General features: G+C 68.0%; 51 protein-coding genes (2 of these 51 only partly in view). 32 read left to right on the top strand and 19 right to left on the bottom strand.

The genetic code is table 11. The features are described from left to right. A protein-coding gene (locus AB6807_RS30495) for an acyl-CoA dehydrogenase (protein WP_371087493.1) crosses the window boundary here: on the top strand, window positions 1–948 show its final stretch. The gene continues 1,326 nt to the left of window position 1, outside the view; only the last 948 of its 2,274 coding nucleotides appear in the window; the start codon falls outside the window, past its left edge; it ends in the stop codon at window positions 946–948. A 6-nt stretch (window positions 949–954) separates the two neighbouring features. Here AB6807_RS30495 and AB6807_RS30490 read toward each other — a convergent pair whose 3' ends face one another. Further along, window positions 955–1,683, bottom strand: a complete 729-nt coding sequence (locus AB6807_RS30490; protein ID WP_116911987.1) for a GntR family transcriptional regulator — start codon at window positions 1,681–1,683, stop codon at window positions 955–957. Window positions 1,684–1,831: 148 nt separating this feature from the next. Here AB6807_RS30490 and AB6807_RS30485 point away from each other — a divergent pair, with 148 nt between their 5' ends. Further along, complete coding sequence (locus AB6807_RS30485) at window positions 1,832–2,815, top strand: tripartite tricarboxylate transporter substrate binding protein (protein WP_165840427.1); 984 nt, start codon at window positions 1,832–1,834, stop codon at window positions 2,813–2,815. A gap of 40 nt (window positions 2,816–2,855) precedes the next feature. Here AB6807_RS30485 and AB6807_RS30480 read toward each other — a convergent pair whose 3' ends face one another. Continuing rightward, a complete protein-coding gene (locus AB6807_RS30480; protein ID WP_371087492.1) occupies window positions 2,856–3,584 on the bottom strand; it encodes a nitroreductase in 729 nt (242 codons plus the stop codon). 169 nt (window positions 3,585–3,753) lie between these two features. On the opposite strand from AB6807_RS30480, the gene AB6807_RS30475 reads away from it, so the two are divergent. The 8 genes from AB6807_RS30475 to AB6807_RS30440 are packed head-to-tail and all read left to right on the top strand — an operon-like array spanning window position 3,754 to window position 11,856. Next, on the top strand, window positions 3,754–5,073 hold the full coding sequence (locus tag AB6807_RS30475; protein ID WP_371087491.1) for a Rieske 2Fe-2S domain-containing protein: 1,320 nt from the start codon (window positions 3,754–3,756) through the stop codon (window positions 5,071–5,073). Beyond that, window positions 5,070–6,029, top strand: a complete 960-nt coding sequence (locus AB6807_RS30470) for a 2Fe-2S iron-sulfur cluster-binding protein (RefSeq protein WP_371087490.1) — start codon at window positions 5,070–5,072, stop codon at window positions 6,027–6,029. Before AB6807_RS30475 ends, AB6807_RS30470 begins: the two co-directional genes overlap by 4 nt. Before the next feature lie 14 nt (window positions 6,030–6,043). Further along, on the top strand, window positions 6,044–6,787 hold the full coding sequence (locus tag AB6807_RS30465) for a FadR/GntR family transcriptional regulator (RefSeq protein WP_371087489.1): 744 nt from the start codon (window positions 6,044–6,046) through the stop codon (window positions 6,785–6,787). A 48-nt stretch (window positions 6,788–6,835) separates the two neighbouring features. Further along, window positions 6,836–7,816, top strand: a complete 981-nt coding sequence (locus AB6807_RS30460) for a Bug family tripartite tricarboxylate transporter substrate binding protein (RefSeq protein WP_371087488.1) — start codon at window positions 6,836–6,838, stop codon at window positions 7,814–7,816. A gap of 11 nt (window positions 7,817–7,827) precedes the next feature. Next, window positions 7,828–9,120, top strand: a complete 1,293-nt coding sequence (locus tag AB6807_RS30455) for a CaiB/BaiF CoA transferase family protein (RefSeq protein ID WP_371087487.1) — start codon at window positions 7,828–7,830, stop codon at window positions 9,118–9,120. After that, on the top strand, window positions 9,117–10,298 hold the full coding sequence (locus tag AB6807_RS30450) for an acetyl-CoA acetyltransferase (protein WP_371087486.1): 1,182 nt from the start codon (window positions 9,117–9,119) through the stop codon (window positions 10,296–10,298). The genes AB6807_RS30455 and AB6807_RS30450 overlap by 4 nt, the downstream gene beginning before the upstream one ends. Beyond that, window positions 10,295–10,777 carry a Zn-ribbon domain-containing OB-fold protein gene (locus tag AB6807_RS30445; RefSeq protein WP_371087485.1) on the top strand — a complete coding sequence of 161 codons (483 nt, stop codon included), beginning with the start codon at window positions 10,295–10,297 and terminating at the stop codon, window positions 10,775–10,777. The genes AB6807_RS30450 and AB6807_RS30445 overlap by 4 nt, the downstream gene beginning before the upstream one ends. Next, entirely contained in the window at window positions 10,774–11,856 is a 1,083-nt protein-coding gene (locus AB6807_RS30440) for a CaiB/BaiF CoA transferase family protein (RefSeq protein ID WP_371087484.1), read from the top strand. The genes AB6807_RS30445 and AB6807_RS30440 overlap by 4 nt, the downstream gene beginning before the upstream one ends. Window positions 11,857–11,942: 86 nt before the next feature. On the opposite strand, the gene AB6807_RS30435 is transcribed toward AB6807_RS30440, so the two are convergent. The 5 genes from AB6807_RS30435 to AB6807_RS30415 all read right to left on the bottom strand — a co-directional run bounded on the left by AB6807_RS30435 (window position 11,943) and on the right by AB6807_RS30415 (window position 17,037). Then, the gene (locus AB6807_RS30435) at window positions 11,943–12,905 is read right to left on the bottom strand and encodes an alcohol dehydrogenase catalytic domain-containing protein (protein ID WP_371087483.1); all 963 of its coding nucleotides are present in this window, start codon (window positions 12,903–12,905) and stop codon (window positions 11,943–11,945) included. A gap of 70 nt (window positions 12,906–12,975) precedes the next feature. Then, on the bottom strand, window positions 12,976–13,701 hold the full coding sequence (locus AB6807_RS30430) for an SDR family NAD(P)-dependent oxidoreductase (protein ID WP_371087482.1): 726 nt from the start codon (window positions 13,699–13,701) through the stop codon (window positions 12,976–12,978). Continuing rightward, window positions 13,698–14,483: a citryl-CoA lyase gene (locus AB6807_RS30425; RefSeq protein ID WP_371087481.1), complete on the bottom strand. Its 786-nt coding sequence runs from the start codon at window positions 14,481–14,483 to the stop codon at window positions 13,698–13,700. The genes AB6807_RS30430 and AB6807_RS30425 overlap by 4 nt, the downstream gene beginning before the upstream one ends. A gap of 13 nt (window positions 14,484–14,496) precedes the next feature. Then, complete coding sequence (locus AB6807_RS30420) at window positions 14,497–16,020, bottom strand: class I adenylate-forming enzyme family protein (protein ID WP_371087480.1); 1,524 nt, start codon at window positions 16,018–16,020, stop codon at window positions 14,497–14,499. A 27-nt stretch (window positions 16,021–16,047) separates the two neighbouring features. Continuing rightward, window positions 16,048–17,037, bottom strand: a complete 990-nt coding sequence (locus AB6807_RS30415; RefSeq protein ID WP_371087479.1) for a tripartite tricarboxylate transporter substrate binding protein — start codon at window positions 17,035–17,037, stop codon at window positions 16,048–16,050. Between the two features lie 105 nt (window positions 17,038–17,142). Here AB6807_RS30415 and AB6807_RS30410 point away from each other — a divergent pair, with 105 nt between their 5' ends. Next, entirely contained in the window at window positions 17,143–17,958 is an 816-nt protein-coding gene (locus AB6807_RS30410) for an IclR family transcriptional regulator (protein ID WP_371087478.1), read from the top strand. A gap of 18 nt (window positions 17,959–17,976) precedes the next feature. Here the strand turns inward: AB6807_RS30410 and AB6807_RS30405 are convergent, their stop codons facing one another. Genes AB6807_RS30405 through AB6807_RS30390 form a run of 4 tightly spaced genes read right to left on the bottom strand, consistent with a single transcriptional unit; the run spans window position 17,977 to window position 23,123 of the window. After that, window positions 17,977–19,422 carry a coniferyl aldehyde dehydrogenase gene (locus AB6807_RS30405; protein ID WP_371087560.1) on the bottom strand — a complete coding sequence of 482 codons (1,446 nt, stop codon included), beginning with the start codon at window positions 19,420–19,422 and terminating at the stop codon, window positions 17,977–17,979. A 20-nt stretch (window positions 19,423–19,442) separates the two neighbouring features. Then, complete coding sequence (locus AB6807_RS30400; RefSeq protein WP_371087477.1) at window positions 19,443–20,420, bottom strand: quinone oxidoreductase; 978 nt, start codon at window positions 20,418–20,420, stop codon at window positions 19,443–19,445. A gap of 23 nt (window positions 20,421–20,443) precedes the next feature. Next, entirely contained in the window at window positions 20,444–22,204 is a 1,761-nt protein-coding gene (locus AB6807_RS30395; RefSeq protein ID WP_371087476.1) for an amidohydrolase family protein, read from the bottom strand. Between the two features lie 46 nt (window positions 22,205–22,250). Next, complete coding sequence (locus AB6807_RS30390; protein ID WP_371087475.1) at window positions 22,251–23,123, bottom strand: alpha/beta fold hydrolase; 873 nt, start codon at window positions 23,121–23,123, stop codon at window positions 22,251–22,253. A gap of 154 nt (window positions 23,124–23,277) precedes the next feature. Between AB6807_RS30390 and AB6807_RS30385 the strand changes: the two genes are divergently transcribed. Continuing rightward, complete coding sequence (locus tag AB6807_RS30385) at window positions 23,278–23,841, top strand: TetR/AcrR family transcriptional regulator (protein WP_371087474.1); 564 nt, start codon at window positions 23,278–23,280, stop codon at window positions 23,839–23,841. Window positions 23,842–23,874: 33 nt separating this feature from the next. On the opposite strand, the gene AB6807_RS30380 is transcribed toward AB6807_RS30385, so the two are convergent. Then, window positions 23,875–24,579 carry a TetR/AcrR family transcriptional regulator gene (locus AB6807_RS30380; RefSeq protein ID WP_371087473.1) on the bottom strand — a complete coding sequence of 235 codons (705 nt, stop codon included), beginning with the start codon at window positions 24,577–24,579 and terminating at the stop codon, window positions 23,875–23,877. 211 nt (window positions 24,580–24,790) lie between these two features. Here AB6807_RS30380 and AB6807_RS30375 point away from each other — a divergent pair, with 211 nt between their 5' ends. The 4 genes from AB6807_RS30375 to fahA are packed head-to-tail and all read left to right on the top strand — an operon-like array spanning window position 24,791 to window position 29,534. Continuing rightward, window positions 24,791–25,756, top strand: a complete 966-nt coding sequence (locus AB6807_RS30375; RefSeq protein ID WP_371087472.1) for a Bug family tripartite tricarboxylate transporter substrate binding protein — start codon at window positions 24,791–24,793, stop codon at window positions 25,754–25,756. After that, on the top strand, window positions 25,756–26,529 hold the full coding sequence (locus AB6807_RS30370; RefSeq protein ID WP_371087471.1) for a cyclase family protein: 774 nt from the start codon (window positions 25,756–25,758) through the stop codon (window positions 26,527–26,529). Before AB6807_RS30375 ends, AB6807_RS30370 begins: the two co-directional genes overlap by 1 nt. Before the next feature lie 15 nt (window positions 26,530–26,544). Further along, window positions 26,545–28,239: a CocE/NonD family hydrolase gene (locus AB6807_RS30365; RefSeq protein ID WP_371087470.1), complete on the top strand. Its 1,695-nt coding sequence runs from the start codon at window positions 26,545–26,547 to the stop codon at window positions 28,237–28,239. Beyond that, window positions 28,236–29,534, top strand: coding sequence for a fumarylacetoacetase (fahA, locus tag AB6807_RS30360; RefSeq protein WP_371087469.1), 1,299 nt, complete (start codon window positions 28,236–28,238; stop codon window positions 29,532–29,534). The genes AB6807_RS30365 and fahA overlap by 4 nt, the downstream gene beginning before the upstream one ends. Here the strand turns inward: fahA and AB6807_RS30355 are convergent. Further along, window positions 29,500–29,973: a MerR family transcriptional regulator gene (locus AB6807_RS30355; RefSeq protein ID WP_371087468.1), complete on the bottom strand. Its 474-nt coding sequence runs from the start codon at window positions 29,971–29,973 to the stop codon at window positions 29,500–29,502. The genes fahA and AB6807_RS30355 overlap by 35 nt on opposite strands. A 103-nt stretch (window positions 29,974–30,076) precedes the next feature. Here AB6807_RS30355 and AB6807_RS30350 point away from each other — a divergent pair, with 103 nt between their 5' ends. Beyond that, the gene (locus AB6807_RS30350) at window positions 30,077–30,823 is read left to right on the top strand and encodes an alpha/beta fold hydrolase (protein ID WP_371087467.1); all 747 of its coding nucleotides are present in this window, start codon (window positions 30,077–30,079) and stop codon (window positions 30,821–30,823) included. Between the two features lie 32 nt (window positions 30,824–30,855). On the opposite strand, the gene AB6807_RS30345 is transcribed toward AB6807_RS30350, so the two are convergent. Both AB6807_RS30345 and AB6807_RS30340 read right to left on the bottom strand, forming a co-directional pair. Beyond that, window positions 30,856–31,665 (bottom strand): DUF1266 domain-containing protein, encoded by an 810-nt coding sequence (locus AB6807_RS30345; RefSeq protein WP_371087466.1) that lies wholly within the window; start codon window positions 31,663–31,665, stop codon window positions 30,856–30,858. 193 nt (window positions 31,666–31,858) lie between these two features. Beyond that, window positions 31,859–32,644: a DeoR/GlpR family DNA-binding transcription regulator gene (locus AB6807_RS30340; protein WP_371087465.1), complete on the bottom strand. Its 786-nt coding sequence runs from the start codon at window positions 32,642–32,644 to the stop codon at window positions 31,859–31,861. 265 nt (window positions 32,645–32,909) lie between these two features. Here AB6807_RS30340 and deoC point away from each other — a divergent pair, with 265 nt between their 5' ends. The 8 genes from deoC to AB6807_RS30300 all read left to right on the top strand — a co-directional run bounded on the left by deoC (window position 32,910) and on the right by AB6807_RS30300 (window position 42,761). Beyond that, the gene (gene deoC, locus AB6807_RS30335) at window positions 32,910–34,034 is read left to right on the top strand and encodes a deoxyribose-phosphate aldolase (RefSeq protein ID WP_371087464.1); all 1,125 of its coding nucleotides are present in this window, start codon (window positions 32,910–32,912) and stop codon (window positions 34,032–34,034) included. Window positions 34,035–34,038: 4 nt separating this feature from the next. Beyond that, window positions 34,039–36,468 carry an aldehyde dehydrogenase family protein gene (locus tag AB6807_RS30330; protein WP_371087463.1) on the top strand — a complete coding sequence of 810 codons (2,430 nt, stop codon included), beginning with the start codon at window positions 34,039–34,041 and terminating at the stop codon, window positions 36,466–36,468. Window positions 36,469–36,603: 135 nt separating this feature from the next. Then, window positions 36,604–37,056, top strand: coding sequence for an RbsD/FucU family protein (locus AB6807_RS30325; RefSeq protein WP_286516599.1), 453 nt, complete (start codon window positions 36,604–36,606; stop codon window positions 37,054–37,056). A 4-nt stretch (window positions 37,057–37,060) separates the two neighbouring features. Then, window positions 37,061–38,017, top strand: a complete 957-nt coding sequence (locus AB6807_RS30320) for a ribokinase (protein ID WP_371087462.1) — start codon at window positions 37,061–37,063, stop codon at window positions 38,015–38,017. An 11-nt stretch (window positions 38,018–38,028) separates the two neighbouring features. Then, window positions 38,029–39,084, top strand: a complete 1,056-nt coding sequence (locus AB6807_RS30315) for an ABC transporter permease (RefSeq protein ID WP_371087461.1) — start codon at window positions 38,029–38,031, stop codon at window positions 39,082–39,084. A gap of 12 nt (window positions 39,085–39,096) precedes the next feature. Further along, entirely contained in the window at window positions 39,097–40,098 is a 1,002-nt protein-coding gene (locus AB6807_RS30310) for a substrate-binding domain-containing protein (RefSeq protein WP_371087559.1), read from the top strand. Between the two features lie 21 nt (window positions 40,099–40,119). Next, window positions 40,120–41,706 carry a sugar ABC transporter ATP-binding protein gene (locus AB6807_RS30305; RefSeq protein ID WP_371087460.1) on the top strand — a complete coding sequence of 529 codons (1,587 nt, stop codon included), beginning with the start codon at window positions 40,120–40,122 and terminating at the stop codon, window positions 41,704–41,706. Next, window positions 41,703–42,761: an ABC transporter permease gene (locus AB6807_RS30300; RefSeq protein WP_371087459.1), complete on the top strand. Its 1,059-nt coding sequence runs from the start codon at window positions 41,703–41,705 to the stop codon at window positions 42,759–42,761. Before AB6807_RS30305 ends, AB6807_RS30300 begins: the two co-directional genes overlap by 4 nt. A gap of 26 nt (window positions 42,762–42,787) precedes the next feature. On the opposite strand, the gene AB6807_RS30295 is transcribed toward AB6807_RS30300, so the two are convergent. Then, a complete protein-coding gene (locus tag AB6807_RS30295) occupies window positions 42,788–43,816 on the bottom strand; it encodes an SDR family oxidoreductase (RefSeq protein ID WP_371087458.1) in 1,029 nt (342 codons plus the stop codon). A gap of 62 nt (window positions 43,817–43,878) precedes the next feature. On the opposite strand from AB6807_RS30295, the gene AB6807_RS30290 reads away from it, so the two are divergent. Together AB6807_RS30290 and AB6807_RS30285 are read left to right on the top strand one after the other, a co-directional pair. Next, window positions 43,879–44,874: an AraC family transcriptional regulator gene (locus tag AB6807_RS30290; protein ID WP_371087457.1), complete on the top strand. Its 996-nt coding sequence runs from the start codon at window positions 43,879–43,881 to the stop codon at window positions 44,872–44,874. A gap of 15 nt (window positions 44,875–44,889) precedes the next feature. Continuing rightward, window positions 44,890–45,603 carry a DUF4375 domain-containing protein gene (locus AB6807_RS30285; RefSeq protein ID WP_371087456.1) on the top strand — a complete coding sequence of 238 codons (714 nt, stop codon included), beginning with the start codon at window positions 44,890–44,892 and terminating at the stop codon, window positions 45,601–45,603. Window positions 45,604–45,646: 43 nt separating this feature from the next. Here the strand turns inward: AB6807_RS30285 and bla are convergent, their stop codons facing one another. Further along, window positions 45,647–46,537, bottom strand: a complete 891-nt coding sequence (gene bla / locus AB6807_RS30280; protein WP_371087455.1) for a class A beta-lactamase — start codon at window positions 46,535–46,537, stop codon at window positions 45,647–45,649. Window positions 46,538–46,877: 340 nt separating this feature from the next. Here bla and AB6807_RS30275 point away from each other — a divergent pair, with 340 nt between their 5' ends. The 4 genes from AB6807_RS30275 to AB6807_RS30260 all read left to right on the top strand — a co-directional run bounded on the left by AB6807_RS30275 (window position 46,878) and on the right by AB6807_RS30260 (window position 52,479). Further along, complete coding sequence (locus AB6807_RS30275; RefSeq protein WP_371087454.1) at window positions 46,878–48,980, top strand: LamG-like jellyroll fold domain-containing protein; 2,103 nt, start codon at window positions 46,878–46,880, stop codon at window positions 48,978–48,980. A gap of 57 nt (window positions 48,981–49,037) precedes the next feature. After that, complete coding sequence (locus tag AB6807_RS30270; protein ID WP_116912013.1) at window positions 49,038–49,226, top strand: hypothetical protein; 189 nt, start codon at window positions 49,038–49,040, stop codon at window positions 49,224–49,226. 41 nt (window positions 49,227–49,267) lie between these two features. Continuing rightward, window positions 49,268–51,550, top strand: coding sequence for a phosphocholine-specific phospholipase C (locus AB6807_RS30265; RefSeq protein ID WP_371087558.1), 2,283 nt, complete (start codon window positions 49,268–49,270; stop codon window positions 51,548–51,550). 152 nt (window positions 51,551–51,702) lie between these two features. Continuing rightward, a complete protein-coding gene (locus AB6807_RS30260; protein WP_116912014.1) occupies window positions 51,703–52,479 on the top strand; it encodes a DeoR/GlpR family DNA-binding transcription regulator in 777 nt (258 codons plus the stop codon). 30 nt (window positions 52,480–52,509) lie between these two features. On the opposite strand, the gene AB6807_RS30255 is transcribed toward AB6807_RS30260, so the two are convergent. Beyond that, window positions 52,510–54,564: a putative bifunctional diguanylate cyclase/phosphodiesterase gene (locus AB6807_RS30255; protein ID WP_371087453.1), complete on the bottom strand. Its 2,055-nt coding sequence runs from the start codon at window positions 54,562–54,564 to the stop codon at window positions 52,510–52,512. 490 nt (window positions 54,565–55,054) lie between these two features. Between AB6807_RS30255 and AB6807_RS30250 the strand changes: the two genes are divergently transcribed. After that, complete coding sequence (locus AB6807_RS30250; protein WP_371087452.1) at window positions 55,055–55,324, top strand: hypothetical protein; 270 nt, start codon at window positions 55,055–55,057, stop codon at window positions 55,322–55,324. Window positions 55,325–55,558: 234 nt separating this feature from the next. Here AB6807_RS30250 and AB6807_RS30245 read toward each other — a convergent pair whose 3' ends face one another. Further along, on the bottom strand, window positions 55,559–55,578 hold the end of the coding sequence (locus tag AB6807_RS30245) for an amino acid ABC transporter substrate-binding protein (RefSeq protein ID WP_371087451.1). Its footprint extends 886 nt past the window's final position; 20 of the gene's 906 nt are visible here — the last part of the coding sequence; the start codon falls outside the window, past its right edge — the gene reads right to left on this strand; the stop codon is at window positions 55,559–55,561.

Here is a 55,578-nt window from a genome sequence, read left to right as displayed (position 1 = left end):
CAGCTCGCGTTCGTCGAGGAAATGGAGCGCGCCGAAGCGCCGCGTGCCGGCGCCCCCGTGCAGGCGGCCATGCTGCAGGTGCACGGCACGGCGGCGCAGCAGGACCGCTACCTGCCGCAGATCCTGCGTGGCGAGGCCATCTACGGCATGGGCTACAGCGAGCCCGATTCGGGCTCCGACCTGGCCTCGATGCGCACGCGCGCCGTGCGCGACGGCGACCACTACGTCATCAACGGCCAGAAGATCTGGACCACCACCTACTGGGGCGAGTACATGCTGCTGGCCACCCGCACCAACCCCGACGCCAGCCCGCCGCACGCCGGCCTGAGCCTGTTCATCGTGCCGATGGACACGCCCGGCATCACCGTCAAGACCTCGACCACCATGTACGGCGGCAGCTTCGCCAACGTGTTCTACGACAACGTGCGCGTTCCGGCCGACGCGATGGTCGGCGAGCTGAACGGCGGCTGGAAGGTGCTGGTGGGTGCGCTGGCCACGGAGCGCGGCTTCATCGGCGGCGGCATCGTGATGAAGGTGGCGCACGCCTTCGAGCTGCTGTGCGACTACATCCGCGGCGCGCAGCTGGACGGGCGCGCGATGCGGCTGGACCCGCTGGTGCGCGGGCAGATCGGCGAACTGGCGTCGCAGATCGAGGTCGGGCGCCAGATGATGATGCACTGCGCCGAGCGTGTGGACGCAGGCGAAACGCCGTTGCACGACGCGGCCGCCAGCAAGGTTTACTCGGGTGAACTGATGGAGCGCTTCGGCGAGGTGGCGCTCGACATTCTCGGCATCGAAGGGACCTTGTCGGAAGGCAGTGCCGGCGCGCTGCTCCAGGGCCGGATCGAGCAGAACCTGCGCCATTCGCTGATGTGGGTGATCAGCATCGGCACCAACGAGATCCAGCGAACCTTGATCGCCCAGCGCGGGCTCGGCCTGCCGCGCTGAAGCGGCTCAGCGCGGCGTCTTCTTGCGCTCCATGTCCTCCAGCAGGAGGTGCAGCGCGGTCAGGTGCTTGGCCAGCGCCGCGCTGGCCTTGGGCGCATCGCGCTCGCGCATGAGGCGCAGCACCTTGCGGCGCACCTGCACCACGTTGCTGTGCGGCGCCTGCAGCTGCGCGATGAGGCCGCGCAATATCTCCGACAGCGCGTCGATCAGCATCACGATCACTTCGTTGTGCGTCGCGCGGCCGATGAGCCGGTAGAACTCGGTGATGAGCGCGCTGTCGCGCACCGGCTTGCCCTGCCTGACCAGCTCCGCGAAGCGGTCGATGTCGGCCTCGATGGCCGCAAAGTCTTCTTCGGTCGCGCGCTCGCAGGCCAGCTTGATCGCCAGGTCGCACAGCAGGATGCGGGCCTCGGTCACGTCCGACACCGGCACCTGGTTGAGCGCCACCATGTCGCGCACCGCCTGCGTGATGCCGTCGGGATGCGACTGCTTGATATAGAAGCCGCCGTTGATGCCGGTCAGCGCCTCCACCATGCCGGCCATCTCGAGGCTTCGCAATGCCTCGCGCACGCCGCTGCGGCTCACGCCGAACTGCTCCGACAGTTCCTTTTCGCTGGGCAGCCTGTCGCCGGCGGCGAGTTGCCCGTCCGCCAGCTGCTGGCGGATCTGGTCGCAAATGGCTTCGAATGCGCGGCGCATGCGCACGGGTGCAAAAACGGGGGTGGTTTCCGACATGGCTTTTTCCTCCTCTGGGTCACGAACGATGAAAGCGCTGGGCTCGGAGCCGATAGTGTGCCCGCCCGGGCAGGTGCGGATTGACCATTGTCGCAGAATTAATTATGGTTCAACCAATGAAAATGCAAGACAAACCAGGAGACATCCGATGAACACTTCGCGCCGCCAGACTCTCGCAACCGGTCTCGCCACCGGCCTCTCCATCGCCGGCATCGCCGCACTGCCCTCGTTCGCCTGGGCCGACCCGGCCTATCCGAACAACGTCGTCAAGTTCATCATCCCGACGCCGGCCGGCGGCGGGCACGACACGATGATGCGGGTCATCGGGCAGAAGCTCACCGAGGCCTGGGGCCAGCCGAGCATCGTCGAATCGAAAGCCGGCGCGAGCGGGGCCATCGCGGCCGCCACCGTGGCCAGGGCGACGCCCGACGGCTACACGCTGCTGGTCAACTACAGCGCGCTGATCAGCAACCTGGTGCTGCAACCCACCCAGACCTACAAGATGTCGGAGCTCGCGCCCATCAGCATGCTGGCGCTCACGCCCATCGCCATCGGGGTGCGCGAATCGCTGAACATCAAGACGCTCAAGCAGCTGGTGGACCTCGCCAAGAGCAAGCCCGGCAAGATTTCCTACGGCTCGTACGGCCCCGGATCGGGCGGCAACTTTGTCGGCGAGCTCCTCAACATGACGGCCGGTATAGACACGGTGCATGTGCCCTACAAGGGCGAGGCACCCGCGCTGCAGGACCTCATTGGCGGCCAGATCGATACCGCAGTCGTCTCGCTGGGGGGCGTTTCCCGCTACCCGGGAAAAATTCGTGCGCTGGCGGTTGCAAGCCCGACCCGGTTTCCCTTGTACCCCGACGTACCGACCTTCGCCGAGGCCGGCTACCCCGATGTCGTGATGCCGGGTTTCGGCGCGCTGTTTGCGCCGGCCGGAACGCCGAAGGCGATCATCGACAAGCTCTCGACCGAAATGGCGCGCATCGTGAAATTGCCTGACGTGGCTCCCAAGCTGCTGGAGCTGGGCTTCGAGCCCGCGGGGTGGGGGCCGGCCAAGCTCTCGGCCTTTCTCACCGAGCAGCTGGAGCTGACGAAAAAGCTGGTGGCCACCGGCCGCATCAAGCTCTGAGCGGCGCTCGCGGCCCCGGGCTGCTGGGCAACCGGCTTGCTCAGTCGATCCAGCGGCTCGCCTCGCCAAGGGTGGCGCGCGTGGTGCGGAACTTGTTCGCGGGATGCGCCGGGTCTTCGTAGCCGAAGGAGATGCCGCACACCACCTGGCGGTCTTCGGGAACATCGAACCAGCGGTGCAAAAACTTCGCGCGCGAAGCAACTGCGGCCTGCGCGATGCTCGCGACGCCGCGCGCCCGGGCGGCCAGCATGAAGTTGCTGACGTAGGCGCCGCAGTCGAGAACGCCGTAGGTGCCCAGCACCGCCTCGGTGGTGACCAGCGCCATGTGCGGCGCGCCGAAGAAGCTGAAGTTCAGCTCCGCCTGCCGCGCCGAGGCCTCGCGGTCGCCATGCGCGATGCCCACGCTGTCGTACAGCTGGAAGCCGCATTCGCGGCGGCGCTCGCGGTACACGCCGCGGTACTCGGCGGGCGGCGCGATGTCGAAGGACGGGTCGGCCGATGCCTCGGGCGTGGCCATGGCCTGGCGCAGGCGCTCGGTGGCGGCCGCGCTGGTCACCGCGATCTGCCAGGGCTGCGAGTTGCACCACGAGGCAGTGCGCTGCGCGGCCCGCAGGATGGCGTCGATCACGTCGCGCGGCACGGGCTCGGCAAGGTAGCCGCGGCAGCTGTAGCGGGCGTCGAGCACGGCGTCGAAGGCGGCGGCTTGCGAGCTGCCGGCGGTACTGGCGGCATTGGCGGTATCCGGGGCGTTTCTTGTCTCACGGTCCATCGACAAAGCTCCTATGGTTGATCCATTATAAAGGTTATTGGGTTTCGAGCTTTACAGGACCTGCCGCCGAAAGCTAGCATTGGTTCTACCAATTTGGTCATCCAAAGTGGACACACCAAAACCAGGACCTGTGTCCGCCCCGCACCTGCCCCATAAGGAATCTGCTTCCATGCTTTCCCACGAAGACAACGAAACCCTGGTCCGCGTCGGCGCCGGCACCCCCATGGGCCAGCTGATGCGCCTCTACTGGATTCCCTTCCTGCCCAGCCGCGACCTCCAGGCCGACGGGCAACCCCAGCGCGTGCGCCTGCTGGGCGAAGAGCTGCTGGCGTTTCGCGACAGCGAAGGCCGCATCGGCCTGATCGACCATGCCTGCCCGCACCGCGGCGCGCCGCTGGTCTTCGGGCGCAACGAAGACTGCGGTGTTCGCTGCATCTACCACGGCTGGAAGTTCGGCGTGGACGGCCATGTGCTCGACACCCCGGCCGAGCCCGCGCAGAGCCGGCTGAAAGACACGGTGCAGATCAAGAACTACCCCTGCCGCGAGCGCAACGGCATCGCCTGGACCTACATGGGCCCCGACCGCGACAACCTGCCGCCGCTGCCCAACCTGGAGTGGAACCTGGTGCCCGAGGAAAACGTGTACGTGAGCTTCCGCGTGCAGGAGTGCAACTGGCTGCAGGCGGTGGAAGGCGAGATCGATTCGGCGCACGCACCCATCCTTCACGGGCGCATCGACCAGCAGGGCGCCATCAGCGACTGGACCGCCAAGAAAGACCTGCGCCCCACCTTCGAGTGCAAGCGCCAGGACTTCGGCATGAGCGTGGCGTCGAAGCGCGTGCTCGACGAGCGCACGCACTACTGGCGCGTGAACCAGTTCCTGCTGCCCTTCTACACGCTGGTGCCGCCGCAGTCGCAGTACCCCGAGCTCAGCGGCCACGCCTGGGTGCCGCTGGACGACCACCACACGCTGTGCATCATGTTCTCGTACCACCCGACGCAGCCGTTCTACGAAAAGACCCGCAAGATCTTCGACAACGGCCACGCCGGCCGCGAGACCGGCCACCCGAGCGTCAACGCCTATGCGCCGCGCCCGCCCACCGAGCCCTACGCGAAGTACTGGACCAAGTTCAACCTGCAGAGCGCGTTCCTCTTCAACTACGACGCGCAGACCAAGACCTGGTTCTCCGGCCTGCCCGGGCTGTGGGTGCAGGACGCGGCCTGCCAGTCGGGCGTGGCGCCGATCTACGATCGCTCTAAGGAACACCTGGGCATGAGCGACACCGGCATCGCGATGACGCGCCGGCTGTTGCTGGAAACCGTGCGCAATCTCTCGGTGCGGCAGCAGCGCCCGCCGCGCATCGAAGACCCCGACCTGCCGATGGTGCGCGCGGTGTCGCTCACGCTGCCGGCCAGCGAGTCGTGGAACGATTCCGGGCGCGAAGCGATGACCGCGCGGCTGGGCGCCGACTTCGGCTACACGCCATGAGCATGCCTGCTCCCATCGACCTGCGCCTGCGCCAGATCCGGCTGGAGGCCGAGGGCATCGCGTCGTACGAGTTCGTTTCGGCCAACGACGCCGCGCTGCCCGCCTTCACCGCCGGCGCGCACATCGACCTGCACCTGCCGCATGGCATGGTGCGCAGCTATTCGCTGGTCAACGCACCCTCCGACGGAGGCCGCTACGTGGTGGCGGTGCAGCGCGACGCCGAAGGCCAGGGCGGCTCCGCGTGGATGCACGCCACCCCGCGCGTGGGCGACCGCCTGCGCGCCACGCCGCCGAGCAACGACTTCGCCCTGGTGGAAGACGCGGCGCATTCCGTGTTCATCGCGGGCGGCATCGGCATCACCCCGGTCATGTCGATGCTGCGCCGGCTGCGCGAGGTGGGCAAGCCCTGGCGCCTGCACTACACGAGCCGTTCGCCGCGCGAGACCGCCTACGCCGACGCACTGCGCGCCATGGCGGGCGACGGGCGCGAGGTCGACTTCTGCTTCGGCTCTTCGCGCCTGGACCGGCTCGACATCGCCGCCATCGTGCGCGATGCGCCGCCCGGCACGCACCTGTACTGCTGCGGCCCGGCACGCATGATCGACGCCTTCCTCGCGGCCTGCGCCTCGCGGCCGGCGGGCACGGTGCATTTCGAGCGCTTCGCCGCCGCCAGCGAGGCGGCCACCGAAGGCGGCTACGACGTGGTGCTGGAGCGCAGCGGCCAGCGCCTTGCCGTGGCGCCGGGCAAGACCATTCTCGACACGCTGCTCGACCACGCCATCGACGTTCCGTACGCCTGCACCGCCGGCGTGTGCGGCACCTGCCGCACCAAGGTGATCGCGGGCGAGCCCGACCACCGCGACGACTTCCTGAGCGCCGAAGAAAAGCAGGCCAACGACAGCATCATGATCTGCTGCTCCGGCGCGCGCTCGAAGACGCTGGTGCTCGACCTTTGAGCGGCATGCACACCATGGCCACCAAGCTCGACCCCACCACCGAGGTGCAGGAACCCACCAGCGGACAAGGCGGCCAAGGTGGCCACGGCGCCATTGCCGGCATCCTGGCGTACCTGCGCGACCGCCGCCTGCAACCCGGCGACCGGCTGCCTTCGGAGCGCGACCTGGCCGAGCGGCTGGGCGTAGGCCGCAACGCCGTGCGCGAGGCGCTCGCCACGCTGGTCACGCTGCGCATCGTCGAGTCGCGGCCCAATTCGGGCATCTACCTGCGGCACGTGGAGCGCGAGGCCAGCTTCGAAGCGCTGGTGATGCTCACCGACATGGGCGGCACGCCCACGCCGGTCGAGGTGGCCGAGACGATGGAGGTGCGCGGTCACCTCGAGGTGCTGGCCGCCGGCCTCGCCTGCCAGCGCCGCACCGAGGCCGACCTGGAGCGCATGGAAGCCGTGCTGCGACGTACCGAAAAAGTGCTGGCGCAAGAAGGGAACATCGCCGCCGCCGACACCGAGTTCCACATCGCGCTGGTCGACGCCACGCACAACTCGGTGCTGGTGCGCGTGCTGCACGCCTTCTACCGTTTCACGGGCGAGCGCCGCCAGGCCATGTTCGAGGACACGGCACAGGGCAAGGCCTCGCTGCGCGACCACCGCCGGTTGTTCGAACACATCCGCGCACGCGATTCGGCCAAGGCGCAGTTGCTCATCCTGCGGCACATGGACCGCGCCCGCAGCTACTGGTCGACCGTGCTCGGCAACTGAGCCGAGCTGTACCAGCCCATGCATTCACGAAAACAAGGAGACCTCACCATGAAACCCGCATTCCTCCCCCGTCGCACGCTGCTGCGCACCGCATGCCTGTGGCTCGCCGCCGGCGTGTTGCCCGCATTCGCCCAAGGCACCTACCCGAGCAAGCCGATTCGCATGATCGTGCCGTACGCGGCCGGCGGCAGCACCGACCAGCTCGCGCGCGCCATCCAGCAATCGATGACCGAAACGCTCGGCCAGACCGTCATCGTCGAGAACAAGCCCGGCGCGGGCGGCACCATCGGGGTGGACTACGTTGCCAAGGCCCCGGCCGACGGCTACACGCTGGTGTTCGGCAACACCGGCCCCAATGCCGTGGTCGGGCTGATGCGCAAAGTGCCGTACGACGAGCTGAAAGACCTGCGGCCCATCTCCACCGTGGCCATCACGCCGATGATCTTGGCCGTGCCCGCCGACAGCCCGGCCCGGACGATGAAGGAGTTCCTCGCGTATGCGAAGAAGAACGGCACGTCGTTGAACATCGGCTCGGTCGGCAACGGTTCGCTATCGCACCTCGCGGCCGAATACTTCAACGAGGCCGCGGGCCTCAAGCTGCAGCACATTCCGTACAACGGCGGCGCGCCGATGATGACGGCCTTTGCCGGTGGCCAGCTGCAGGCCGCCTTCGTCACCGGGCTGGACGGCGCCACGCTCGTCAACTCGGGCAAGGTGCGCTACCTGGCGGTGGGCACGCTCAAGCCGACCGAAACGGTGCCGGGCCTGCCGACCATCGCGGACGACGTGCCGGGCTTCAGGAGCTCGGCCTGGTTCGGCGTGCTTGCGCCCAAGGACACGCCGCAGGACATGATCGCCAGGCTGCAGGCCGCGGTAAGCACCGCGGTCGCGCGCCCCGAGGTGCGAAAGATGTTCTCCGAGCGCAACGTGGAGGCGCGCAGCAGCACGCCGCAAGAACTCGAAAAGCTCATTCGCGACGAAATGTCGCAGTGGGGCCCGGTCGTGCGCAAAGCCAACATCCAGATGTGAGAACCACCTTCATGCTTGAAAACCTCGAAACCGACTTTCCCGAACACACGCCCCGCCCCGCGGGCGCCCCGCAGGCGCTCGAAGGCATCAAGGTGGTCGACTTCACGCACTTCATCGCGGGCCCGTTCGCCACCATGATGCTGGCCGACATGGGTGCCGACGTATTGAAGATCGAGGCCCCCGGGCGGGGCGACGACTTTCGCCAGTACCCGCCGGTGCACCCCGAGCTGGCCCAGGGCGCGCCCTTTCTCTGGTCGAACCGCAACAAGCGCAGCGTGGCGCTCGACCTGAAGACGCCCGAGGGGCTGGAGGTGGCCCGCGCGCTGGTGGCCACGGCCGACGTGGTGGTCGAGAACTTTTCCACCGGCGTGATGGAGCGCTTCGGCCTGGACTACGAAAGCGTGCGCAAGGCCAACCCGGAGGTGGTGTATTGCTCGGTCTCGGCCTATGGACGCGAGGGCGCCTTTGCCGACCGGCTGGGCTTCGACCCCATTGCCCAGGCCGAGAGCGGCTTCGTGTCGATGAACGGCTATGCCGACCGCCAGGGCGTGCGCGCGCTGTCGCCGGTGATGGACATCAGCACCGCGATGATGGCGTCCAACGCCATCCTCGGTGCGCTGGTGGCGCGCGAGCGCACCGGGCACGGCCAGTCGATGGAAGTGGCGCTGTTCGACAACGCCGTGCTGATGACGGGCTACGCCACGCTGCAACATGTGTTCAGCGGCGCCGAACCCCAGCGCCACGGCAACACCAGCCCCGACACCTGCCCCTCGGGCGTGTTCGAGGCGCAGGACCGCTCGTTCTATATCAACTGCGGCAACAACAAGATCTTCCAGCGGCTGATGGCGCAGGTGATCGAGCGGCCCGACGTGGCCGACGACCCGCGCTTTGCCAACGGACGCGAGCGCTCCGCGCGTCGCGAGGAACTCTTCGCGCTGCTGGGCGAGGCCTTTGCATTACAGCCGTGGTCGCACTGGCAGGCGCGCATGCGCGCGGCCGGCGTGCCGTGCGGCGAGGTGCGCTCGGTGGGCGAGGCGATTCGCTCGCCGGAAGCGCGCGAGCGGCGGCTGGTCACGCGCATTCCGCATCCGGGCGTCGGCTGGGTGCCCAACATGGCGCTGCCCATCCGCTATGGCCGAACGCCCATCGCCGACCCGGTGGCGGCCCCCACCGTCGGGCAGCACACGCACGAGGTATTGCGCGAGGCGCTCGGCTACGACGACGCCCGGCTGGCGGTGTTGGCCCAGGCCGGCGCCTTCGGTCCACCGGCCGTGCGGCACGAGACCGCCGGCGCGCCGGCATGACGCCAAGGTCGCTGCGCGGGCGCGTCGCCATCGTCGGCATCGGCGAGACGCCGTACTACAAGCACGGCCAGTCGCCGGACGCCGAGTTCAAGCTGGCGCTGAAAGCCATCCTCGCGGCCTGCGCGGACGCGGGCATCGACCCGAGGGACATCGACGGCTTTGCCTCGTACAGCGACGACCGCAGCGACGCATCGCGGCTGGCGGCCGCGCTGGGCACGCACCGCCTGCGCAGCGCGACCATGCAATGGGGTGGTGGCGGCGGCGGGTGCTGCGCGGCCGTGGCCAACGGCGCGGCGGCCATCGCGGCCGGGCTGGCCGACTGCGTGGTGGTGTTCCGCGCGTTGGCGCAGGGGCAGAGCGGCCGTTTCGGCCAGGTGCAGGGCCTGGACACCATCTCCGGCGAAAAGGCCTACCTGATGCCCTACGGCGTGCTCTCGCCGCCGCAACGCTTCGCCATGCGCGTGCGGCGCTTCATGCACGAGCACGGTGTGCGGCAGGAGGCGATGCGCGCCATTGCCATGGCCTCCTACCACCACGCGCAAGCCAACCCGCGCGCCGTGATGCACGGCAAGCCGCTGGACGCGGCCACGTACGACGCCTCCCGCTGGATTGCCGAGCCCTTTCACCTGTACGACTGCTGCATGGAAAACGACGGCGCCGCGGCCATCGTGCTGGTGGCCGCCGAGCGCGCGAAAGACTTCGCGCGCAAGCCCGCCTACCTGCTCGGCGCGTCGGCCGGCTCGGGCTACCGCGCCGGCGCCATTCCGCACAACGCGCCGGACTACGCGAGCGCGAGCTTCACCACCGTGGCACCCGAGCTGTACGCCATGGCCGGCATCACGCCCGCCGACGTCGGTGTGGTGCAGAGCTACGAGAACTTCACCGGCGGCGTGGCGATGGCGCTGGCCGAACACGGCTTCTTCCGCCCCGAAGAGGCGAACGAATTCCTCACGCTCGACAACCTGCTCGCGCCCACGGGCCGGCTGCCGCTGAACACCAGCGGCGGCAACCTGGCGGAGTGCTACATGCACGGCTTCGAACTGGTGCTGGAGGCCGTGCGCCAGGTGCGCGGCACCTCCACCAGCCAGGCCCGGCGCAGCGATGTGGCCCTGGTGATCGGCGGGCCGATGGTCACGCCCGTGAGCGACCTGCTGCTGGCATCGGAGAACGTGCTGTGAACGACACGACGACAACGCATTACCTGCCGCCCGGCTTGCCGGTTCCGGTGCCGGAGCCCGACGGCCTCTCGGCGCCCTACTGGTCGGGCCTGCGCGAGGGCCGGCTGCGCGTGCAGCACTGCGCCGCATGCGGCACCTGGCAGTTCGGCCCCGAGTGGCTGTGCCACCGCTGCCACGCGTTCGACCCAGCCTGGGAAGAGGTGGCGCCGCGCGGGCGCATCTTCAGCTGGGAGCGCGTGTGGCACCCGGCGCATGCGGCGCTGAAAGGGCACGGCGCCTACCTGGTCGTGCTCGTCGAGCTGCCCGAGGCCGGCCACGTGCGAATGGTCGGCAACCTGCTGGGCGACCCGATGCAAACGGTGGACATCGGCACCGAGGTCGAGGGTGTGTACGAGCATCACCCGCTAGCACAACCTCAACCGGCGTTCTCGCTGCTCCAGTGGCGACTGAAGGGTGCGTCATGCGAGAGCGCGTCATGAGCGGGCCCCTCGCGGGCCTGAAGGTCGTCGAGTTCGCAGGGCTCGGCCCCGGCCCCTTCGCGTGCATGCTGCTGAGCGACATGGGCGCCGACGTGGTCACCATCGACCGGCCTGGCCGCAAGCTGGGCGACCGCACCGACATCACCGGCCGGGGCCGCAGCGTGGTGCTGGCGGACCTGAAGAGCCCCGAGGCGCGCGCGGAGGTGCTGCAGCTCCTAGCCCACGCGGACGTGCTGGTCGAAGGCTTCCGCCCCGGCGTGATGGAGCGCCTGGGCCTGGGGCCTGATGTGCTCGCGGCGCGCAACCCGCGCCTGGTCTACGGCCGCATGACCGGCTGGGGCCAGCACGGACCGCTGGCGCAGTCGGCGGGCCACGACATCAACTACATCGCGCTGACCGGCGCCCTGCACGCCATCGGCCCCGCCGGTGGCGCGCCGGTGCCGCCGCTCAACCTGGTCGGCGACTACGGGGGCGGCAGCCTGTACCTGGTCGTGGGCATCCTGGCGGCGCTGCACGAGGCCAGGCGCTCGGGGCGCGGGCAGGTGGTCGATGCGGCCATCACCGACGGCGTGAACTCGCTCATGAGCCTGTTCGCCACCAGCGCCCTGCGCGGCAATTTCGTGGAGCAGCGCGGCCACAACGCGCTGGACGGCGGCGCGCCGTACTACGGCACCTACGCGACGGCCGACGCACGGCATGTGTGCATCGGCCCCATCGAGCCGCAGTTCTTCGCGGACCTGTGCCAGCGCCTCGGCGTGGACCCCGACCTGCGCGACGCACAGAACGACCGGGCGCGCTGGCCCGCGTTGCGTGCCGAGCTGGAGCGCAGCTTTCTGACCCGCACGCGCGATGAATGGACTGCACTGCTCGAAGGGAGCGACGCCTGCTTCGCGCCGGTGCTCGCGCTCGGCGAGGCACGCGATCATCCGCACCAGGTCGCGCGCGATGCGTTCATCGATGTGGACGGGGTGGCGCACCCTGCGCCGGCGCCGCGCTTTTCGCGAACGCCTTCGAAGATCCAGGGAGCGGCACCGTCAGAGGCGCAGCGTGTATCAGCAATCTTGTCGCGCTGGAGCTGAGCCATGCGATGTGTCTGGCGGGGCCGCTGCGTGCGGACGTGATTGGCGTGAGCCGCCCAACGGCCGCCTCCCTGTCCCATCGCGCATCAGTGCGTCACGACAATCTTTCCCACTTGCTGGTTGTTCTGCATTGCTTCACGCGCCGCAAGCATTTCAGGGAAAGCAAACCGCGCGGCGATGGGGTAGCGTATCGCTCCGCTCGACAAGAGGGGAAGCACATCACGGGTGGCACCGGCGATGATGCGCGACACATCGTCGTGGCCGCGCGTGCGAAACGTGGCGCCAACCAAGTGCATGCGCTTGTAGCTGATGCGGTCCAGGTCGATTTCTCCCTGCAGGCCGCCCAACCGGCCCACGCTGACCCACCGCGCACCGACCGCCGCCAGATCCAAATGCAAACCGATTTGTGGTCCCCCGACGAAGTCCACCAGAATATCTGCGCCCTTTCCGCCGGAGACCTCGTCCACCAACGACTTCACGGCCTCGGGCGCGGCCTCCACGGGATGCTGCAGACCGAGCGCCGACAGCACGCGCAGCTTTCGAGCAGCGGTCGAGCTTCCGACGACCGCACGGGCGCCAAGCGCCTGGGCGATCTGCCAGCTCATCACCCCGACGCCAGACGATGCGGCATTGACGTAGACGACCGCACCAGGCGCAATTCCTGCGCTCGACAGCGCGTCGTAGGCCGTAAGAACCGACAGCGGAAGGCTTGCGGCAGTTGCCCAGTCCATCGTGCCGGGCACTCTCATGAGCCGTTGCTGGTTGGCCACCACGTACTCCGCGTAGCTTCCGCTGCATAGTCCCATGACACGGTCGCCAGCTTCGAAGCCGACAACGTCCGGGCCGACGGCCACGACCTCGCCGGCCATCTCCAGGCCGGGCGGCTGTGGCGATGCACCAGAGGGCGCCGCCAGTTTCATTTCAGCTCGATTGAGTCCGAGTGCTCTCACGCGAACCAGCAACTCACCCGGTGCTGGCGTGGGCTGCGGCAGATCTGCCAACTTCAGTTGCAGCTGCGCATCGCAAAGCTGAGGAATCCATGCTTTCATTTTTCGTCCTTGCCAGTTTGGCTGAATGACAATTTCGCAACCCGCTCCAGCGGGACCGATGCGAAGGCGTTCACGATGCGAGCCCCACGGTCATGCCGCCGCACACATACACCACCTGGCCGGTGACGAAGCCCGCGCGCGCGTCCAGCAACGACGCCACCATGTGCGCCACCTCCGACGGTCGGCCCATGCGGCGCAGCGGAATCGCTTCGAGGATGGCCAGCGTCTGCGGCGCGCCCGGTGGGTTGGCGCGGTCGAACAGGTCCGTTGCGATCGGTCCGGGCCCGACGGCGTTGACGCTGATGCCGTCCGAGCCGAGCTCCAGCGCCAGGGTGCGCGTGAGTCCGTGCAGCGCGGCCTTGCTCGACGCATAGGCCACGCGCTCGCACTTGCCCAGCGCCGCGCGGCTCGATACGTTGACGATGCGTCCGAACCCCGCTGCACGCATCGACGGCAGCAGGGCCTGCACGCAGGCAATGCAGCTGGCCACGTTCAACGCCATCACGGCTTGCAGGTCGGCCGCGGTGACGTGATCGATCGAAGCGGGCCGCACGATGCCGGCGTTGTTCACCAGCCGCGTTACCGGCTGCTGCGCCACGACGCCGGTCAACGCCGCGCGCAGAGCGGCTTCGTCGGTGAGGTCGACGCGCACGAAGGTCTCGTGTTCCATCGGCTCCACGGGTTCGACGAGGTCGAGATTGAAGACCCGGTAGCCGTCCTGTGCCAACCGCACGACCGTGGCGCGGCCGATGCCGTTGGAGCCGCCCGTGACCACCACGGCGTCGCGCGGGCTCATCGCTGGCCTCCCGGCAGCCTGGCCTCGCCGGCGTAGGGAATGGCGTGTTCGACGGTTTCCCAGATGAAACGCCCGGTCGGCTCCTGTTGCTCTTCCGCAATGTGCGCGACCAACCCCGCCGCACGCGAGATGACCGCGAAGCCCCGCATGATGCCCGTCGGCACGCCGATTTCGCCGAGCAGCGCCGCCACTGCGCCGGTGGCGTTGAGCGTGATCGGTCGGCCTGCCACTTCGTCGACGGCGCTCGAGAGCTGAGCCAGGGCGCGCAGCTTGTCGCCGGCCAGTTCGGGCTCGGCGCGCGCCAGGTCGAGCAGCTTGTAGGCGCGCGGGTCCACCGGCTTGTGCAGGTGATGGCCGAAGCCCGGCACGGCGCTCTTCAGGCCCTTGCAGTGGCGCGCTATCTCCAACGCCTCGGCCTGCGGGTCGGCCGCGCACTGGATGCGCTCGAGCAGGCGCGCGCAGTTCTCCATGGTGCCGACGAACTGGCTGCCCACGGCCAGCAGGCCTGCAGACACCGCTCCCTGCAGGTTCTCGGGCGCGCTCATGTAGATCAGTCGCGCCGCGATGGCGCTGGGTGTCAGGCCATGCTCCATCAGCACGATGAGGACGGCGTCGGTGATGCGCAGGTCGACGCCGCGCGGCTCGCGTCCCAGGATCTGCATCAGCATGACTTCGGTGAAGGTCTTCTTGCCCAGGAGGTCGTCCACGAGGTTGGCGTCGCGGTAGTGCAGGCTGGTCAAGGTGTGGGTGCACAGGCGGGTCACGGGAACAGGTGAGGACATGTTCGTTTTTCCTTCAAGCGTTGGGAATGGGGGCGCCGAGCACGCGCTCGCGCACTGCGTTCTTGAGCACCTTGCCCACCGGTGAACGGGGCAGGCTCTCGTAGAAGTGGATGTGCTTGGGCGTCTGCACCGGTCCGAGCTTCTCCCGCACGAAGGCGATGAGCTCGGCCTCGGCCGCTTGCTGCCCGGGGCGCAACTGCACAACGGCATGCACGGCCTCACCCCATTTGTCGTCGGGAATGCCGAACACGGCGCACTCGTGCACCGCATGGTGCTGGCCCAGCGCGTTCTCGACATCGATCGGATACACGTTGAAGCCGCCGGTGATCACCAGCTCCTTCAGCCGGTCTTTCAGGTAGAGAAAGCCGCGCTCGTCGAACAGGCCGCGGTCGCCGGTGTGCAGCCAGCCGTCGACAAGCGTCTCTTCGGTTTTCCCGGGCAAACGCCAATAGCCGGTCATGAGCAGTTCCCCGCGCGCCACCACCTCGCCCACCTCGCCGCGCGGCAGCAGGCGGCCATCGGGCGCCATGATGGCCACGTCGTTGAACCAGGCGATGCGGCCCACCGAGGCCCAGTTGCGCGCATCCTCGAAGTCGTCGGGGCGCATCACCGTCAGGATCTGCGGCGCCTCGGTCTGGCCGTAGGTCGTGCACAGAACCGGACCGAAGAAGGCGCGCACCTCGCGGATCTTCTCGGGCGGCATGGGGGCGCCACCGTAGATGAGCCGGCGCAGGCACGGGAAGTCGGCGCGCGACACGCCCGGCAGCGTCATCAGCATGTAGACCAAGGTGGGCGGCATGAAGCAGACTGTTCCCGCGCGGTCGCGGAACGCGCTGCGCACGGCTTCGGCACCGGCCTCGGCCAGCACCACGTGGCAACCGCCCTGCGCGAGGATCGGCACGATGTAGGACGAGGTTCCATGCGTGATCGGCGCGGCGAGAACGTAGCGCTCGTTCTCGTCGAAGCCCCAGGCCTGGATCTGGTTGGCGATGTTGGCCATCCATGCGCGATAAGGCTGCATCACGCCCTTCGGCGCGCCCGTGGTGCCGCCGGTGAACTTGATGGCTTGCGTGGCGTCGGCCGGCAGCGCGAACGACGGGCATGCCGCACCGTGGTGCCGGGCGGCCAGTTCGTCGATGCTCGGTTCAAAAGTGCTGCCAGCGGCACCGCGCGAAAAAATGCGGGCGGCCGGCGCGCCTTCCAACAGCTCGACGTACTCCGGGTCGACCACGACGATCGACGGCTGCGTGGCATCGACGATTCGCCGGATCTCGGAGCGCGTGCTGCGCGGATTGAGCGGAACCCAGACCTTGCCGCAGGCCAGGACCGCCAGCAGCGCCGTGATGTGCTCGGCGCTGTTCCTTGCGCAGATGCCGACGCGGCTCTGCGGCGCCGCGTCGAGCTCCACGAGCGCAGCGGCCAATGCGGCAACGCGGCGCGCGAGTGCGTCGTAGCGGATTTCGCCCTCCGGCGCGTCGATGGCGATGCGCTCGGGCCAGCGTTCGGCCGCGCGCCAGAAAAAATCGATGGGGTACATGAGCGGTGCAGTCCTTCTATGGTTCGTTCAGTCGGCGCGGGCGCCCGACGCCTTCACGGCACCGCGCCAGCGCGCAATTTCGGCGGCCGCAAAGCTGCGCAACTGTTCGGGCGTGCCGGGCTCCGGCTTCGCGGCCAGGTCGGCCAGGCGCTTGCGCAGATCGGGGGTGGCAAGCGCCTGGTTGAGTTCGGCGTTGATCTTGTCGACGACGGGCTTCGGCGTGCCCGCTGGCGCCGCCAGCGCAAACCACGCCTGCACGTCGAAACCTGGGTAGCCGGACTCCGCGACGGTGGGCACGTCGGGCAACAACGCCAGGCGCTCGGGGCCGGTGACGGCAATGGCCCGCAGGCGCCCGCCCTTCACGTGCGGCAGTGCCGAAGGCGCGTTGTCGAACATCGAATCGACCTGGCCACCGAGCAGGTCGGACACCGCAGGCGCGCTGCCGCGGTACGGCACGTGCAGCATGTTTCCCTGGGTGAGAAGCTTGAAGGTCTCGCCCGCCAGATGGATCGACGAGCCGCTGCCCGACGATGCGAAGGTGACGCCCTTGGGCTGCTCCTTCGCGTAGCGCACGTAGTCGGCCAGGGAATGCACGGGCAGCTTGGGGTTGACCACCAGGATGTTGGGCACCTTCGCAATCATTCCCACAGGTTCGAAGTCTTTTTGCGGGTCGTAGCCGAGCTTGCTGTAGAGCGAGGCGTTGATGGTGTTGGCGCTGGTGTAGAGGTAGAGCGTGTAGCCGTCGGCCGGGCTGTGCGTGACCACTTCGGCCCCCACGTTGCTGTTGGCGCCCGAGCGGTTGTCCACGATGAACGACTGCCCCGTCTGCTCGCCGAGCTTGAGCGCCACCAGGCGAGCGACGATATCGGTCGCGCCACCCGCGGCGTAGCCGACGACCAGCTTCACAGGGCGGCTCGGGTAGGTGTCGGCCAGTGCCGCCAACGGCAGCGCGGCGTTCAAGCCGAGGGCGGCGGCAAGCGCCAGGAAGCGCCGGCGCGGCGCGGTGTGCAAGTTCATGTCTGTCTCCGGTTTTTTAAAGTGCGATGCATGCCGTGCTTCCTCTGCGGCGGCCTTGCTGCGGCACACTGCGGACTGTGTTGACGACGAGCCGGATTCTTTGTGATGCCTTCCAAAGCCACCAATAAAAACGTCCGGTCAACGGACGTTGTTGAAGCAGCCGCCGAAGCGGCGGAAGCCGGCGGCCGGTCGCTCCGTCGCGGGCTGCAGGTGCTGGACGCGGTGCTGCTCGGCGGGCGCGAGGGCGTGCGCGTGATCGACCTGTGCCGCCAGTGCGAGCTGCAACGTGCTCCCATCTACCGGCTGCTCGCCACGCTGATCGACACCGGCTACGTCGCGCAACGCGGTCGCTTTCGCTATGTGCCCGGTCCCCGCGTGGCCGCGCTCGTCGCACCTTCGGACGAATCGCACCTCGCGGTGCGCCTGCAGCCGGTGCTCGCGCGCGTGAGCGCCGCGTGCGGCGACACGGTGTTCGCAATCCTGCGGGACGGAGACATGTCGCGCTGCATCGGACGACTGATGGGCGCGTACCCGGTGCAGGTGCTGTCGGTGCAGGTCGGCCAGCGCCAACCGCTGGGCGTGGGTGCCGCCGGACTCGCGTTGCTGGCGGCCCTGCCGCATGAAGAAGCCAGCGCGGTCACGGCGTCGAACACGCCCGCGCTTTCACGCTACGGCGGCATGACGCCGAGCCGGCTCGAACTGCTGGTGCGCGCCACGCGCGAACGCGGATGGTCGGTCGTGGGAAACCATGCGGTCAAGGGCGCGCTGGGCGTCGGCTTGGCGGTGATGGGCGCGGACGACACACCGGTGGCGGGCATCAGCGCGGTGTCGATCATCGGGCGCATGCCGAAGGAAAGACAACAGTTGATCGCGGGCATCATGCGCGACGCCGTGGCGTCGCTTCTGCCTCGGGGGCTTTGAGTGGCAGACGGGGTCGCCTTACCCCAGAATTCTCAGCACCTTCATCATTCGCGCCAGTCTTGCGCCATACGGCGGATACAGCAGTGCGCCGCCAGACCAGCGCGACTGCACCAGCACGGCCTTCTGGTGCGTGAAGCGCAAGAAGCCGCTTTCGCCGTGATAGCTCCCGATGCCGCTGTCGCCCACGCCGCCGAATGGCAGGTTGTCGTGGGCGATGTGCAGCAGTGTGTCGTTGACCGTGACGCCTCCGCTGACCGTTTGCCGGAGCACGCGATCGCGCTTTGCGGTGTCGGTGCCGAACCAGTAGAGCGCGAGCGGGCGCGGACGGGCGTTGACGTAGCGCACCGCGTCCTCGATGCCGTCGTAGGTCAGCACGGGCAGCAAGGGGCCGAAGATTTCTTCGTGCAGCAATCGCGCCTCCGGCTGTACGCCGAACACCAGCGCCGGGGCCATCTGGCGCATGTTTGCGGGGCCCCGCTCTGCGGCGGTTTGCTCAACGCGCGCGCCCGATGCGCGGGCTTCGTCGAGCATCGACTGGAGGCGCGCCAGATGAGGCCCTGTCAGGATCGCCGCGTAGTCGGGGTTGCCTGAGATGTGCGGAAAGAGCCGCGCCACCGCGCGCTTCCAGGCCGCCGCAAAGGCGTCTTCACAACCGCGCGGCAGCAACAGGTAGTCGGGTGCGATGCAGGTCTGCCCCGCGTTGAGCAACTTGCCGTGCGCGATGCGCAGCGCGGCGGTGTCCAGGTCGGCGGAGGCATCGGCGATGCAGGGCGACTTGCCACCGAGCTCCAGCGTCACGGGCGTGAGGTTGGCTGCCGCGGCCAGCGCCACCTTGCGGCCGACGGCGGTGGAGCCCGTGAAGAACAGGTGGTCGAAGGGCAATGCAGAAAATGCCGAGGCCAGCTCGGCATCGCCCGTCACCACCGCGAATTCGTCCTGCGAAAAAGATGCCGCCACCAACCGCGCAAGCAGCTCGGATGTGTGCGGCGTCAGCTCGCTCGGTTTCAGCATCACGCGGTTGCCCGCCGCCAGCGCGGTGGCGGCCGGTCCGAGCGACAGCTGCAACGGGTAGTTCCATGGCGAGATCACACCAACCACCCCGAGCGGCTGCCGCTGCACACAGGCACGCGCCGGCTGCAGATAGATCGGCGTGCCAACGCGCTGCGGCCGGCTCCAGCGCGCCAGGTTCTTCGACAGCTGGCGCATGAGGTTGTGCAGCACGAACAGGTCCGCCACTGCGGTGAGTGCCGGCGAGCGCACCCCGAAATCCGCCTCGACCGCCGCGGACAGCGCCGCGTTGTGCGCGTCGACCATCGCGCTCAGGCGCCGCAGGCGGTCGCGGCGAATCTCGAGCGGAACGTCGATGGCTTCGCGGCTCGCTTGGCGCTGCGTCTCGAAGAGCGCGAGCATCGATCGGTCGGTGCACTGGCTGCGGGCCGGTGAACGACCATCGCCTGGAGACATGTCGCTCACCCGATGTCTCCTCACTCAGGCATCAGCAGCAGGGAGCCCGTGGTCTTCTTCGCCTCGGCGTCGCGGTGGGCGTCGACCACGTCGGCCAGTCGATACCGCGCCGCGGCATCGACCTTGACCATGCCGCGCCTGTACGCCTCGAAGACATCCGCCGCGTTCGACAGCAGCGCCGTCGTCGTGGCGTTGTGGGGGAACACGGAAGGCCGCGTCAGGAAGAGGCAGCCCTTGCGGTTGAGCCATTCAGGGTCGATGGGGGGCGTGGCGCCCGAGCTCGATCCGTAGATCACCAGCAGGCCGAAGGGCTCCAGCGCGTCGGCGGATTCCTCGAAGGTCGCCAGCCCCACCGAGTCGTACACGACGGTGGCCTTGCGCCCCGCCACGGCGGTCACCACGTCCGCGAGCCTGTCGCGCCCGATGACCGACACGCCGTCCGCGCCCAATGCCCGTATCTGCGCGACCTTGTTGGGCGAACTGGTCACACCAATCACCTTGGCGCCCAGGCCCTTGGCCCAGCCGACCAGGAGAGCGCCGACACCGCCCGCGGCAGCATGCACCACGACCACGTCCTGGGCGCCTACCGCCCGGGTCTTGCGCACGAGGTACTGGGCGGTGAGCCCCTTGAAAAGAATCGACGCGGCGACCTCGTCGCCGATGTCGTCCGGCAGCGGAACGACCTTGGCGGCGTCCACGTTGCGAATCGAGGCGTACGCACCCGGTCCGGCGGTGGCGGTGGCAACCCGGTCGCCCGGCTGCAGGTGGGTCACGCCGTCTCCCACGTCGACCACGACGCCCGCGGCTTCATGGCCCAGGCCGGCAGGCAGCGGCAGTGCGTTGGCGCCACGGCGCTGGTAGACATCGATGAAGTTGAAACCGATGGCGGTGTTGCGCATGCGAACCTGGCCAGGGCCGGGCGCGGCAATGTCCACTTCGCGCAGTTTCATTTGCTCGGCGGGCCCGTAGGCGTCGATCAGTACGTTCAGGGATTTCACGGTGGTCCAGACTGGGTTGGGTTTCAAAGCAAGGGAGCGCGCAACAACGCGCCGGGGGTCGCGCCGGTGAGCTGGTCGCCGCGGGAGACGACCTGACCCGCCACGAGCGTCGCCACGTAGCCCTGCGCGTCCTGCAGGATCCGCTTGCCGCCGGCGGGCAGGTCGGCGGCCACATAGGGCATGCCCAGCGACAGGCGCTCGAGGTCGATGACGTTCAGGTCCGCCGCCATGCCCACGGCAAGGCGGCCACGGTCCTGCATGCGGAAATGGGCCGCCTGGTCGCCGGTCATCATCTGCACGGCGCGTTCCAGCGAAAGACGCCGGCCCTTGGCCCTGTCGCGCACCCAGTGCTGCAGCAAGAACGTGGGGAAGGCCCCGTCGCTGATGGTGGCCACATGCGCGCCCGAATCGCCCAGGCCCAACTGGGCCAGGGGATGGAAGAGCATCTGCTCGACGACCGAGAAGTCGCCGCTCAGGTAGTTGTAGATGGGGAAATACACGAACGCCAGCCCCTCTTCGGCGGCCAGCGCCAACGCCAGTTCTTCCACGACGGTTCTGCCGGACGCGAGGCTGCGCGCATGGATGGACGTGCGCAGGTCGGGCTCGTAGTTCACGCCGCGGTCGATGGGGAACATCATCTTGGCCACCTCCGAGAGGTTCTGGATGGCGGCGTCGGCGGCGGGCGGAATGGCATTGCCGGCCTGCGACAACTTCATGGGCGTGTCTTGCGCCAACGCCTTCAGGAACGCGTCCTGCCGCATGGCCTGCACGCGCTCGGCCAGCGGCAGCCCTGCCACTGCGTGGTAGGTCGCAAAGGCCAGCAGCGGATTGAAACTGGTGCTCAGCGACATCAACGTGCCGATGCCGCGCGGCGCACATTGCAGTCGGAAGTGCGAGCCCTTGGCGTTGGCTGCGGTGGCGCGTTCCGCGATACGGCTCCACTGCGCGTCGGCGCCCATGCGCTGCATCCACGAGACCGTGATCGGTCGAGCTGCCGCGTTGGCCATGCTCTCCAGCAGGTCGAACTCGGCATGGAAGTGGCCGCCTCCCTGTGCCTGGTCGAAGTCGGACACGGCCGAGAGTGTTCTGAAGGGCAGCTCCTTCAGCACCGAGGCGATGCCGACCAGCTCTTCTTCGTTGGCGATCGATGCCGGCGTGTCCTTGCCGTCGGCCATTCGGTGTCCGTCGGTGCGCCCGGTGCTGAAGGCCCAGGCCCCGGCCATCAACCCTTCCTTCACCAGCTCGCGCATCCTGGCGATGTCGTCCGCGGTGGCGGGTTCCCGCCTTTCGGCCCGCTCGCCCATGACATAGAGCCGCACCGGATCGTGAGGGACTTGCGTCGCGACGTTGATGGTGCGCCGCCCGGCGTCCAACCGGTCGAGGTATTGGCCGAAGCCTTCCCACTTCCAGTCGAGGCCTTCGGCCAGGGCGGTTCCGGGGATGTCTTCGACGCCTTCCATCAGGCGGATCAACACCTCTTCCTGCCCAGGCCTCAAGGGCGCGAAACCCACGCCGCAATTCCCCATGAACGCGGTCGTGACGCCATGCTGGACCGACGGCGCCATCGTTTCGTCCCATATCGCCTGGCCGTCGTAGTGGGTATGCACATCGATGAAGCCGGGCGTGACGATGGCACCTTGCGCATCGATGGTCTGGCGCGCCGATGCCGTGGTCTTGCCGATCTCTTCGATCCGCCCCTGGCGGATGGCGATGTCGCCCGTGAAGGGCGCCGCACCCGATCCGTCGACGATGGTGCCGCCGCGGATGATCACATCCATTTCCATGATTTTTCCTTTGAGATGTTGAACGCTCGCACCTGTGCGCAGGTGCTCATGCCTCGATGGAGCGAAGGGTCCTGACCCATTCCAGCAAGGCGCGCAGCACGGTTTGCGGCGCTTCAACCTGCGGAAAGTGCCCCGCCCGGACTTCGGTGACCTGCGAGCGCGGCAGCAACACGCGGGCATGGTCGAGCACGTGCTTGCCTGAAACAGGGTCGTCGATGCCCCAGACGAGCGCCAGCGGCCGATCGAACTGCTGCACGCTCTGCATCCACTGGCTGCCGAACTTCTTTCGTTCCGCGATGTACTGCAAATGGTCGGGGCTCAGCAGATGGCCGTTGCCGCGGCTGAAGTGCTGCCACAGCGCTTCCAGGTACGCCGGCTTCGGCGGCGTCGGGCCCCACACCCCGGCCATCGACTTCTTGAACGACTTCGCCGACAGCGAACGGACCAGGTGCCTGCCCAGTGGCTTGTATGCCAGCAGCCGTTGCCGCAGGGTCGGGCGGTAGAGGTGGTGGTAGATGCTGGAATTGAGAAAGGCCGCGCCCGTGACTTCGACCGGGCTGTGCCCCATGCGCCAGCGATGGATGATCTGCTGCAGCAGGATGCCGCCGAGGTCATGCCCTACGAAAGCGGCACGCCGAATGCCGAGCTGCTGGCACAAGCGCAGCAACCTGTCGGTGTGCGCACGCACCGAATAGTCGGCACCGGCCGGCTTGCTCGAACGACCGTAGCCCAGCATGTCGTGCACGAGCACCCGGGCCTGGCCGGCGAGGCCCGGTGCCACGTCGGCCCAGTCGTCGGACGACGCCGGAAAGCCGTGCAGCAGGACGATCCATTCGCCCTCGCCTTCACTATCGCCCGAGGTTTGAAACCACAAACCTTCAGGGTTGAGCTGGCCTGTCATGCGCTGAGTATCGTTCATTCACATACCAATCAGTATTTGAATTCAATTAAGCATCCAAACACGCAGTGGTACAGTCGGTGGAAACCCTCACCCCTGTTTGACCGCTATCAACATGCCCCGACTCAGTCGCGCCGAAAGCCAGATCCAGACGCGTGGTCGCCTGATCGACGCAATGACCGACCTCGTCGTCGAAAAAGGCTACCGAGGCGCATCGCTGGACGCGATCTGCGAGCGCGCCGGCTATTCACGCGGCGCGTTCCACGCGCATTTCGGTTCGCGCGACGAGTTGATGCTTGCGAGCCTCGAGCGTCATCTCGACGAGGAAGTCTCGAAGATCGATGCTGTTCTCAAGGACACGATCTCCGTCGAGGAGCTGCCCAATCGGCTGTCCCGGTACTACGCGGCGGGGCCGAACCGCGTGAAGTGGTGCATGTTGCAGATCGAGTTCCAGCTGTATGCGGCACGCGAAGAGGAACTGGCCGGGCAGTTCGACGAATTGCTGCGCGGCTTCAGGGAACGCATCGCCGAGCGCATCGAGCGCACGTTCGAAGCGAAGATCAAGCTCCCCGTGTCCGCCCTCGACCTGGCCGCCGTGCTGCTGGCCATCAGCTACGGCACCGCATTGCAGCGCGCCACTGACACCCGAATCTCAGGCAAGGCCGCGAGCTGGGGCATTTCCTCTCTGGTCGGCCAACTGGTCACCCAGCAAAAACAGGCGCCGGTTCAGAAGAAGTAGCCTGTGTGCCCGAGAGCAGGCGCGCCGCCGGGCTCACGCCTTGGGCTGAGACCGCGCTTTTGAACGCGGGCCCGGACTTTCGGCGGAAGCGCTCATGCCTCCGACAAGAAATCGCATCAAGGCAGCCCTGAGGCTGCGCGTGTCCGCCGCGTCGAGCTTGCCGGCGGAGATTGCCGCAACGCGGTTGTTCTTGCTTCTGTCCGTTGCGGTCAGAACGACGGTGCTGGTCATGAACATGTAGCGCCAGACCAGTTCGTCCTGGCTGGCATGCGGAATGGCCAGTGCAAGTGCGCTGACGTATTTCTTCGCCATGGGGTCGAAGTGCGAATGAACCAGCCTTTTGGTCATTTCGGTCGGCGCGTCGCGGTGCTTGAGGATCAGCTGGGCCAGCAACGCACCTTCGTTGCTGAGCGCCTCCCCGAAATACGGCTCCGTGAAGGTGTCGATGATGGCTTCCAGCGAGGGCCTTGCATTGGCTTCGGCCGCTGTCTTCAGCAGCGCCTTCAGTGCGGCGAGGCGCTGCTTGTTCACGTGAATGGCCACCTCCTCGAACACCGCCTCTTCCAGAGCGGATCTGCTTCCGAAGTAGTAGTTGACGGCCGCGATGTTCACGCCGGCTTGCGTCGTCAGTTCGCGCAGCGGAACGTTGTTGGCCCCATGCTCGGCAAACATCGATACGGCCGCCTTGATGATTTTCGTTTTCGCGTCGTCGGTAGGGGTGTCAAACGTCGGTCTCATACGTGCGATTGATTATGCATGCAACCATGCATCGCCCTTCCCTCGCCACAAGGCGGCACCGGTACACATTCGAAATGGGAGGAGCCGTTCGCCCTCTTCGCTCGTCATGTAAAACACCTACTTGAAACATCTGTTTGATTGGCGATATGATCGATTCCGGGACACGACCCGGCACGACGGGGCTGTGCCTACTTTCCAGGAGACAAACATCATGTTGAATCGGCGCGAAGCGCTCGTAGGTGCTGCGGCATCGCTCACACTGCCGTTCGCGAGGGCGAACGTCCAGCTTCCGGACACCCTTCGGATCGTCGTGCCCTTCTCCGCCGGTGGAGCACTGGACGGCATGGCCCGCATCTTTGCGGAAACCTACCGGCAGATCACGGGGCGCAATTGCATCGTGGACAACAAGCCGGGGGCAGCCACGACCATTGGCGCGGCGGAGGTGTCGCGGGCAAAGCCCGATGGCTCCGTGGTGCTGTGGACAACGGGCGGCCACCTGACGAACGGGGTGCTGATGAAGAAGCTGCCGTACCACCCCATCAACAGCTTCACACCGCTGACCATGGTGTATTCCACCGACGGGTTCGCGCTTCTCCATCGTGCGAACGGGCCGTTCAATTCGGTGGCGGACGTGATTGCCGCGGCGAAGAAGAACCCGGGAAAGATCGGCTACGCGTCTTCAGGCAACGGCAACACCACCCATGTCGTCGGCGCGCTGTTCGCCAGAAACGCGGGCATCGAGCTGATTCACGTGCCGTACAAGAGCACGCCGCTCACCGATGTCATCAGCGGCGTGGTGGACCTCACCTTCATCGCCCCTTCCTCGGTGATGCAGTACATCGAGTCCAAGCGGCTCAAGGCACTGGCGATCACCGGCAGCAAGCGCGCGGAAACACTGCCCGACGTCCCGACATTCGCGGAGCTTGGCATGCCGGGTGTCGACATCTCTGCGTGGATCGGAATGCTCGCTCCACCCAAGATGCCCGCGGGTGTGCTGCAGGCGCTTTTCGACGGCGTGGCCAAAACCCTGGCGGAGCCTTCGTTCCAAACCAAGATGACCGGCTTCGGCAACAAGGTGTCGGGAATGCCGCCGCAGCAGTTCAGCGCGTACCTGGAAAAAGAGCTTGCGCTGTACCAACGAGTTCTTCCTCCCCTTGGCATTGAAATGGATTCCTGATGTTCAGCAAAATCATCGACCTGTCGATCTACCTCGAGAACGACGTCATTTCCGACCCGCCCGCTTTCGCGCCGAAGATTCACTACATGAATCACAAGGAAAGCTTCAGCCGCATGGCGCAGTTCTTTCCGGGGCTTCAGCCAGGCGACCTGCCCGACGGCGAGGCCTGGGCCGTGGAGAAGGTCGAACTCAGCACCCACAACGGCACCCACCTCGACGCACCGTGGCACTTCGCCTCGACCATGAACAAGGGAGAGGCGGCCATCACCATCGACCAGGTGCCGCTGGAGTGGTGCATGCAGCCCGGCGTGAAGCTGGACTTTCGGCACTTTCCGGACGGCTACGTCGTCCAGGCCGAAGACGTCGAAGCGGAACTGCGGCGCATCGGCCATGCGCTGGCGCCGTTCGAGATCGTCGTCATCAACACGCGCGCGGGCAGCCGGTACGGCCAGCCCGACTTCGTCCAGGCCGGTTGCGGCATGGGCTACGGCGCGACCATGTACCTGCTGGAGCGAGGCGTGCGCGTCACGGGAACCGACGCATGGAGCTGGGACGCCCCCTTTCAATACACCGCGGAGAACTACAAGCGCGACAAGGACCCGGCCATCATCTGGGAAGGCCACAAGGCAGGCCGGGACATCGGCTACTGCCATCTGGAAAAGCTGCACAACCTCGAGGCACTGCCCCACGACGGCTTCACGATCTCGTGCTTTCCGGCGAAGGTCCGGGGCGGCTCGGCCGGGTGGACACGCGCGGTCGCAATCTTCCAGTAGCAAAGGGACACGCAAATGATCTTCGAGAAAAACGTCCCCATCACGCTGCGAGACGGATCGGTCCTGCGGGCCAATGTCTTCAGGCCGAACGATGACCGCCCCGTGCCGGTGCTGATGACGCACGGTCCCTACGGGAAAGACGCCCACTTCGGGGAGGCGTTCAAGCCCCAGTGGGACGAGCTGAAGCGCCTCTACCCGGGCATCGACTCCGACGGAAGCTCCGGCAGGTACATCCGCTGGGAGGTTGCAGACCCGGAGCGGTGGATTCCCTCGGGCTACGCGATCGTCGTGGTGGACAGTCGCGGCGCCGGCGAATCGCCGGGCAAGCTGTGGGTGTGGTCGCCCCAGGAGGTGGAAGACTATTACGACAGCATCGAATGGGCCGGCACGCAGAGCTGGTCGAACGGAAAGGTCGGGCTGCTCGGGGTCTCGTACTACGCCATGAACCAGTGGCAGGTCGCCGCGCTGCAGCCGCCTCACCTGGCCGCCATTTGTCCGTGGGAAGGGGCGAGCGACTTCTACCGCGACGCCAGCCACCACGGCGGGATCTTCGGCAACACCTTCTTCGAAATGTGGTTCCCGAAGCAGATCCTGTCGGTGCAGAACGGCAACGCGAACAGCCCGTACCGCGACCGGGACACCCAGGGCACGACCACCGGCACTCCCATCGACGACGAGGCACTGCGCGCGAACCGGGTCGATGTGATCGACGAGTTCCGCTCGCGCCCCGTGGTCGACGGCTGGTACGACGAACGAACAGCGAAGCTCGCGGACATTCAGGTGCCGGTTCTCTCCGCGGGCAACTGGGGCGGCATGGGCCTGCACCTGCGCGGAAACGTCCAGGGGTTTCTCGGCGCGGGGTCTGGCCAGAAATGGCTGCAGATGCACGGAGGAACCCATTGGGAGTCGTTCTACCTGCCGGAGTATGTGCAGTTGCAGAAACGCTTCTTCGACCGCTTTCTCAAAGGCGAAGACAACGGCTGGGACCGGTTGCCCCCGGTGATGCTGGAGGTTCGGCATGCTGACCGCTTCGAGCCGCGCCTCGAGAACGAATGGCCGCTGGCGCGGACCGAATGGACGCGCCTGTTCCTCGATGCGGCAACCCGGACGATGGGACCTCGCGCCTTCGCCGAGGCAGAAGAAGCCTCGTACGAAGCACCGGGACCGGGCGTGGAATTCTTGAGCGACCCGATGCAGGCCGAGACCGAGTTCACCGGCCCGCTGGCTGCCGTGCTCTGGATACGTTCGAGCACGGCGGACATGGATCTGTTCGTCACCATCCGGGCGTACGACCCTGAAGGCCGCGAGGTGCTGTTCCGCGGGGCCACGGACCCGGCGGTGCCCATTGCGCAGGGGTGGCTGCGCGCCTCGCATCGCAAGACCGATCCGCAGAAGTCGCGGCCGTGGCAGCCCCATCACACCCATCGAGAGATCGAGCCGCTGGTGCCGGGTGAAGACTATCGCGTCGAGGTCGAGATCTGGCCGACATCGATCGTGCTTCCCGCGGGCTACAGGCTGGCCATTCGGATCGATGCGCGCGACTTCGAACGCGAAGGCGCCACCGGTCCGCGCAAGGGATCGGGACCGTTCCTGCACACGGACCCGCAGGACAGGAGGCCCGACCTGCATGCGGGGCAGCACACGATCCTCACGGGAGGAAGGTACGACTCGCACCTGATCCTGCCGCTGATTCCCAAGGCTGCCTCTTGAGCGCGCCGCACGACACCCACGCGCCCGATCTCATGAGTTGGGTCGAAGCCGCGAACGATCCGGGTTGCCCGTTTCCGATCCAGAACCTGCCGTTCGGACGCTTCCGGCGCGAGCCGAACGCGCCCTGGTCCATCGGTGTCGCCATCGGCGACAAGGTGCTCGACCTTTGCGGCGCGGGCCTGGTCGACAGCGGCGACATGGCGCAGTTGCTCGCGCAGCCGGCGTCCCGGCGGCTTGCGCTGCGGGAGGCGATGTCCCTCGCGCTCCGGTGGGGAGGCGACGGTCAGAGGAAGCTGGCGCCGTCGCTGTTCCCGCTGACCGACGTCGAACTGGGACTTCCGTGCGACATACGGAACTACAGCGACTTCTTCATCGGCATCCACCATGCGTCGAACGCCGGTCGCCTCAACAGGCCGGATGCGCCGCTGCTTCCCAACTACCGCTGGGTACCCATCGGCTACCACGGGCGTGCTTCGACCGTGCAGGTCAGCGGACATGATTTTCCGCGGCCTAAGGGACAGGTCATGCGGGCGCATGCAACCCAGCCTGTGCTGCAGCCCAGCGAGCGCATGGACTTCGAACTCGAGATGGGCATCATCGTCGGCCAGGGCAATGCGCAAGGCACCAGCATCTCGATGGAGGCCGCCGAGCGGCATATCTTCGGCCTGACGCTTCTGAACGACTGGAGCGCCCGCGACCTGCAGGCGTGGGAAGCGCAGCCGCTGGGGCCGTTCCTGGCGAAGAGCTTCATGACCACGGTTTCCCCCTGGATCGTGACCACGGAAGCCCTGCGTCCGTTCCGAAAGCCCACCGCTCGGCCAAAGGGCGATCCCCAGCCTCTGCCTTACCTGGACAGCGAGCAGAACCGTGCCTCGGGCGCCGTGGACGTGGGGTTGGAGGTGTGGCTTCAAACCGCGGCCATGCGCGCATCGGGAAATGAAGGCGAATGCATCGTTCGCTCGAACTTTGCCGATGCGGCCTACTGGACCATGGCCCAGTTGATGGCCCACCACACCATCAATGGCTGTGCGCTTCTTGCCGGTGACCTGCTTGGAACGGGGACCCTCTCGGGCGCTGGTGACGGCGAAGCAGCCTGCCTGCTGGAGATCACCGGCGGTGGAAAGCAGCCCATCAAGCTGTCGAACGGGGAAGAACGCTACTTCCTGCAAGACGACGACACCGTGATCCTGCGCGGCCGATGCGAGCGGCCGGGGTACCGGTGGATCGGGTTCGGTGAGTGCAGGGCCACGGTGCGCGAGGCTATGGCCTTGCCGGCCTTCGATGCTGAGCGTTGAGCGAGGCTCCTGCACGCGACGCTCGCTTAGCCCCACTGCCGCCTGCCGCCGACGCCCCCACCCTCGGCGGCTCCGGCGGCGCGCCTGAGGCGCCAGCGCGCAGCCACGAGATCTTCGCGTCGATGAAGCGCACCATCGCCGCGAGCTCCTTCGCCTGCCGGCTGAGCTTCTCGCGCTGCGCGACCATGGTCTGCAGCATCACCTTGCGGCCGCCGGCGCGGCGCTCGTTCATCAGCAGCTTGATGTCGGCCAGCGACATGCCCATGGCCTGCCCCGCGCGAATGGCAGCCACGATGCGCATGTCCCGCGGCGAGAACTCCAGGTAAGGGCGCGCGCCGCCCGCCATGCCCGCACTGGGCGTCAGCAGCCCCTGGCGGACATAGAAGCGCACCGTGGCCACATTGAGGCCGGCCGCTTGCGAAAACTCTGCGATCCACATGAAGGTGCTCCGATGTGCCGAATGGCTTGACTGTGAACTGAACTTCATACTTATAACCAGCGCGTGACGTCGATCTACCGCAACCCCCATGGAAGAAATTGAAATGACCCACCCGACACCGCTGCTGCTCCTGCCCGGCCTGATGAACGACGAACGGGTGTGGGACCCGGTGCGCAAGGCGCTGCCAGCGGAACGCGAAGTCTTCGTGTCCCCCACCCACACCGCGGACAGCATCACGGCGCTGGCCGCCTCCGCGCTCGCCGCGATGGCGCCGGGCAAGTTCGCCGTCGCTGGCTTCTCCCTCGGCGGTTACGTGGCGGTCGAGGTGTGCCGGCAGGCGCCCGAGCGCATCGCGGGCATCGCGCTGCTCGACACCGGCGCGCGCGCCGATTCGGAAGAAGCCACGCAGAACCGCCGCCGCATGGTGGCCGCGCTGGGCTCGGGCAGCGCGAGCTTCGCGCAGGTGGCGGGCGGCTTCGCGCCCATCACGCTGCACCCCGCGCACGCGCAGGACGCGCAGCTGCTGCAGCTGCTCGGCGACATGGCGCGCAGCGTGGGCACCGAAGGCTTCACGCGCCAGCAGACGGCCGCCATGAACCGGCAGGACGGCCGCGACGTGCTGCGCACGCTGCACTGCCCCGCCCTGGTGCTGTGCGGCCGCGAAGACCAGATCACCCCGCCGGCGCTGAGCGAGGAAATGGCGAGCCTGCTGCCTGGCGATGTCGAGCTGGTGCTGGTGCCGCAGTCGGGCCACATGTCGACGCTGGAGCAGCCCGCGGCGGTGGTCGCGGCGTTCACTCGCTGGATCGCGCGCGTCGATGCGGGTGTGTCTTCAGCCGATGCGCGATGAAGTGACTGCCGCCAGCCCTCGCGCTCCGCTGCTCAACGAAACGCCGTGGTGCGGTAAGGGCTGCGCGCATCCTTCAGCAGCATGCGGTTGGTACGCAACAGGTGCTCCTCGCGCTCGTCTGAGTACCGCCAGATCAGCCCGCCCGCGATGTAGGCCGCGCTCACCTGCGGCCAGTCTGCATAGGCCTGCTGCACCTGCTGCTTGAGCCCCCCCGCGAAGCCCGCGAACTCCGCGCGGTCGATGAAGCCCAGCTGCACCGCCCAGCGCGACAGGCTCACGAGGCGCACCGCGTCCCATGCGACCAGGCTGGTAATTTGCGCCGGCGCCACCTTGAAGTGCTTGCGCAGCTCGTCCACCCACGAGCGGCTTTGCGTGACCACCTGCGATACGTCGGTGAACGAGAGCCCGCTCTGCGCCGACAGCGCCTTGTAGTCGAGGCTCTTGCGCGCCTTGATCTGGAAGAACGCGGGGAAGGTGCCCTCCACCAGCATGCGCACCAGCGGGTGGGTGGTCTGCACGGCGTCGTCGACGGCCGCGATGGCGCGCCACGCCGAGGCATAGGTGTCGCGCTGCCCCTCTTCCACCAGCCAGCGCGCCTTCTCCTCGAAGCTGGCGCGGTCGCCCACGCCCCACACCTGCTCGATGCCCTCGCGCAAGCCCTCGTCGTCCTTGCCCGTGGCCACCGCGTCGACGTGGTCGCCGTTGAAGGCGGAGAGCGGTGCGCTCAGCGTGACCAGCCAGGCCTCTTCCTGTGTGATGCGTGGCGTGGTGTCGGGTGCGTTGTCGAAGTGCAGCTTGTCGTTGTCCAGCAGTGCGTGGCCGACGAAATCCCTGAATCCCATGTGCTTCTCCCTGTGTCGAAAAAGGTATGCAGAAGCAGATTGCATCCGCATTGCTTGCATCGAATTTCTTATAGAAATCGGCCGCGCGCGGCTGTGACGCCGCACGGACCGGGGCGCATGTTAAGGGAGTTTCCAGATTGTTAAATGACGGCGGTGCGAGCGCCCGCGACCACAACGAGCACCGCGGCTTTCGCTACGCCTGCACCCGCGCGAACTCCACCGGCAGTTCCTTGAACTGCTTTTTCACCGCCGCCGTGGGGGCACCGCCCACCACGATGCGCGCGAACGACGCCAGCGGGCTGAAGAAGGCGGGCCGCAGCGTGCCCAGCTTGCTTTCGTCGACAACCAGGAAGCTCTGCGACGCGCTGCGTATCGCCGCCTGCTTCACCGGCACCTCGTGAAAGTTGGAGCAGCTCGCGCCGCGCTGCAGGTCAAGGCCGCCCGCCGAGATGAAGGCCTTGTTCACGCCCAGCTTGTTCAGGTACTGCAAGCCTTCGTCGGAGAAGAAAGTGGCCGACGAGGGGTGGTACAGCCCGCCCAGAAGCATCAGTTGCGTGTGGGGCCGGCGGCTCAGCACCGCGGCAATGTTGGTGGAGTAACACACCACGCTCAACGGCATGTCCGGCGGCAGCGCCTCGGCGAAGTGGACCATGGTGGTGCCGCAGTCGATGAACAGGCTGTCGTGCGGCTGCACCCATTGCGCCGCGTGCTCGCAGGCCAGGCGCTTGTTGGCGGCGTGCTGGTCGCTGGCCTCGTCGAGCGAGTAGCGCTCGGCACCCGGCAGCGTGGTCGCCAGCACGTAGCCACCGAGGGCCGAGAGCGGCGAATCGGCCGACGACAGGTCGCGCCGGATGGTCATCTCGGTCACGTCCAGCCGCTGCGCGGCCAGCTTGATCGGCAGCGGCCCGCCGGCCTCCACGAGCTCCTGCATCCTGGCCAGGCGCACGGCCCGGGCTTCGGCCCCAGCGGTTTTTCTCATGTTCGGCTTTCTTGCATCGATGGCTTCGAGTATCGGTCATCGGTTGATGCCTAATGTTATTGAAAAAACATCTTGCAGATTTAAATGTTATTGCAATAACATTCATGCCAACACGCCGTCGGCCCTGCACGACGGCACGCAACACACACCACCGTTGCAGTGCCTTGCAAGGCACTGCGGCCACGGAGACAAGAGACATGCCCCTTGCCCGCCTGACACCCGTGCCGCACCCGCGGCGCCCGCGCACCACCGCGCTCCCCACGCCATGACATCCACCTCACTCGTTCGCGCCAGCGGCACGGTGCGCTCGCGCCCGGCCGCGCCGGCCACGGCACTGGCCGCGGCAGCCGCCGCCGCAAAGGCCCCCACCGCCGAAGCAACAGCGCCCACGGCGCAGCCAGACGCCACCGCGCAGCGCAACCCGGCCGCGCAGCCCCACACCGCCGCGCGCAACACCGCGCAGCCCTTCGACAGCGGCTGGTTCGACAACATCCGCATCAACCTCTCGGCCGCCGAGCGCCGCGTGGCCACGCTGCCCGGGCGCCGCTCCGTCAAGAAAGACGCGCAGGCCGGCTGGCTGCTGAAGGCCATCACCTGCATCGACCTGACGACGCTCAACGGCGACGACACGGCCGAGCGCGTGCGCCGGCTCTGCGCCAAGGCGGTGACGCCCGTGCGCCCCGACCTGCTGGCCGCATTGGGCTTCGCGGACCGCGCGCTGCACACGGGCGCGGTGTGCGTGTACCACCGCTTCGTGGCCACCGCGGTCGACGCGCTCGCGGGCACGGGCATTCCGGTGGCGGCGGTGTCCACCGGGTTTCCGGCGGGGCTGATTCCGCACGAGCTCAAGCTCAAGGAAATAGAGGCTTCGGTGCGCGACGGCGCGTCCGAGATCGACATCGTCATCACCCGCGAGCACGTGCTCACCGGCCAGTGGCAGAAGCTCTACGACGAGATGCGCGACTTTCGCCACGCGGCGGGCAACGCGCACGTGAAGGCCATTCTGGCGACCGGCGAGCTGAAGACGCTGCGCAACGTCGCCAAGGCGTCGATGGTCTGCATGATGGCCGGGGCCGACTTCATCAAGACCTCCACCGGCAAGGAAGGCGTGAACGCCACGCCGCTGGTCACGCTGGTGATGCTGCGAATGATCCGCCAGTACGAGGCGCGCACCGGCCTGCGCGTGGGCTACAAGCCGGCCGGCGGCGTGTCCACCGCCAAGACCGCGCTCGACTACCAGGTGCTCATGAAAGAAGAACTGGGCCGCGCGTGGCTGGAGCCCGACCTGTTCCGCATCGGCGCGTCCACGCTGCTGGCCGACATCGAGCGCCAGCTGGAGCACCACGTCACCGGCCGCTACTCGGCCTTCAACCGCCACCCGATCGGATGACCCGATGAGCAGCCAGAACAACAACAGCGTCGCACGCTACTTCGACACCATGGACTACGGCCCCGCGCCCGAAAGCGACACCGACGCACGCCAGTGGCTCGCGGGCCATGCGCAGGGCTTCGGCCACTTCATCGACGGACGGTTCACGCAGGCCGCCGCCGACGCGCGCTTCGAAACGGCCGAGCCCGCCACCGGCCAGCGCCTGGCAAGCATCGCGCAAGGCACCGCGCAAGACATCGACGCGGCCGTGGCCGCCGCGCGCGCCGCGCAGGCCGGATGGCTGGCGCTCGGCGGACATGGCCGCGCGCGCCACCTGTACGCACTGGCGCGCATGGTGCAGCGCCATGCGCGGCTGTTCGCGGTGGTCGAGGCGCTGGACAACGGCAAGCCCATTCGCGAGACCCGCGACCTCGACGTGCCGCTGGTGGCGCGCCACTTCTATCACCACGCCGGCTGGGCGCAGCTGCAGGAGCGCGAGTTCGCGGACCAGGCGCCGCTGGGCGTCATCGGCCAGATCGTGCCGTGGAACTTTCCGCTGCTGATGCTGGCGTGGAAGATCGCGCCCGCGCTGGCGCTCGGCAACACGGTGGTGCTGAAGCCCGCCGAGCTCACGCCGCTGAGCGCGCTGCTGTTCGCCGAACTGGCCGCGCAGGCCGGCCTGCCGCCGGGCGTGCTGAACGTGGTGACCGGCGACGGTGCCACCGGCGCGGCGCTGGTGGCGCACGAAGGCGTCGACAAGATCGCCTTCACCGGCTCGACCGAGGTGGGCCGCCTCATTCGCGAGGCGACAGCGGGCTCGGGCAAGTCGCTGACGCTGGAGCTGGGCGGCAAGTCGCCCTTCATCGTGTTCGACGACGCGGACATCGACGCTGCCGTCGAAGGCGTGGTCGACGCCATCTGGTTCAACCAGGGCCAGGTGTGCTGCGCCGGCTCGCGGCTGCTGCTGCAAGAGGGCATTGCGGGCGACTTCATCGAGCGCCTGAAGCGCCGCATGCAGAGCCTGCGCGTGGGCTCGCCGCTGGACAAGGCCATCGACATGGGCAGCCTGATCGATGCGACGCAGCTGGAGCGCGTGCGTGCGCTGGTGGCCACGGGCGTGCGCGAAGGCGCGAGCTGCTACCAGGCACCGGGCGCGTTGCCCCCGGGCGGCAGCTTTTTTCCGCCCACGCTGTTGACCAACGTGCACCCCGCATCGACCGTGGCCACCGAGGAAATCTTCGGCCCGGTGCTGGTGACGATAACCTTCCGCACGCCCGACGAAGCCGTGGCGCTGGCCAACAACACGCGCTACGGCCTGGCCGCCAGCGTATGGAGCGAAACCATCGGCCTGGCGCTGGGCATCGCGCCACAGTTGCAGGCGGGCGTGGTGTGGGTCAACGCGACCAACCTGTTCGACGCGGGCGTGGGCTTCGGTGGCTACCGCGAATCGGGCTACGGCCGCGAAGGCGGACGCGAGGGCTGCTACGAATACCTGAAGCCGCGTGCATGGGCCGCGCGCAAGCCGCGCACTGCGATCGAGGTGGCACAAGCCGCGAACGAAGCAAAAGAAACGAACAAGGCGCAGCCCAAGCCGTCGTCCGCATTGCCCGGCATCGACCGCACGGCCAAGCTGTTCATCGGCGGCAAGCAGGTGCGGCCCGACGGCGAACTCTCGCACCCGGTGCTGGCCGCCAACGGCCAACGTGCCGGCGAGGTGGGCACGGGCAACCGCAAGGACATCCGCAACGCGGTAGCGGCCGCGCGCGCGGCCGCGGGCTGGTCGAGCGCCACGCCGCACCGCCGCGCGCAGGCGCTGTACTACCTCGCGGAAAACCTCTGGTCGCGTGCCGACGAGTTTGCAGCGCGCATCGCCAGCCTCACCGGCGTGGCCGCCTCCGGTGCGCAGGCCGAGGTCGAGGCCTCGGTGAGCCGCCTGTTCGCCTACGGCGCATGGGCCGACAAGTACGAAGGCACGGTGCACGTGCCGCCGTTGCGCGGCGTGGCGCTGGCCACGGTCGAGCCCATGGGCGTGGTCGGCGTGGTGTGCCCCGACGAGGCGCCGCTGCTGTCCTTCGTGAGCCTGCTGGCGCCGCTGCTGGCCATGGGCAACCGCACCGTGGTCGTGCCGAGCGAGAAGCACCCGCTGGTCGCCACCGACTTCTACCAGGTGCTCGAAACCTCCGACCTGCCGACCGGCGTGGTCAACCTCGTGACCGGCCCCGCCGCCAGCCTGGCGCACACGCTGGCCGAGCATGACGACGTCGATGCGCTGTGGGTGTTCGGTGCGAAGGAACTTTCGCGCAACGCCGAGCGGCTGTCGGTGGGCAACCTGAAGCGCACGCTGGTCGACCACGGCCTGGCCACCGACTGGCACGACGCGGCGGCGGCCGAAGGCCCGGTCTTTCTGCGCCACGCCACGCAGGTGAAGAACATCTGGATTCCCTATGGCGAATGACCTGCGCGCGCCCTTGGCAACGAAGACGAAACCAAGGGAAAGCACCTAATAGCAAACGTTTGCGCAAACGTTTTCTCTCTCTAAGATCGCCGCCACGCGCAACCACAAGAACAACTTCAATCCGAAGGAGACCGCATGCTCAAGTCCATCCATCCGCTGCTCAACGCCGATGTCCTGTATGCCCTGCGCGCCATGGGCCATGGCGACGAACTGGTGCTGTGCGACGCCAACTTTCCGGCCGATTCGGTCGCACGCCAGACCACGCTGGGCCGGCTGCTGCGCATCGACGGCGTGGGCACCACCGAGGCGGCGCGCGCCATCCTGTCGGTGCTGCCGCTGGACAACGCGGTGGACGATCCGGCGCGTCGCATGGAGGTCATGGGCGCGCCCGACGAGATCCCGCCGGTGCAGCAGGAGATGCAGCGCGAAATCGACGCGGCCGAAGGGCGAGCGCGCCCGCTGGGCGCCATCGAGCGCTTTGCCTTCTACGAGGCCGCGCGCCGCGCCTACTGCGTGATCGCCACCGGCGAGCGCCGCTTCTACGGCTGCTTCGTGTTCAAGAAGGGCGTGCTCGCCCCCGAGGCCTGACGCCATGGCCGCGGTTTCTTCACACCCGCACGGCGCGCAGCATGGCGTGGCCGTGCTCGGCATCTTCGTCGCCGACCTCGCCTTCCGCGCGGCCAACCTGCCCGGCGTGGGCCAGACCATCGCCGGCTCGGGCTTTGCCATGGGCCCCGGCGGCAAGGGCTCCAACCAGGCGGTGGCGGCGGCGCGCGCGGGTGCGGGCGTCACCTTCATCTCCAAGCTCGGGCAGGACGCCTTCGGCGCCAACGCGCTGGCGCTGTGGGCGCACGAAGGCATCACGCCGCGCGCACCGCAGGTGAGCACGCAGCCCACCGGCGCGGCCTTCATCTACGTGCACGAGGTCACCGGTGCCAACGCGATCATCGTGGTGCCCGGGGCTGCCGCGCTCATCGACGCGAACGACGTGGACGAGGCCGCCGACGCCATCCGCGGCGCGCGCGTGTTCGTCACCCAGCTGGAACAACCGGCGCTCGCAGCGCAGCGCGGCCTCGAGCTGGCGCGCGCGGCAGGCACGGTGACGGTGTTCAACCCCGCGCCCGCCCTGCCCTTCGACGACGCGCTCTATCCGCTGTGCGACTACATCACGCCCAACGAGCACGAGGCCGCGGCGCTCAGCGGCATCGCCGTGGACAGCATCGACGACGCACGGCGCGCCGGCGACTTCTTCCTGGCCAAGGGCGTGGGCTGCGCGCTCATCACGCTGGGCGACAAGGGCGCGCTGCTGCACAGCGCGAGCGGCTCGGTGCACATCCCCGTGTTCAACGCCGGCGCGGTGAAGGAAACGGCCGGCGCGGGCGATGCCTTCAACGGCGGCTTTGCCGCGGCGCTGGCCGAAGGCGCAACGCCGCTGGAAGCCGCGCGCTTCGGCTCGGCGGTGGCGGCCATCTCGGTCACGCGCGCGGGCACCGCACCCTCGATGCCCACGCGCGCGGAAGTCGATGCGCTCATGAACCGCGCGAGCTGAAAGACATCGCCATGACCTCCAGGTTTTCAGACCGCGAACTCAACTTCCTGGTCGCCATCAACGTGGTGATCCTCGTGGCGGCGACGGTGCTGTCGAAGGGCGACTTTCTCGACGTCTACAACTTCCAGTCCATGGGCGGGCAGCTGCCCGAGCTCGGCCTGCTGGCCATGGGCGTGGCGCTGTCGATGATCTCGGGCAACGGCGGCATCGACCTGTCGGGTGTGGCGCTGGCCAACCTGGCGGGCGTGGTGGCGGCCACGCTGGCGCCGATGCTCGCCTCGCCCGATGCCTCGCCCTGGCTCTACACCGGCTGGTTCGCCGTGGTTGCGCTGGGGGTCGGGCTGGTGGGCGGGCTGCTGAATGGCCTGCTCATCGCGCGCGCGGGGCTCACGCCCATCCTGTGCACGCTGGGCACGCAGTTGCTCTACACCGGCCTGGCCGTGGTGCTCACCGGCGGCTCCAGCCTGCGCGTGGGCGCCGCGGAGCCGCTGTCGGCCATCGGCAACGAGATGGTGCTGGGCGTGCCCATTCCGTTCCTGATCTTCGTGGCGATGCTGCTGGGCACCGGCTGGCTGCTGAAGCAGAGCCCCTTCGGCATCCGCCTGTTCCTGCTGGGCACCAACGCCAAGGCGGCGCGCTACGCGGGCATTTCGCAAAGCCGCATGCTGATTGCCACCTACGCGCTGTGCGGTGTGCTGGCAGCCGTGGCGGGCGTGATCATCGCGAGCCGCACGGCCAGCGTGAAGTCGGACTACGGCAACTCCTACCTGCTGATCGCCATCCTCATCACCGTGATGGCCGGCGTGCGGCCGCAGGGCGGCTACGGGCGCATGGTGTGCCTGTTCTTCTCGGCCGTGGCGCTGCAGCTGCTGTCGAGCACCTTCAACCTGCTGGGCATTTCCAACTTCTTCCGCGACTGCGCCTGGGGCCTGCTGCTGCTGTTCTTCCTGGCATCGGCGCGCTTCGGCCTGGGCGACCTGCGCGCCTTTCTTACCGCTTCGCGCACCAGCGCACCGCCGCACCAGCCCCCTCCTGGCGCGGCGCAACAAAGAACCACCGAGGGCTAGGAGACAAACATGCTGAAGAAAACAAAAATCGCCTGCACCGTACTGGCCCTGGGCACCGTGGCCTTCGCCTCGGCGCTGCACGCGCAAGGCAAGCCGCAGGACATCGTCACCGTGGTGAAGATCACCGGCATCAGCTGGTTCAACCGCATGGAAGTGGGCGTGAAGGAGTTCGGCGCCACCACCCCCGGCGTGGCCACGCGCCAGATCGGCCCCGCCCAGTCGGACGCCGCGCAGCAGCAGCGCCTGGTCGAAGACCTGGTGGCCAAGAAGGTCGACGCCATCGCCGTGGTGTCGATGGACCCGCCCACGCTGGAGCCCGTGCTCAAGCGCGCCATGGAGCGCGGCATCAAGGTGGTGACGCACGAGGCCGACAACCAGAAGAACACCATGGTCGACATCGAGGCCTTCGACAACACCGCCTACGGCGCGCGCATCAACGAGCGCCTGGCCGCGTGCATGGGCCAGCAGGGCAAGTGGACCTCGCTGGTGGGCTCGCTGGGCAGCCAGTCGCAGGTGCAGTGGGCCGACGGCGGCGCCAACAACGCCAAGAAGTACCCCAAGATGCAGCTGGTCGACGCCAAGAACGAGTCGCTCAACGACGCCGAGAAGGCCTACGGCAAGGCCAAGGAAATGCTGCGCAAGCACCCCGACCTGAAGGGCTTCCAGGGCTCGTCGTCGCTCGACGTGCTGGGCATCGGCCGCGCGGTGGAAGAAGCCGGCCTGCAGGGCAAGATCTGCGTCTACGGCACCGGACTGCCGAGCGAGGCGGCCAAGTTCCTGGAGTCGGGCGCGGTCGGCGGCATCGCCTTCTGGGACCCGAAGGACGCGGGCATCGTCATGAACCGCGCGGCCAAGATGCTGCTCGACGGCAAGACCATCACCGAAGGCACCGACATGGGCGTGCAGGGCTACAACAAGGTGTCCGTCAAGAAGGGCCCGGGCGTGGGCATCGTCGTTACCGGCCAGGCGTGGGTCGAGGTCGACAAGCAGAACTACAAGAAATACGCCTTCTGAATTTCCGGGAAGCCCGAGCGCATGACATCTACCGCACCCGCACCAGCACCAGCACCAGCACCCGTACCAGAAGGTGCCCGCCGCGTGTTCCTCGAAGTGCAGGACGTGCACAAGCGCTTCGCGGGCGTGCACGCGCTGCGCGGCATCGACCTGACCATCGAGGCCGGCGAGATCTACCACCTGCTCGGCGAAAACGGCTGCGGCAAGAGCACGCTCATCAAGATCATCTCGGGCGCGCAGCCCCCGAGCCAGGGGCGCATCGTGATCGACGGGCGCCCGCACGAATCGCTGTCACCGCTGGAGGCGCTCACGCTCGGCATCGAGACGGTCTACCAGGACCTGTCCCTGCTGCCGAACATGAGCGTGGCCGAGAACGTCGCGCTCAGCGAGCAGCTGGTCGCCACCGGCGGCAAGCTCGCGCGGCGTTTCGACCGCAAGGCGGTGGCCGCCACGGCCGTGCGCGCATTGCAGACGGTGAAGCTCCCGACCGACGCGGCCTTTCTGGCGCAGCGCGTGGACGAGCTGCCCATCGCCACACGGCAGCTGGTGGCCATTGCGCGCGCCGTGGCCACGCGCGCGCGCATGGTCATCATGGACGAGCCCACCACCTCGCTCACGCAGAAAGAGGTCGACAACCTCGTGCACGTGGTGGAGGCACTGCGCGCGCAGGGCGTGGCCGTGCTGTTCGTGAGCCACAAGCTCGACGAGTGCATTGCCATGGGCGGCCAGGCCATCGTGTTCCGCGACGGCACCAAGGTGGCCCAGGGCCCGATACGCGACTTCACCAAGGCACAGCTCGCGCACTGGATGACCGGCAAGCAGCTCGACGGCGCGCGCTACCGCCACCAGACGCACGGCGGCGATGCGCTGTTGCAGGTCGAGGCGCTGGGGCGTGGTGCGTTGTTCAGCGACGTGAGCTTCACGTTGCACAAGGGCGAGATCCTGGGCATCACCGGGCTGCTCGACTCGGGCCGCAACGAGCTCGCGCTGGCGCTGGCCGGCGTGCAGGGCGCGGACCGCGGGCGCGTTGAACTCGACGGTCAGCACATCGTGCTGAAGACGCCATCGGACGGCATTCGCCAGGGCATCGGCTACGTGCCCGAAGACCGGCTGAGCGAAGGCCTGTTCCTCGACAAGCCGATTCGCGACAACATCGTGACGGCCGTGCTCAACCGGCTGCGCGGTCGCTTCGGCGCGCTCGACGGCAAGCAGTGCCAGGCGCTGGCCGAGCGCACCGTGCGCGAGCTGCAGATCGCCACGCCCGACGTGGACCGCCCGGTGCAGTCGCTGTCGGGCGGCAACCAGCAGCGCGTGCTCATCGGGCGCTGGCTGGCCATCGACCCGCGCGTGCTGATACTGCACGGCCCCACCGTGGGCGTGGACGTGGGCTCCAAGGACACCATCTACCGCATCGTGCAGCGGCTGGCCGAGCAAGGGCTGGGCGTGATCCTGGTGAGCGACGACCTGCAGGAGCTGCTGCAGAACTGCGACCGCATCGTGCTGATGCGCAAGGGCCGCATCGCCAACGACTTCGACGCGCAGGGCCTGGCCGAGAGCGAGCTCTACCACGCGCTGGTTTCCGACACCCCCTCCCCTGCATTCTCATGACGGCCTCCACCATGCAAGCGCATTCCACGCCCGCGCCTTCTTCCGTGGCGCCGCCCCCCCTCGTTGCCAACGCGCCGTCTTCGTGGCGCGGCTGGCTCGCGCAGCGGCCCTCGGTGTTCACGCTGGCGCTCATCGTGCTGGTGTGCCTGGGGGTGGGTGCCATCAACCCGAGCTTCTTCCAGCTGCCGGTGCTGTTCGACATCGTGCGTGCGTGCACGGTGCTGGGCCTGTTCGCGCTGGGCGTGCTCATCGTGCTGGCCGCGGGCGGCATCGACGTGTCGTTCGCGGCCATTGCCGCGCTCACCATGTACAGCATCACCAAGCTCGTGCTGAACTACTTTCCGGACACGCACATCGCCGTGCTGCTGGTGGCGGGCGCGGCCAGCGGCGCGGTGCTGGGCGTGTTCAACGGGCTGCTGGTGCACTGGCTGAAGGCGCCCTCGCTCATCGTGACCATCGGCACGCAGTACCTGTACCGCGGCATCCTGCTGACCTTCGTGGGCACCGTGTTCTTCATGAACGTGCCCGCGCCCATGGACGCCTTCGGCAAGCTCGCGCTGTGGCGCTTCGACACGCCGCAAGGCCTGCACGTGGTGCTGCCCGCCACCGTGCTGGTGCTGGCCGGCGCAGCCGTGCTCACCTGGTGGCTGCTGAACCGCACCCTCATCGGGCGGGCCGTGTACGCCATCGGCGGCAGCCTGGCCATTGCGGAACGGCTGGGCTACAACCTGCGCACGGTGCACGTCTTCGTGTTCGCGTACGCGGGTTTCCTGTCGGGGCTGGCGGGCATCGTGCATGTGTCGAGCACGCGGCTGGCCAACCCCTTCGACCTGGTGGGCAACGAGCTCGACGTGATCGCCGCGGTGATCCTCGGCGGCGCGCGCATCACCGGCGGCAGCGGCACCGTGGGTGGCACGCTGCTGGGCGTGGTGCTGGTCACGCTGATCAACAACGTGCTCATCCTGGCGGGCGTGCCGAGCACCTGGCAGAAAGTGATCATCGGCGCGTTCATCCTGGTGGCGGGCGCGTGCTTCGCGATGCGCAAGCAAGGCTGAAGCCACGCGCCGACCTTTCCGCGGTTTCAGCTCTCCAGCAGCTTCAGCTTCACCAAGCTCTCCGCCGTCGCGACGATGGCCTCCTCGGCCGGGCGCGGGTCCCAGCCGAGCAGGCGCCGGGCCTTCGCGCTGGTGGCGTTCATGTTCACGCCGAGCATCGGCACGATGTCCTTCATGCGCCGGTCTTTCTTCGCGCCCAGGCGAACCAGCCAGTTCGGCAGGCTGCGCGTCGCGACCTTGCTGGCGGCAGCGCCCATGCGCGCGTGAAGCACCTCGGCAACTTCGGTGAACCACATGCTCTGCCCCGCGATCGCCAGGAAGCGCTCGCCGGCGGCGGCCGGATCGCGCATCGCGCGCAGGTGCAGGTCCGCCACGTCGCGCACGTCGACAAAGCCCGAGTTGATGCGCGGCAGCCCCGGCTGGCCGTCCATCATGGTCTTGATGATGCGGATGGAGTGCGAGTAGTCCGCGCCCAGCGCGGGGCCGAGCACCGCCGTCGGGTTCACCGCGGCCAGTTCGAGCCCCCGGCCTTCCTTCGCGATGAAGTCCCACGCGGCGCGCTCCGACAGCGTCTTCGACTTCTGGTACGGCGCGACATCGCCCGTCAGGTCGCTCCAGTCGTTCTCGTCGAAGGGCCTGTTCATCGGTTTGTGGCCGACGCCCACGGCACCGAAGGCGGACGTGAGCACCACCCGCCTGGCCCCCGCATCGCGGGCCGCGCGCAGCACGCGCAGGTTGCCTTCGACCGCGGGGTTGATCCAGTCGTCGTCCGTCGCGTAGGTGCCCGAAGGCGTCGGCGATGCGCCGTGGATCACATAGGCGCAGCCGGTGGCGGCCTCGGCCCAGCCTGCGTCCGCGCCCAGGTCCGCGACCGCGAACGACAACAAGGCGCCGGGCTGCGCGCCGCCTGTCTTCAGGTTCTCGCGAACCTCCGCTTCCCTTGCCAGCGAGCGCACCGTCGTGCGAACCCTGAAGCCCTCGCGCAACAGCGCCAGGATGCAATGCTGCGCAATGAACCCGGTGCCTCCGGTGACCAGCACCAACTCTTGACTCATGTGTGTTCCTCGTAAACATGTATCGACCCGGGGAACGATAGGGGCGGGTCGCCGTACTGTGAATGCTTGAAAGTCCGCTTTGCCTGCGCGATAGTCCGGGCATGAGCGCAGACCCTTTCTCCGACATCCTCCGGCTGACCCGGGCGCAGAGCCTGGTCACGGGCGGTTTCACCGCCGGCGGCGAGTGGGCCATCCGCTTTCCGGCGCCCGACAAGATCAAATTCTTCGCCGTCGTGCGCGGCCATTGCTGGGTTCGGCTCGAAGGGCAAGCGGAGGCGGTGCGCTTCGAAACCGGCGACGTGGGCCTGCTGTCGGCGCCCCGGTGGTCGGTGCTGGCCAGCGGGCCCGACGTGGCGCCCGTCGATGCGATGGCGCTCTTCTCGGGCGCCGGCCGCGCGTCCACGCAGCTGGGCGACGGCAGCGAGTTCGCGCACATCGGCGGCCACGTGCTGCTCGACCCCGTCAGCGGACCGCTGCTGCTGAACGCGCTGCCGCCGTGGATCCACATCCAGGCCTCGGCACCGCAGGCCTCGGTGTTCCGCTGGCTGCTCGACCAGCTGGTGCAGGAACGGGCCGCCGCGGAACCCGGGGCGCAGGTGGCGTCGGCGCAGCTGGCGCAACTGCTGTTCGTGCAGATCCTGCGCGCGCACCTGAAGAACGCGGGGCCGCTTGCCGCGGGATGGTTGCAGGCGCTGAGCGACCCGCGCATCGCCCCTGCGCTTCGCCTGATGCACGACGACCCGGCGCGCACCTGGCACCTCGAAGATTTGGCCAAGGCGTGCGCCATGTCGCGCACCACCTTCGCGTTCCACTTCAAGGCCGTTGCCGGCGTGGCCCCGCTGACGTACCTGACCGAGTGGCGCATGCGCCTGGCCGAGCGTGCGCTGGCCGAAGAGGCCACGCACGTGGCCGTCGTGGCGCAGACGCTGGGGTACGCGTCGGAGAGCGCGTTCAGCAACGCGTTCAAGCGCGTGACGGGGCGCTCGCCGACGGCGTACCGGCATGCGCAGCAGCGCGAGCGCCGCACCGACCCGCGCCTTGCCACTGAAAAAACCTGAAAGCCTTTTCTGAAGATGAGCGAACACCACGAAGCCTTCGCGGCCCTGCGCGTCGAGCGCGTCTCGCTGCACGACGACGCGATGACATTGACTCTTGCCAACGGCACCCGCCACGTCGAACCCTATCGCCGCCACATCAGGCTGGAGAAGGCGACACCTGAACAGCGCACGCAGTGGGTGTTTGTCGACAGCGGCTTCGGCCTGTGCTGGCCCACGCTGTGGCCTGCGGATGCGGTGGGGCTCGTCAACACGCTCGACGTCGCCTGGGAAGCGTCGTACGACGCGGCCATGCACAAGCTCAAGGCCGCCGACTGGAAGCTGGAAGCCCTCAGCGCTGCAGATCAAGACCTGTGCGCGCTGTGGCGGCTCGAGGCCGACATGAACAACGGCGGGTTCCTGCAGTTCCTGGGCAACTGGGGCGACGCCAACTGCCGGATCGCGCTCGCTGCGTTGCGCAAGATGGGCGCGCACCAGGCGCATGCCATCGTTCAGCGCCAGAGAGACATCGTGCAACGCTTCGAGAACGATCCCGACCTGAAGTCGATGTCGGACATCTACGGGCTGCTCACGGCGCAGGAGAACGACGAGCTCGAAGCCCTGGACAACGCGTTCTGGGACTACCCGGACCGGCTGGCACCGCTGGGCCTCGCCTGCTTCGGGTTGCCTGCGCTGCCGTCCTTCGGTTCGGCCGAAACAGCGGGGAGCGGCAAGGAGAACGGCGCAGCGTGAGCATTCGCCGACGGCCAGCGCGCATCTTCACCACCCGTTCACCCTACCCCGCCAACGCCCCCACCGCGATGCGCGTGGCCGCGGCCACCACGTCGTTGCGCGTCTTCGCATCTTTCTGCGCGAACGTCAGGTACACCGACAGCACCAGCGGCTCCCCCGCCTGCGGCCACAGCACGCCCACGTCGTTGTTGCTGCCGTAGGAGCCCGCGCCGGTCTTGTCGGCCACCTTCCAGCCCGCGGGCACGCCGGCCACGAAGCGGTCTGCGCTGGTGGTGTTGCCCAGCAGCCAGGTCTTGAGCTGCTCGCGCTGGCCCGCGCCCAGCGCGTCGCCGAGCACCAGCCGCTGCACGCTGTCGGACATGGCCGCGGGCGTGGTGGTGTCGCGCAGGTCACCGGGAATGCTCGTGTTCAGCTCGGGCTCGGTCCGGTCGAGGCGAAAGGCCTGGTCGCCGATGCGGCGCGCGAACGCCGTCACCTCGGCCGGGCCGCCCACCAGCTTCAACAGCACGTTCGCGGCGGCGTTGTCGCTGTACTGGATGGTGGCCGCGCACAGCTCGGCCACGCTCATGCCGGTGGCCACGTGCTTCTCGGTGATGGGTGAATTCGCGATCAAGTCGGCCTTGCCGTAGCGCATGGGGCGCTGCAGCAGGCTGGCGTCTTGCGCGCTGCGCTCGAGCACGCTCGCGGCCAGCATCAGCTTGAAGGTGCTGCACAGCGGAAAGCGCTCGTGCGCGCGGTGCTGAACGCGCACGCCCCGTTGAGTGTGGAAACCCACCACGCCGAGCCGGCCGCCGCAGGAACGTTCGAGCTCGGCGAGTTGCGCTTCGGCGGAAGACTGCGCGCCGCTGCGCGACCACGCGGTGCACGCGCTGGCAAGCGGCAACGCGGATGCGGCAAGCAACAGGGTGCGGCGCTGGACGATGGAGTTGGTCATGGCTTCGTTCTTTCTTTCTGCAAGTGGATGTTCAGGGATGCGATGAAAGGCATCGTAGAAGCGCGCACCGCGCTCATCCAGCAACCCGCACGTGCTCGGCGTCCCGGCTGTATCCGCTGTAACGGCGCCTGGGCACCGAACGCGGCAACCCCTCTTTTCGCAGAAGCCGGCAATCGCCGTTCTTGTCAAACCGCTGTCACCTGAAGAACGCAACATCTGCGGCATTCGGAGCATTTGTGTGTTTTGTTGCAAATACATTTCCTTGCACAAACACATGCCGATGCCACGTTCCGCACGGCGCCGCCGCGCGGGGCGCCCTTGGTTTCTTCAGGAAAAAAACATGATCAGAGGAATGACCGCGCGCAGCGGCCTGGCGGGGGGAAGCTTGTGCATGGCGCTGCTGCTTGCAGCGTGTGGTGGTGGCGGCGGTGGCGGCAACGGCATCGGCCTGCTGCCCATCACCCCGCCCACCTCGGGCGGAGGCGACAACGGCGGCAACCCGCCCGCACCCACCGTCAACCAGGGCAAGAGCGGCCCGAAGGCATTGATCGTCGAAGTCGACGGCCTCACCCATGCCGCGCTTCGCGATGCCATCGCGCAGAAGAAGGCAGCGGCGCTGCAGTCGCTGCAGCTCGCTCCCGCCTGGACTGGCGGCGCCAACGGCACGCTCACCGAGCAGCGCCTCGCCGACGGCCCCGGCTGGGCCACGCTGGTGACCGGCACCTGGGCGCAGCGACACGGCGTGCGCTCGGACGCTGCCGGCCAGCGCATCGACGTCAAGCTCGCACCGTCCATCTTCGCCATGGCCAAGCAGAAGACGGCGGCGGGCTACACGACCGGCGTCATCACCGCCAACCCGGTGTACGCCCCGCTGCTGGCCAACGAGCCGGGCAGCGTGGACACCGCCTTCGATTGCGCCGGTGCCGACAGCTGCGTGACCGAGCACGCCGCGCAGCGCATCGACGCGGGCGACGACCTGCTCGTGGCGCAATACGGCGCGCCGGCCGCAGCAGCAGGCGCCGGCCTTGCCAGCGACGCCTACCGCCGCGCGGTGGCCGACACCGCCACCGCCATCGGCCAGTTGCTCGCGCACGTCGCGCAGCGCACCGCCAACGACGCCAAGGAAGACTGGCTGGTGATCCTCACCACGGGCCATGGCCTCGACGGCTTCGGCACCGCCACCGGGCTGCAGTCGATCGACAACAAGACGGTGTTCATCGCGAGCAACAAGACGCTCGCCAGCCTGCCCGGCACGGGCGCTGCCGCCCCCACCGACACCACGCTGCTGCAGCTCGCCGCCGCCACCGACATCGCGCCGACCGTGCTGCGCCACCTGGGCGTGACGCCTGCGGCGGCCGACTACACCTGGAGCGGCGTCGCCCTGCAAGGCGCCACGAGCATCCGCGAATTCACCGCGAAGGCCGGCGCCGACAGGGACAACGTCGAACTCGCCTGGAAGCTCGCCGGCAATGCCAGCGTGCCCGTGCAGGTGCTGCGCGACGGCAAGCTGGTGGCCACGCTGGCGGCGGGCAGCACCTCGTATGTCGACTACATCGACGCCGCCACCGACGGCAGCTACAGCTATCGCTACACGCTGACGGCCGGCGACACCATCGTCGCGCTGGACATGCAGATCGCCTACGTGAAGCCGGTGCCGCTGGCCCCCACGCTGGTCAACGGCCTGGTGAGCTACTACCCGCTCGACGCACTGCCGGGCGTGGACAGCAAGACCGGCGCCTCCACCCTCGCGCCCTGGGCCGCCGATGCGGATGGCGGCTCGCTGGTGACCGACGACGGCATGCGGATGCGCGATCGCGCCAAGGCACTGCGAGTGAACAGCAAGGTGATCAACGCGAGCGGCATGGCCGGCTACCGCCTGAAGCAGGCCACCGACGTGACCACCGACGCGGGCACCACCGCCTTCACCATCGGCTTCTGGATGCGCACCGACGCTTCGTGCAGCCAGGGCGTGAGCAACGGCGGCTCCGTCATCGCCAACAAGAACTACGACACCGGCGTCAACGAAGGCATTGCCATCGGCCTGTTCGGCAGCTGCGAGCTGCGCTTCAACACCGGCACCGGAAGTGTCCGCGGCGAAATCGCAGGCGCGCACTACGTGAGCGCCGGCCAGTGGGCCTACGTGGCCATGGTGATCGACAAGGCGGCGCTCACCATGAACGGCTACGCCGTCGACCCGGTGCGCGGCGTGCAGACCGGGAGCAAGGCGCTCACGCCCGAGCTCATCGCCAAGCTCGGCGGCCTGAAGAACGGCATCGGCCTGAACGAAGACGGCACCGGCCTCTACTACAAGCGCCAGGCCTCCTCGCCGCGCGGCGCCATGGACTTCAACGAGTTCGCCATCTGGAACCGCGCGCTCACCAAGGACGAGATTTCCAGCATCTACAAGGCGGCCCGCCCGCTGTCGACGCTGCTCGTCCCCTGAACGCTTCCCGTGTCTTGCCCCCTGCTCCACAAACACTGCACAACAAAGGATAGACCCATGAAATCTGCATCCCTGAGCGCGCGCCTGCTGGCCGCGCTGATCGTGGCCAGCGCGCTTTCCGCCTGCGGCGGCGGCAGCGGTGGCGGTGGTGGCGTCGTCGGTGGCCTGCCCACCACGCCGACGACACCCACCACCCCGCAACAGCCCGACACCGGCACCGCGCCCGTGAAGAGCTGCGCGCCCTGAAGCCCCACGGAATCAATGACATGAACGACAAGACCAAGCCAATGAATTCGCGCCGCAAGTTCCTCACCGGCACCGCCACCACCGGCGCCGCCGCCCTCGCGCTCTCGGCGTTTCCGCCCAGCATCCGCCGCGCGCTGGCCCTGCCGGCCAACAACGAGACCGGCACCATCATGGACGTCAAGCACGTCGTGATCCTGATGCAGGAGAACCGCTCGTTCGACCACTACTTCGGCGCGATGATGGGCGTGCGCGGCTTCGGCGACCGCTTCACCATTCCGCTGCCTGGCGGCCTCAACGTGTGGCAGCAAAGCGATGCCAACGGCAAGCCCGTGCTGCCCTACCACCTCGACCAGAGCAAGGGCAACGCCCAGCGCGCGAGCGGCACGCCGCACAGCTGGGGCGACGCGCAAAACGCCTGGGACGGCGGGCGCATGTACCAATGGCCGCGCTACAAGACCAACGCGGCCATGGGCTACTTCCAGGAGGCCGAGCTGCCCTTCCAGTACGCGCTGGCCAACGCCTTCACGCTGTGCGACAGCTACCACTGTGGCATGCACACCGGCACCAACTCCAACCGCCTGTTCCACTGGAGCGGCACCAACGGCCCCTCGGGCCAGACGGCCACGGGCCTCGCCGGCGTCGCATCCATCGACAACACCTGGGAGAACCTGCGCGAACCGTGGGACCCGACCGACAACCCCAACGTCGACTCCACCCAGTACGGCTGCAACTGGAAGACCTACCCCGAACGCCTGGAAGACGCCAAGGTCAGCTGGATCGTCTACCAGAACCTGCCCGACAACTACACCGACAACCCGCTGCACGGCTTCAAGCAGTTCCGCGTGGCGAACAAGCTCTCGGGCAAGAACGATGGGCGCTACGACGGCGATGCCAGCCCGCCCGCCGGCGTGAGCGTGCCGGCCTACGACCCCGCCACCGACGACGCGGGCAACCCGCTGTACAAGGGCGTGGCCAACACCATGCCCGACGGCGGCTTCCTGGGCACCTTCAAGCAGGACGTGCTCAACGGCAAGCTGCGCGATGTGTCGTGGATCGTCGCGCCCGCCGCGTTTTCCGAGCACCCCGGGCCGTCGAGCCCCGTGCAGGGCGGCTGGTACATCCAGGAAGTGCTCAACGCGCTGACCGCCTCGCCCGAGGTGTGGAGCAAGACCGTGCTCATCGTCAACTTCGACGAGAACGACGGCTTCTTCGATCACATGCCTTCGCCGTCGGCACCCTCGCTCATCAACCCCACCGACCCGAAGAGCGCCGCGGCAGGCAAGACCACGCTGTCGGACGCCGACGTGGCCTTCGAGCGCCACAACTACCCGCTGGTGGGCAGCACCACGCCGCCTGCGGACGGCCGCGTGTACGGCCCCGGCCCGCGCGTGCCGATGTACGTCATCTCGCCGTGGAGCCGTGGCGGCTGGGTCAACTCGCAGGTGTTCGACCACACCTCGGTGCTGCGCTTCCTGGAAGCACGCTTCGGCGTGAAGGAGCTGAACATCTCGCCGTTCCGCCGTGCGGTGGCCGGTGACCTGACGAGCGCCTTCAACTTCGCCACCCCCAACAACGAAGTGCTGCCCACGCTCGCGGGCACCCGCACCAAGGACGAGGCGACGAACCTGCGTGTCGCCCAGCAGGCGCTCCCCGCCATCGTGCCGCCCACCAACGCCACGCTGCCCAAGCAGGCCACCGGCACGCGCCCCTCGCGCGCCCTGCCCTACGAGCTGCATGTGAGCGGACGCGCCGACGCCGCCAACGGCGCCATGCGCCTCATCTTCTCCAACACCGGCAAGGTCGGCGCCGTGTTCCACGTGTACGACAAGCTGCACCTCGACCAGCTGCCACGCCGCTACATGGTGGAGCCCGGCAAGATGCTCGACGACGTGTGGAGCGGCACGGCCGACGCCGCCGGCAACTCGTACGACCTGTGGGTGCTCGGCCCCAACGGCTTCCACCGCCACTTCAAGGGCAACCTCGACACCCTGCGTGCCGGCGGCGCGGCCAACGCCGAAGTGCGCGTGTGCTACGACGTGGCCAACGGCAACGTGTACCTGGAGATGCTCAACGGCGGCACCGGCGCCAGCACCTGCAACTTCACCGTGCGCGCCAAGGCCTACCGCAACGACGGCCCGTGGGGTGCCACCGTGGCCGGCGGCGCCAAGGCCGAGCAGCTGTGGACGCTGGAAGGCAGCGGCCACTGGTACGACTTTGCCGTCACCTGCGACGCCGACCCGACCTTCTACCGCCGCTTTGCCGGCCGCGTGGAGAACGGAAAGCACTCGGTGAGCGATCCGGCCATGGGGCGCGCGGACCTCTGAGCACAAAACCGGTGGGGGCGGGCGGCTACAGGCGACCGAGCCGCCGCGCCCACCGGCACAATGGCACCGCTCGCGTGCCTGCTTGCATCTGCAAACCGGGGCGGCCGTCGCACAGACGCCGCCTTTCTTTCTTTGTCAAACGCCGGTATTTCATGCTCCAAGAAGAACGATTCCTGCGCATCCGCAGCCTGCTCGCCACCTTCTCGCGCCTGAGCGTCGAGCGCATCGTGCAAGACCTCGAGGTGTCGCGCGAGACCGTGCGGCGCGACCTGCTCGAGCTCGAGGGCCTGGGCGAGCTGCGCCGCGTGCACGGCGGCGCCATTGCCACCAGCGCCGAGCCCGAGCCGCCGCTGGCCGTGCGGCTGGTGGCCCGCCAGCGCGAGAAGCGCGCCATTGCCAAGGCCGCCGTCGCGCTGCTGCGCCCGGGGCAGACCGTGTTCATGGACGCGGGCAGCACCATGTCGATCTGCGCCGAAGAGCTGGCCACGCTCAGCGGCATGACCGTCATCACCAATTCACTGAACATCGCGCTCAAGCTCGCGGGCGCGGGCGAAGGCCGGCTCACCGGGAACAAGACCATCCTGCTGGGCGGCGAGATCGATGTGCAAGGCCAGGCCACCTGCGGCGACACCACCGTGGAGGCCATTCGCCGCTACCGCGCCGACGTGGCGCTGCTCTCGCCCGTGGGGCTGCACGCCAAGCACGGCGCCATGAGCTTCGAGCACCACGAGGCCACCATTGCGCGCGCCATGGCCGAGCAGGCGCAGCAGCTCATCCTGCTGGCCGACCACGCCAAGATCGGCCAGGCCAGCCGCGTGACCTATGCGCGCGCGGCGGACATCGGCGTGGTGGTCACCGACGCGAAGGCGCGCGACCTGCCGGGCATGGCGGCGCTGCGCAGGGCGTGCGAGCAGGTGGTGCTGGCCTGACGTTGCCGGCGGGCAGTCCGAGGCTCCCCCTCAGGCCTGCGCCGCGGAAGCGTCTTCGCGCTGCACCGCCCACGCCATCACCTTGTCCAGCGGCGCCGGGCGCATGAAGTAGTAGCCCTGCAGCAGCGGCGAGCCCAGCGCGTTCAGCGCCTCCAGCTCTTCGCGGTTTTCCACGCCCTCGGCCACCACCTCGATGAAGAGCGACTGGCCCAGCCGTATCACCGCCTCCACCATCAGCCGGCTGCCCGGCGACGACGCCAGGTTGAGCACGAAGCTGCGATCGATCTTCACCTGCCGCACATGCTCGCCGCGCAGCGACGCGAGCGACGAATAGCCCACGCCGAAGTCGTCGATGACGATGGCGATGCCCGCCTCGGCCAGCGCGCGCAGCCGCGTCTTCGCGGCCGACGTGTCCAGCGCCACCTCTTCGGTGATTTCGATCTGCAGCCGGTGCGGCGGCAAGCCATGCCTGGCGAGCGCCTCGAGCACGATGGCGTCCACCGGCAGTTGCGACATCTCGCGCGGCGACACGTTCATGGCCACTGGCACGTCGGCGAAGCGCACGCCGGCCGAAGTCAGCTGGCGAAGGCCCAGACAGATTTCATCGAGGATGTGCCGCAGCAGCCGCTCGGCCAGCCCCGTGTTCGCGGCCGCGTAGATGACGTCGGCCGGCGCCACCCAGCCATGCCGGGGGTGCTGCCATCGCAGCAGCGCCTCCAGGCTGTGCAGCCGCCGCCCGCCCTCGGCCAGGATGGGCTGGTACCACACGCAGATGGCGCGCGAGGCAATGGCCTCGGCCAGGTCGCGCTCGATGTCGCGCCGGCTCAGCAGGCGGCTGTGCAAGGCTTCGTCGAAGCGGTGGCAGCGGTTGCGGCCGCGGCGCTTGGCCTCGTACAGCGCCTCGTCGGAAAAGCTCAGCATCTCGGCCACCGAGCAGTCGTGCTCCGTGCAGATGCCCACGCTCACGCCCAGCTGGCCGCCGTAGTGCGAGGTCGCTTGCCCGATGGAAGCGATGAGCTCGCCCGCCACCCGCTCGGGTGCGTCGTGCGTGCCGTGGGGCTGGTAGAACACCGCGAACTCGTCCCCGCCCCAGCGGCCCACCACCGCGTCGTGCGGGGCGAGCCGCTGCTGCAGCCACTGGCCCACGTCCTGCAGCACCTGGTCGCCCGTCTTGTGGCCGAAGGCGTCGTTCACCGCCTTGAAGCCGTCGAGGTCGAGCATCAGCGCGGCGGCGGCCGCAGCATCGGGCTCGCGCCGCGCGCCCCTCGCGCGGCAGAAGCGCGAAGCCGCTTCGAAGAAACCTTCGCGGTTGAGCAGGCCCGTGAGCGAATCGTGGTTGGCCCGAAAGTCCAGCTCGCGCGCGGCGCGGGTCGACTGCGCATGCGTTCGCCGCAGCTCCGAGGCCATGAACAGCGCCTCGTTCTTCAGGCGGCTGCTGGCGCGGAACGCGCGGTCGCCACGCACCGATGCGTGAACCAATGTCGCCAGGTACACCGCCACCATCAGCGCCAGCACGTTGTGATGAAAGCCACCCGCCCACAGCAGCCACCCCGTGACCGACGCGAGCGCGGGCGACACGAAGGCCACCGGCACCTGCGCGTACGCCGCGCTGTAGATGACCGAGCCCGCGCACACGCCGCACATCACCGTGAGGAAGAACAGCGTTTCCTCCGGCACCGCCTTGCTGCAGAACACCGGCAGCAGCGCCCACACGCAGCCCGAGAAAAACGACGACAGCGTGACCCGGCGCAGTTGCCGCGCGATAGCGCTTTCGTCGAGCGTGCCGGCGTCGTCGTCTTTGGCGGCAGCGTGCACCGGGCGCGAAACGAAGGCGCGCAACGCATTGGAAAGCACCACGAGCAGCAGCCACGCGAGCGGCAGGGCCCACGTACCCGGTGACCGCGTCGCGTGCGACGAATACAGCGCCACCACCGCCGCGGCAGTGCCCACCGCCATGCCCGAGGGCACCACCGCGCGAACGCTGCGCCGCACCGAAAGCAGTTGGTCGGCCCGCACCATCCTGTCGAGCGCGGCGTGGGCGGTCGGGTGAGGTGGAGCGTGGCTCGTTGCGTCGAAATCGACCATGTGTTGACTGAAGGCGCCGCGCCGTAGCCCTAGGATGGGGCCGACAACTGACAACGCCTCGCCTCCCGTTGTCATTCGGTGGCAAAAGTTACGCGCTGAGACTCGGCGATTGCCACCGTGTCGCGTGGTCGTTGTCCGACATGAGGAGTACCAACGGCTACCAAAGGCCTCTGCATTCGGCGCGCACGCGGTGCGGCCAAAGCTGCATTTGTTGGCGCGAATGGAAGTTGCGTGATGTGCAAGGTGCGGCGCCGATGGCCGCTCTTGCCTAAAGTGGACGCCCTTGTCACTCAATTTCCCTCCGAGGAAACCCGGAAAGGCGCCACACACAACCACATCGATTCCTGAAGGGCTGCTTGCCTCGCGGCAGGTTGTCGGTGCGAAAGCATCGATGCAGAAAGCGAGGTATCAAAGGCGACGGCCAAGGTGCTAGGAACACCCCAGCCGTCTAACCAAAAACGTGCAACCCACTCTAAGAAAACGCACATCAATGGCTAAGAAGACTATAGCCCGGCCTCGCACGCCGGTATCCCCCGAAGAGAACGCCCAGGAACCGGCGGATCTCCTCGAAAACATCCTCTCGCAACTCGAAGCGCTCCTGTGGGTGTGCCACGGAGAAGGCATCGACTGGTCCACCGGGGAAGGGCCACGCCAACTGGACAACCTGCTCTGGCTTGCAGCCGACATGGCGCGCGAGGCCGGGGAGCTGTTTCAGTTGAGCGAGAAGGCGCGCATGGCGGCGCCTGAGACCGGCGGGTAACGGCTGGTCTGGCGGGCTGTGAGGTTCATGGCCCGCCTTTTGGATCTCTGGGTTTGCCAGGTCGTCCTTGGGTTCGGGACGCGTGAACAGGCCGACGGGTACTTCCCTCCGCGAATGTCCCCCGCCTTCGGCTCCTCCTTTATTTCGCTGCGGGAAGCACCCGACGCCCTGTTCACCTGAGCACGCTGCTGCTCAACCGCGATCGATGACTGCACTGCATCACTTGAGCTCGTCTCAATAGTCCGACGAGTTTG

Source organism: Variovorax sp. RCC_210, from assembly GCF_041355175.1.
Classification (GTDB): Bacteria; Pseudomonadota; Gammaproteobacteria; order Burkholderiales; family Burkholderiaceae_C; genus Variovorax.
The sequence above is the reverse complement of the archived record's forward strand: the minus strand, read 5'-3'. Positions and strand labels throughout refer to the sequence as shown.

What these genes read in the sequence shown, in the direction of transcription:
- AB6807_RS30345 (WP_371087466.1), bottom strand. Translation starts at nt 31,665, where the DNA reads ATGGGATTCAGGGATTTCGTCGGCCACGCACTGCTGGACAACGACAAG.
- AB6807_RS30470 (WP_371087490.1), top strand. Translation starts at nt 5,070, where the DNA reads ATGAGCATGCCTGCTCCCATCGACCTGCGCCTGCGCCAGATCCGGCTG.
- AB6807_RS30365 (WP_371087470.1), top strand. Translation starts at nt 26,545, where the DNA reads ATGATCTTCGAGAAAAACGTCCCCATCACGCTGCGAGACGGATCGGTC.
- AB6807_RS30350 (WP_371087467.1), top strand. Translation starts at nt 30,077, where the DNA reads ATGACCCACCCGACACCGCTGCTGCTCCTGCCCGGCCTGATGAACGAC.
- AB6807_RS30255 (WP_371087453.1), bottom strand. Translation starts at nt 54,564, where the DNA reads ATGGTCGATTTCGACGCAACGAGCCACGCTCCACCTCACCCGACCGCC.
- AB6807_RS30325 (WP_286516599.1), top strand. Translation starts at nt 36,604, where the DNA reads ATGCTCAAGTCCATCCATCCGCTGCTCAACGCCGATGTCCTGTATGCC.
- AB6807_RS30405 (WP_371087560.1), bottom strand. Translation starts at nt 19,422, where the DNA reads ATGTCTCCAGGCGATGGTCGTTCACCGGCCCGCAGCCAGTGCACCGAC.
- deoC (WP_371087464.1), top strand. Translation starts at nt 32,910, where the DNA reads ATGACATCCACCTCACTCGTTCGCGCCAGCGGCACGGTGCGCTCGCGC.
- AB6807_RS30265 (WP_371087558.1), top strand. Translation starts at nt 49,268, where the DNA reads ATGAATTCGCGCCGCAAGTTCCTCACCGGCACCGCCACCACCGGCGCC.
- AB6807_RS30305 (WP_371087460.1), top strand. Translation starts at nt 40,120, where the DNA reads ATGACATCTACCGCACCCGCACCAGCACCAGCACCAGCACCCGTACCA.
- AB6807_RS30480 (WP_371087492.1), bottom strand. Translation starts at nt 3,584, where the DNA reads ATGGACCGTGAGACAAGAAACGCCCCGGATACCGCCAATGCCGCCAGT.
- AB6807_RS30455 (WP_371087487.1), top strand. Translation starts at nt 7,828, where the DNA reads ATGCTTGAAAACCTCGAAACCGACTTTCCCGAACACACGCCCCGCCCC.
- AB6807_RS30285 (WP_371087456.1), top strand. Translation starts at nt 44,890, where the DNA reads ATGAGCGAACACCACGAAGCCTTCGCGGCCCTGCGCGTCGAGCGCGTC.
- AB6807_RS30355 (WP_371087468.1), bottom strand. Translation starts at nt 29,973, where the DNA reads ATGTGGATCGCAGAGTTTTCGCAAGCGGCCGGCCTCAATGTGGCCACG.
- bla (WP_371087455.1), bottom strand. Translation starts at nt 46,537, where the DNA reads ATGACCAACTCCATCGTCCAGCGCCGCACCCTGTTGCTTGCCGCATCC.
- AB6807_RS30490 (WP_116911987.1), bottom strand. Translation starts at nt 1,683, where the DNA reads ATGTCGGAAACCACCCCCGTTTTTGCACCCGTGCGCATGCGCCGCGCA.
- AB6807_RS30385 (WP_371087474.1), top strand. Translation starts at nt 23,278, where the DNA reads ATGACCGACCTCGTCGTCGAAAAAGGCTACCGAGGCGCATCGCTGGAC.
- AB6807_RS30440 (WP_371087484.1), top strand. Translation starts at nt 10,774, where the DNA reads ATGAGCGGGCCCCTCGCGGGCCTGAAGGTCGTCGAGTTCGCAGGGCTC.
- AB6807_RS30290 (WP_371087457.1), top strand. Translation starts at nt 43,879, where the DNA reads ATGCTTGAAAGTCCGCTTTGCCTGCGCGATAGTCCGGGCATGAGCGCA.
- AB6807_RS30430 (WP_371087482.1), bottom strand. Translation starts at nt 13,701, where the DNA reads ATGAGCCCGCGCGACGCCGTGGTGGTCACGGGCGGCTCCAACGGCATC.
- AB6807_RS30270 (WP_116912013.1), top strand. Translation starts at nt 49,038, where the DNA reads ATGAAATCTGCATCCCTGAGCGCGCGCCTGCTGGCCGCGCTGATCGTG.
- AB6807_RS30300 (WP_371087459.1), top strand. Translation starts at nt 41,703, where the DNA reads ATGACGGCCTCCACCATGCAAGCGCATTCCACGCCCGCGCCTTCTTCC.
- AB6807_RS30370 (WP_371087471.1), top strand. Translation starts at nt 25,756, where the DNA reads ATGTTCAGCAAAATCATCGACCTGTCGATCTACCTCGAGAACGACGTC.
- AB6807_RS30425 (WP_371087481.1), bottom strand. Translation starts at nt 14,483, where the DNA reads ATGTCCTCACCTGTTCCCGTGACCCGCCTGTGCACCCACACCTTGACC.
- AB6807_RS30250 (WP_371087452.1), top strand. Translation starts at nt 55,055, where the DNA reads ATGGCTAAGAAGACTATAGCCCGGCCTCGCACGCCGGTATCCCCCGAA.
- AB6807_RS30435 (WP_371087483.1), bottom strand. Translation starts at nt 12,905, where the DNA reads ATGAAAGCATGGATTCCTCAGCTTTGCGATGCGCAGCTGCAACTGAAG.
- AB6807_RS30390 (WP_371087475.1), bottom strand. Translation starts at nt 23,123, where the DNA reads ATGAACGATACTCAGCGCATGACAGGCCAGCTCAACCCTGAAGGTTTG.
- AB6807_RS30410 (WP_371087478.1), top strand. Translation starts at nt 17,143, where the DNA reads ATGCCTTCCAAAGCCACCAATAAAAACGTCCGGTCAACGGACGTTGTT.
- AB6807_RS30260 (WP_116912014.1), top strand. Translation starts at nt 51,703, where the DNA reads ATGCTCCAAGAAGAACGATTCCTGCGCATCCGCAGCCTGCTCGCCACC.
- AB6807_RS30395 (WP_371087476.1), bottom strand. Translation starts at nt 22,204, where the DNA reads ATGGAAATGGATGTGATCATCCGCGGCGGCACCATCGTCGACGGATCG.
- AB6807_RS30485 (WP_165840427.1), top strand. Translation starts at nt 1,832, where the DNA reads ATGAACACTTCGCGCCGCCAGACTCTCGCAACCGGTCTCGCCACCGGC.
- AB6807_RS30340 (WP_371087465.1), bottom strand. Translation starts at nt 32,644, where the DNA reads ATGAGAAAAACCGCTGGGGCCGAAGCCCGGGCCGTGCGCCTGGCCAGG.
- AB6807_RS30465 (WP_371087489.1), top strand. Translation starts at nt 6,044, where the DNA reads ATGGCCACCAAGCTCGACCCCACCACCGAGGTGCAGGAACCCACCAGC.
- AB6807_RS30460 (WP_371087488.1), top strand. Translation starts at nt 6,836, where the DNA reads ATGAAACCCGCATTCCTCCCCCGTCGCACGCTGCTGCGCACCGCATGC.
- AB6807_RS30295 (WP_371087458.1), bottom strand. Translation starts at nt 43,816, where the DNA reads ATGAGTCAAGAGTTGGTGCTGGTCACCGGAGGCACCGGGTTCATTGCG.
- AB6807_RS30320 (WP_371087462.1), top strand. Translation starts at nt 37,061, where the DNA reads ATGGCCGCGGTTTCTTCACACCCGCACGGCGCGCAGCATGGCGTGGCC.
- AB6807_RS30375 (WP_371087472.1), top strand. Translation starts at nt 24,791, where the DNA reads ATGTTGAATCGGCGCGAAGCGCTCGTAGGTGCTGCGGCATCGCTCACA.
- AB6807_RS30475 (WP_371087491.1), top strand. Translation starts at nt 3,754, where the DNA reads ATGCTTTCCCACGAAGACAACGAAACCCTGGTCCGCGTCGGCGCCGGC.
- AB6807_RS30415 (WP_371087479.1), bottom strand. Translation starts at nt 17,037, where the DNA reads ATGAACTTGCACACCGCGCCGCGCCGGCGCTTCCTGGCGCTTGCCGCC.
- AB6807_RS30420 (WP_371087480.1), bottom strand. Translation starts at nt 16,020, where the DNA reads ATGTACCCCATCGATTTTTTCTGGCGCGCGGCCGAACGCTGGCCCGAG.
- AB6807_RS30380 (WP_371087473.1), bottom strand. Translation starts at nt 24,579, where the DNA reads ATGAGACCGACGTTTGACACCCCTACCGACGACGCGAAAACGAAAATC.
- AB6807_RS30275 (WP_371087454.1), top strand. Translation starts at nt 46,878, where the DNA reads ATGATCAGAGGAATGACCGCGCGCAGCGGCCTGGCGGGGGGAAGCTTG.
- AB6807_RS30315 (WP_371087461.1), top strand. Translation starts at nt 38,029, where the DNA reads ATGACCTCCAGGTTTTCAGACCGCGAACTCAACTTCCTGGTCGCCATC.
- AB6807_RS30330 (WP_371087463.1), top strand. Translation starts at nt 34,039, where the DNA reads ATGAGCAGCCAGAACAACAACAGCGTCGCACGCTACTTCGACACCATG.
- AB6807_RS30450 (WP_371087486.1), top strand. Translation starts at nt 9,117, where the DNA reads ATGACGCCAAGGTCGCTGCGCGGGCGCGTCGCCATCGTCGGCATCGGC.